The organism is Enterobacter cloacae complex sp. IR5450, assembly GCF_049238665.1.
Lineage (GTDB): Bacteria > Pseudomonadota > Gammaproteobacteria > Enterobacterales > Enterobacteriaceae > Enterobacter > Enterobacter hormaechei_C.
In genome coordinates this window covers 52,728-109,188 of sequence record NZ_JBMKIC010000003.1, presented here as the reverse complement: position 1 = coordinate 109,188, position 56,461 = coordinate 52,728, and the positions used below count along the sequence as shown (strand labels likewise).

Here is a 56,461-nt window from a genome sequence, read left to right as displayed (position 1 = left end):
CGCAGATGTTTATCACGCTCGGCGTGATTAGTGTCGACGCTGTTGGTATTAATGGTGACGTTCACTTTATCGGCAGCAGGGTTTTTCTCGTCGAAAGTAAATGTGCCATCGAAATCATTGAACGTGCCATATAACCAGCTGTAACCCAGATGCTGAATACGGAAATTGACGAAGGCATGCTGGCCCTCTTTATCAATTTTATAGTCGGCGGCCAGGGCCGAACCGGTAGTAAATAACAGCGAACCTAATGCGATACCCAACAGGCGTTTTTTCATTTTATGTTCCAGAGTCAACTGACGAACGGCCAAGCATGCGCTTCAGCGTATCGTCTTTATCAATAAAGTGGTGTTTCAGGGCCGCAAGGCCATGCAGGACAGACAAGATCACTACGCTCCATGCCAGCCACAAATGAACCACACCTGCGGTGTCAGCCTGTGAACCGGCTTCAGCCAGCGTGGCTGGGACATCAAAAAGCCCAAATACGCTGATCGGTTTGCCGTCTGCGGTCGAAATGAGATAGCCGCTGATCAGAATGGCGAACAGCAGGGCATAGAGTGCGATATGCGCGCCAACAGCGCTTATGCGGGTAAGTCGGCCATGGCTTTTGGGCGCAGGAGGGGGCGGAGAGATATGTCGCCAGATCACGCGAAAAACCAGACCCATCATCAGCAGAACCCCAATGCTTTTGTGCAATTCGGGGGCCTGATGATACCAACCGTCATAATAGCTTAATGTCACCATCCAGAGGCCGAGACCAAACATGGCATAGACGGCAATTGCAAATAGCCAGTGTAAACACATGGATATTATTCCGTAGCGACGGGAGGAGTTACGCCATTGCATATGAATTTCCGTTCTCAAATGACTGAGCAATAAAAATGGACGGGTTAAATAAATAATGCAACTGAAAAAAATGAATAATGTATTTTATTTAATTTATTTCAGCGAATTTGAATGTGTTTCCGCAATGTATTTCAATCGCTTCGTTCAATAAATTTGAGGCGACGTTTTTTAAAAATATAAGTTAAATAAATTTAAAGGAGTGTCAATAAACGTCAGCGAGAACGTTCAGAAGAATACAATATAGATAACGTCAATGATCGCCAGTAGCGACCAAAGAACAATGTAGAGCATGAAATGCTCGCGGATGTTATTGATAAGGTAATTCACCAGTCTGCGCATCATGCCCTTCTCGCTAAACAGGCCCCGGTTACTCGGAGCCTGAAGAGGTATTATCGATCAAAGCGCGAGAGCGCGAAGGGCTTGAGATCAAACGAAGGCGCTTTCCCCTGAGCAAACTGGGCGGCGATTTCACCTAACACAGAGGCAAATTTAAACCCGTGACCGCTGAGCCCGGTTACGAGCAGGGTGTTGTCGTGCCCCGGCAGGGTGTCGATGATAAAGTCTTCATCCGGGGTGTTGTCGTAGGTGCACGCTGCGCCGTAAAGCAACCCGCCTACGCCCGGCAGGATATTACGCAGGAACGTGAAGGCTTCGGAACCATCCTGCGGATAAGCTCCGTACGGTTTGCGTTCTTCCGCAGAGGAAATTACCTGCCCGCCGTTATGTTTGCCAATCTTGAGCGCGTCTTTTTCCGAGGGGAAACCGTAGAACTGGTCGCCATTGGGTAACTCGCCTGTAAACGCCGGGAATTTGTTCTGGCTGCTGTAACGCCCGTCAGATTGGAACCAGGAGAAGACTTTTCGCACCGGCTGGATGGGCAGGTCCGGCAGCAGTTTCGTCACCCACGTTCCCGCACTCACCAGCAGACGCGTGGCGGTATATTCACCTTCAGAGGTGGTGACGGTTGAACCCTCTGCATGGTGGGTGATGCCCGTGACCGGACAGTTGAACAACTGCGCGCAGCCCGCTTTGGCGGCGAGATCAATCCAGGTCTTAATGGCCGTTTCGCTGTGCAGTACGCCAGAGTTGGCTTCAAACAACCCAATGTAGTCTTCAGGGACAGAAATTTCCGGCCAGCGCGCCATGATGCCGTTCGCATCCAGACGCTCGACGTCCAGGCGGTAGGCTTTCGCGCTCTCCTCGACGGTCGCCAGAAACGTGGAGCTTGCTGGCCCCAGGTTAACGACCCCGGTGCGCTCAAAAATGCGTTCTTCGGTGAGGGCGGCCAGCTCATCCCACAGCGTCTGAGCCCGAAGCACCAGCGGTACATAGCGCTCACCTTCGCCATAAGCGTGACGGATCAGACGGGTATCGCCGTGATGGCTTCCTTCAGAGTGGGGAGGACGATGGGCGTCAATCATCAGCACATTCAGACCCGCCTGCGTGGCGTAATAACCGGCGGCAGATCCTACGGAGCCGCTTCCGATAATGATCAAATCGTATTTCATAGGCTTCTCTTTACTAACGCTTTGTTAGCAGAGTAATTAACTATGTAGGCTTATACAAGAACGAAATAAATAAGGCACCGCGAGGGTGCCTGTTGAGTGAAGAGGCGTAAGATTAATGCCGTTTATACTCATTTTCCTGGTAGTCGCCAGATTCTATTTTTGCGATGCCTGCTTCCAAAATAGAGATAAACTGACGGGCGACGTCTGTTGTAAGCCACAGCGTCTGTCCAACTTCCGCTTCATCACGGTTTAGCTGATTTGGGGTCTGGTAGTGCAAACGCAGCATCAGCGCATCGTAGCTGTCTACGGTGCTGATATCCCAGCCAACAAGCGGATGGGTCTGGATCACTTCACTATTCTTTTCCATTATAACCCCCTTAATGCGTGTTAGAAGACAACGACTTTGAGGTTCAATGCATGTTTTTCTGAAAGCAATTTCAGTATATCAATTAATAAGGGTTCAGCAGGAAAAAATAAACGGGTAGCAACACATTTTTCTGCTTTTTAGGATTGTTCGAACAATAAAACGCCATCTTGTTCACGATTTTCTAAGAAGATGCTGAAATATTTTGAACTTTCAGGAGACGAAACGAAAAAAAGCCGGGGCGACCCGGCAAAAAACACAATGAGGGAGCAAATTTTAATCAGTGATGAACCAGTCGTCGGCGCTTTCCCATGTTTCCTGCAAAATTTCGCTGATGCGTTCTTTGTCTTCTTTCGCACCGCCGATGACGGAAAGATGGTTTGCTGTCGCATAACGTACCGTTACGGCGCCATCGTTTTCAGGAAAAGTGCTGTTAATACGTCGGGATAGTTCACCCGCCAGAGCGTCGAGTGCGCCAGCAGGCAGGACGGTGGATTTGGCAATGGTGACTTCAATACGCATAAATGCCCCCTGTGTAATATACTGTTTATTTATACAGTTATATTGTCGGTTTGACAACAGGGGGCGACAGTTTTTTAGCGTTTTACCGTCCAGTTTACGGTTTCACCGGCCAGGAAGGGGATCAGCGTATCGTCGGTGAGCGCAATCGACGCTTCAACCTGGCTTTCTTTGCGCTCCAGCTCAATGAACGTGTCATTGATCGGCAGACCGTAGAAACGCGGGCCGTTAAGGGAGCAGAAGGCTTCGAAATGGTCTAACGCATTCATCTCTTCAAACACGGTTGCGTAACTTGCCAGGGCGGTCGGGGCGTTAAAGCAGCCTGCACAGCCGCAACTCGCCTCTTTACGGTGACGGGCATGCGGGGCGGAATCCGTGCCGAGGAACGCGCGCGGGAAGCCGCTGGCGACCAGCTCACGTAGCGCCTGCTGGTGGATGTTGCGCTTGAGGATCGGCAGACAATACAGATGTGGGCGAACGCCGCCCACCAGCATGTGGTTACGGTTAAACATCAGGTGCTGCGGGGTGATGGTGGCGGCAATCAGCTCGTTTCCATCCCGGACATACTCTGCGGCATCTTTAGTCGTAATGTGTTCAAACACCACTTTCAGCCCCGGAAGACGCTGGCGCAGCGGCTCCATGACCGTTTCGATAAAACGTGCTTCGCGATCGAAAATATCAATGTCAGCGTGGGTCACTTCCCCGTGCACCAGCAGCGGCATGCCCAGTTTTTGCATACGCTCCAGAACGGGCATGATGGCGTCGATACTGGTCACCCCATGGCTGGAGTTGGTGGTGGCATTCGCCGGGTATAGCTTCGCGGCGGTGAACACACCTTCGTTAAACCCGCGCTCAACCTCATTGGGATCCAGCGAGTCCGTCAGGTAGCAGGTCATCAACGGGGTAAAATCGTGCCCGGCCGGAACGGCGTCAAGGATACGCTGGCGATAGGCAATCGCGGCCTCGACGGTAGTGACTGGCGGAACCAGGTTAGGCATAACAATCGCACGGCCATAAATTTCGCTGGTATACGGCACGACGGTTTTCAGCATGTCGCCATCACGAAGATGGATATGCCAGTCGTCTGGGCGGCGGATTTTGAGAACCTGGGATTGTACAGTCATGGAAGCTCCGGCTTGAAAGAGATCAGTCATAAGATGGCTGTTTTTGCCGGACACAAATCATAAGCGGAAACGTTTTCGTTTGCACACTATTCCGTTAAAAAAAACGGGCGCCTGAGCGCCCGGAGTATTTAGTCGGTGAAAGGGATGATGATTTCACCCGGTTTCACCTCTATCCCTTTGGCATATTTTTTCGCCAGAGATTCACCTTTGCTTTTGTCTTCGCTCAGAACATAGGCAGGCTGTTGGTTAAAGTAGTTCTGCAACGACTGGTTGAGATACGGCATCAGCGTTTGCAGCACCGGTTTCATTTTATCCGGCGTCACAACCGCATCGACGATTTCCATCTCTTGCAGGAAAATTGCCCCTTTCTCTTTATTAAAGACCGGCAGCGCCTTGAGCTTCAGCTTGATATCCGCTTTCTGATTGCCGAAGAGCGAGGTCATATCGAGGCTGGCATCGCCGGAAAGGGTGACTTTGTTGGGCTCCTCGCGACCAATCTGGCTGGCGAGATTCGTCAGGACGATATGCGCATCCGCAAGGCCGGGCACGCCGATATCTTTTGAAAAGTTATTATGTTTTTCCAGCGCCTGATTAATTTCCTGCTCACTGACGGTGTACTGCGTAAGCTGGTTACATCCCACCAGCAGACCACTGACAATTAACGCAGCGGCAATAACGATCTTTTTCATGGCGTTCCTCAACATAAAATCGGCGCATCTGTCCTGATACGCCAGTATGTCAGGGTGATCCTACAGAAACCAGCAGAAAAAACTGATAATGTAAGAGGTCAGGCGCCAGGCTCCAGCATCCCGCGGGTGCTGCGTTTATCACTGAACTGCCACCAGAGGGCAATCAGCGTCATAAAGCCGACCATGCCGAGCATGACCCACGGCAGCTCCGGCTGATGGAGCGCTTTTCCGGCATCAAACAGCCAGCCGCCACCGGTGTAACCCAGCGCGCCGCCAAGCGCCAGCCCGAGACGGCTGAAGCCCATGTAGCTGCCCCGGGCCCGGGCGTCGGCAAGTGACGCGCTCAGCGTTTCACGGGCTGGCTCGGCAATGATTGAGCCAATATAGAAGGTGCAGATCAGCATAAACAGTTGCTGAAGCGAACTTACCAGACCGATGGGCATCATGCTCAGCGTCATCAGCAACAGCCCGGCCATCAGACGGTGCTCAAGCCGGAAACGGCGCTCGCTCCAGCGGGCAATTGGATAGAGCAGAGTCAGTGAGAGGCAGGCCTCAATGGCATACATCCATTTCACCGCTGCCGGCGTGCCGGCAATATCGTTAACCATAATGGGCAGCATCAGCATGACCTGCACGGCGAGCATGTAGTAGCCGGTCAGGGTTAACACATAGGTGACGAAGCGTTTATCGCTTAGCACACGGTCAAGCCCTTCCCGCACAGGCGCTTTCACCGTCGACAGCTTCCATGCGGGCAGAAACAGACCGTTAAACAGCGCGCAGAGAATAAACAACACCGCGCCGGTGGCGCAAACCAGGCGGAAATCGTATTGCAGCAGCCAGCTTCCCAGCAGGGCGCCCACCACCGCGCCAGCGCTGTCCTGCATCATCAAAATCGAGAAGAAGCGCCCCCGATGTTGCGGACGGATAAGCTTAACCACCAGCGCGGTACGCGGTGGGTCGAAAAGGGTGCCGCCAATCCCGGAAAGGAAACAGGAGAACCACAGCAGCCAGGGTTCATGAGCGATTGCCATGGTGGCGAATCCCGCCGCACGTAACAGCATGCCGGTGACGATCATCGGTTTCGCGCCGAAGCGGTCAGCTATTGCGCCGCCAAACACGCCCAGACCCTGTTGTACAAACTGGCGTAGACCCAGCGCGATCCCGACCATCAATGCCGCCCAGCCCATTTGATCGACAAAACGTATTGATATAAGCGGAAAAACGACAAAAAAGCCGAGCACGACCAGCATGTTATCGACGAGCAGGAAATATTTACCCAGGCTCCTGGCCTGTGATACGCGGGACATTTTCCCTCCAGGGAAAATAAAAGGTGAGCACGCTAACATTCTGCGGTGTCGCCGCGCTTTTTCCCATACCCGCTGGCGACAATATTTTTTTATCAAAAAGGTGCTTTGATAGAGAGTTCTCATCGAAAAATGTGAAAAGCGATCAAAATGGTATGTCACTGTTTTCACAGAAGGCGCAGGCACAGGTATAGTAAAGCTAACAGGCAGAGCAGAAGCGACGGGAAGGAGTGGTAACGATGTTTGGCTATCGCAGTAATGTGCCAAAAGTGCGTCTGACGACGGACAGGCTGGTCGTTCGTCTGGTGCATGAGCGTGATGCCTGGCGTCTGGCGGATTATTACGCCGAGAATCGCCAGTTTTTAAAACCCTGGGAACCCGTTCGGGACGAGAGCCACTGCTACCCCTCTGGCTGGCAGGCGCGCCTCAGTATGATTGCGGAATTTCATAAACAGGGAAGTGCGTTTTATTTCGCGCTTCTCGATCCGGAAGAGAAAGAGATCGTTGGCATTGCCAATTTTTCAAACGTGGTACGCGGGTCGTTTCACGCCTGCTATCTCGGGTATTCCATCGGCCAGAAATGGCAGGGACAGGGGCTCATGTTTGAGGCGCTGACGGCGGCGATTCGCTACATGCAGCGCACGCAACATATCCATCGCATTATGGCTAACTACATGCCGCACAATAAGCGCAGCGGCGATCTGCTGGCCCGCCTGGGGTTTGAGAAAGAAGGCTATGCCAAAGATTATCTGCTGATTGACGGCGAGTGGCGGGACCATGTGCTCACCGCGCTCACCACGCAGGAGTGGACCGCGGGTCGTTAAGGAGAAAAGATGAAATATCAGTTAAATGGCGCCGAAGCGCGCGTGATCGGCTGCCTTCTGGAAAAGCAGGTCACCACGCCGGAACAGTATCCTCTGTCCGTGAATGCCGTCACGATGGCCTGCAACCAGAAGACGAACCGTGAGCCGGTGATGAACCTTGGCGAGCACGAGGTGCAGGATATCCTTGATGAGCTGGTGAAGCGCCACTACCTGCGCACCGTCAGCGGCTTCGGTAACCGCGTCACTAAATATGAACAGCGCTTTTGTAATTCTGAATTTGGCGATTTAAAACTCAGCGCTGCGGAAGTGGCCGTTATCACCACGTTGCTGCTGCGCGGGGTGCAGACGCCGGGGGAACTGCGCACACGCGCTTCCCGCATGCATGAGTTTCAGGATATGCAGGACGTTGAACAGACGCTGGAGGGATTAGCCTCACGCGAGGACGGTCCCTACGTGGTGCGTCTGCCCCGCGAACCGGGCAAGCGTGAAAGCCGCTACATGCACCTGTTTAGCGGCGACGTGGAGCCCTCTGCGCTGGCCGTCGTATCCGACACGCCAGCATCAAACGAAAGCCTGACCGCGCGCGTGGCAGCCCTGGAAGACGAGGTTGCCGGGCTGAAGCAGCGTCTGGATGCGTTACTCGCACATCTGGGAGATTAATCGTGACAACATTACGCATTGGTGTTGTGGGGCTGGGAGGGATTGCGCAAAAAGCCTGGCTGCCCGTTTTAGGCGCCGCGTCAGACTGGACGCTGCAAGGGGCGTGGTCGCCCACCCGCGAGAAAGCAGAGCGCATCTGCAAAACCTGGCGCATCCCTTATGCCGGTTCGCTACAGGATTTAGCCCGTGAATGTGATGCGGTATTTGTGCATACCTCAACCGCGACGCACTACCAGGTGGTGAGCGAGTTGCTGAATGCAGGCGTTCACGTCTGCGTGGATAAACCCCTGGCGGAAAATGTACAGGATGCTGAGCGACTGATTGAGCTGGCCGCGCGTAAAAAGCTGACGCTGATGGTCGGCTTCAACCGCCGTTTTGCGCCCCTCTATCAGCAGCTTAAAGCGCAGTCCGGCTCGTTCGCCTCTCTGCGTATGGATAAGCACCGTACCGACAGCGTGGGGCCGAACGATCTGCGCTTCACGCTGCTGGATGATTATCTCCACGTCGTGGATACGGCCCTGTGGCTGAGTAACGGAAAAGCCCAGCTGCAAAGCGGCACGCTGTTGACCAGCGAGCAGGGTGAGATGGTTTACGCCGAACATCATTTTGCCGTTGAGCATTTGCAGGTGACGACCAGCATGCATCGTCGGGCGGGCAGCCAGCGCGAGTCCGTGCAGGCCGTTACGGATGGCGCGCTGTATGACGTCACCGATATGCGAGAGTGGCGGGAAGAGAAGGGCAATGGCGTGGTTGCGTTACCCGTTCCCGGCTGGCAGAGCACCCTGGAACAGCGTGGCTTTGTGGGCTGCGCGCGTCACTTCATCACCTGCGTGCAGAATCAGACGGTTCCTGAAACGTCCGGGGAGCAGGCCATTCTGGCGCAGCGCATCGTGGAACGACTCTGGCGCGAAGCCATGTCGGAATAACTCGCTGTAACATCTGCCGATAGTAATTCGTTGAAATCCGGTTAGACTAAGCGCCGCTTGTTGGCTTTGCCGGGTGGCGCTTTCGCTTATCCGTCCTGGAAATCCGTAGGGTTGTGGAACTTCACGTTAATGAACTTATTAAAATCGCTGGCGGCCGTCAGCTCGATGACCATGTTTTCCCGCGTGCTTGGCTTTGCGCGCGATGCCATTGTGGCAAGGGTTTTTGGCGCAGGGATGGCGACTGACGCCTTTTTCGTTGCGTTCAAGCTGCCGAACCTGCTGCGCCGTATTTTTGCCGAAGGGGCTTTCTCACAGGCATTTGTCCCGATCCTTGCGGAATATAAAAGCAAGCAGGGCGAAGATGCCACCCGCGTCTTTGTGGCTTACGTTTCCGGTTTACTGACGCTGGCGCTGGCGATCGTGACCGTCCTGGGCATGCTGGCAGCGCCCTGGGTAATCATGGTAACGGCACCGGGCTTTGCCGACACGGCGGATAAATTTGCCCTGACGACGCAACTGCTGCGGATAACCTTCCCCTATATTCTGCTGATTTCGCTGGCGTCGCTGGTGGGTGCCATCCTGAATACCTGGAACCGCTTCTCCGTGCCGGCCTTTGCCCCCACGTTCCTTAATGTCAGCATGATTGGCTTTGCGCTGTTCGCCGCGCCGCATTTTAACCCACCGGTGCTGGCGCTGGCCTGGGCCGTGACCGTCGGCGGGGTGTTACAGCTTGCTTACCAGCTTCCGCACCTGAAAAAGATCGGCATGCTGGTTCTGCCGCGCATTAGTTTCAAAGATGCGGGCGCAATGCGCGTTATTAAACAGATGGGACCGGCGATACTCGGCGTGTCCGTCAGCCAGATCTCGCTGATCATCAATACCATCTTCGCCTCTTTCCTGGTGTCGGGCTCGGTGTCCTGGATGTACTACGCCGATCGTCTGATGGAGTTTCCATCAGGGGTGCTGGGCGTGGCGCTGGGGACTATTCTGCTGCCGTCGCTGTCGAAAAGTTTCGCCAGCGGCAACCACGATGAATACTGCCGCCTGATGGACTGGGGACTGCGTCTCTGTTTTCTGCTGGCATTGCCAAGCGCGGTGGCGCTGGGGATCCTGGCAAAACCGCTGACGGTGTCGTTGTTCCAGTATGGAAAATTCACCGCCTTTGATGCCGCCATGACCCAGCGTGCACTGGTAGCCTACTCGGTGGGGCTGATGGGGCTGATCGTCGTGAAGGTGCTTGCGCCCGGTTTCTATTCACGTCAGGACATCAAAACGCCGGTTAAGATTGCCATTGTGACGCTGATTATGACGCAGCTGATGAACCTCGCGTTTATTGGACCGCTGAAACACGCGGGGCTGTCATTGTCGATTGGTCTGGCGGCCTGTCTGAACGCCGGGCTGCTGTACTGGCAGCTGCGCAAGCAGGATATCTTCACACCGCAGCCGGGCTGGGCAAGCTTCCTGCTGCGTCTGGCGATCGCGGTAGTGGTGATGGCGGCCGCGCTGGTTGGCATGTTGTATGTCATGCCTGAATGGACGCAGGGCACCATGCCTTACCGCCTGAGGCGTCTGATGGCCGTGGTGGCGGTCGGGGTGGTGGCGTACTTTGCCACGCTGGCGGTGCTTGGCTTCAAGGTGAAAGAATTCACCCGCCGCACGGTATAAACGTCAAAAGGGGAGTTCACCAGAAGGTGCTCCCCGCTTCATGACGTGCCGCTACTGCGTCAAATCGAAATCTTTTTCCCGCCCGTGATACGTGCCGCGGCCGTCTGACCATCCGCACCGTACAGCCCCGGCTCTTTATAGGGCTTTAACACCTCAAGCGCCTGCTGATTACGGATAATCTGACCTTCCAGCAGCCAGCCGTTATGCTGGTTGAGATCGCGAAGATGCTGGGTTTTTTCTGTAATGGTCTGCCAGCGTTCGTTGATCTCATCATTGGCGCTGCGTTTCGCGTCTTGCTCAGCACGTCGCTGTTTTTCCAGATAATCCAGGGTCGCCAGCAGCGAGCTTTTATCTTCAGTTATGCGTTGCAACGCGCTGCCGTTGATTTGACCAGAAGAGAGGTGGTGCTGTTCGGCATCCATCACCGTTTTCAGGTCGTTCAGGACCACCGTCATCTGATCCAGTATTTCTGACAGTCGACTCATACGGTTAGTTACTCTGGAGGAAACTCTGTGCGTCCTGAATCAGCGCATCAGCGATTTTGCTGGTATCCATTTTCAGTTCGCCGTTACGGATAGCCGTTTTCAGCGCTTCAACACGTTCCATGTTGATATCGCTGCTGCCTGGCTGCATCAGCTTCGACTGCGCATCGCTCAGCGTGACGCTGGTGCTGTTAGCGGTCGACGTTTTTTCCAGACGCGTTTTTTGCGGGGCAGCCTCATTCGTTTCGCGAGGTTGTACAGTGCTAACCGGCTTCAGGGCTGATGTACGATCAATGCTCATAGTGTTGTCCTCATCGAGGGTTCGCGGCGTTTGCGCCTGACATCATCATTTGTTGAATATTTATCGGCAGTCGCCGCGAAATCTTTAAAAAGATTACAGGTTAATCAGAATATTCCCATCAGGACCGACCGTGCCGCTGACCACCTGGCCTGAGGACATTCTGACCCGGGCATTTTGCGCCACTGCGGCATTATTCAGCGCTTTTCCTTCGCTGTTGATACTAAAGCCTTCGCCATTGGCGACCACCATCACCTGTTGTCCCGCTTTCACCCGCCATGCCTGGCGCAGCATGGATAGCTGTATCGCCTGTCCAGGGGCGACATCGCGCAGGCTGACCGCCTCCTGAGCCTGGTTAATGTCCAGCATCGTCCGCGGTGGAAGCTGATCCAGACGGCCTCGCTTCAGCGTTACGCTGTCAGGTTGCAGCAGGCTGCCTCGCGGAATCGGAACGGCGGCGACAACATAATTGCCCGTCGCCTGTACCGCAACCTGTAAATACCGTTTTTCATTGGCGCAACGCGCCAGCACGTTCACGTTACCCCATAACTTTGTGCTGCCGGTCACGCTAAATGACGGGGCTTCGCAGGAAGGGTAAAGGTTAGGCGGGGTGCGCACGGTCACGCGTACGTCATCGCTGAAACCGGCCAGCTTCTGCGCAAAGAATGCATTGAGCTGGTCCTCTAACCCCTCCGCCTGCAACAGAGGGCTCAAAAGCAACAGGGTCGCCGCCAGGCCACGTTTAAAAGTCCGCATCGCACGTTCCACCATGTCCAGAATTAAGCAAATTCTACCCGCAGTGGTTTTCCATCAACGCAACAAATAGCGACGCATTTTGCGCTTATTCCGTCGATAAGGGAGACGCCTTGAGATTTAAGCTGTGAACTGAAATTTTCTCATCAGCGGAGGAGACATGCTCGATAAACTCGACGCCGCGTTACGTTTTCAGCAGGAAGCGCTCAATTTACGCGCCCAGCGGCAGGAGATTTTAGCCGCCAATATCGCCAACGCGGATACCCCCGGGTATCAGGCGCGCGATATTGATTTTTCCAGTGAACTCAAAAAAGTGATGGAGCGTGGACGTGCCGAAGGAACGGGTGTCTCACTGGCCCTGACATCCTCACGTCATATTCCCGCTCAGGCGATGACCGCGCCAACGACCGACCTGCTTTACCGTATTCCCGATCAGCCCTCGCTTGATGGTAACACCGTCGACATGGACCGGGAGCGCACACAGTTTGCCGATAACAGCCTGCAATACCAGACAGGCCTGACGCTACTCGGCGGGCAAATTAAAGGCATGATGACCGTCCTACAGGGGGGCAATTAGTAAATGGCCTTGCTGAATATTTTTGATATCGCCGGTTCGGCATTAACGGCGCAGTCCAAACGACTGAACGTGGCCGCCAGTAACCTGGCCAACGCCGACAGCGTGACCGGCCCTGACGGGCAACCGTATCGCGCTAAACAGGTTGTCTTCCAGGTTGATGCTGCACCGGGTGCGGCAACGGGCGGCGTAAAAGTGGCGGACGTGGTTGAGAGCCAGGCACCCGACAAGCTGGTTTACGAGCCAGGCAACCCGCTCGCGGATGCCAGCGGCTACGTGAAAATGCCGAACGTGGATGTGGTCGGGGAGATGGTGAACTCCATGTCCGCGTCGCGCAGCTACCAGGCAAACGTCGAAGTGCTTAATACCGTGAAGAGCATGATGCTCAAAACACTCACTCTCGGCCAGTAAAGGAGACACGCATGTCCATCGCCGTAAACGTGAATGACCCGACAAATACCGGCGTCAATAGCACCAGCAGTGCGACCGGTTCCAGCTCTCTCACCGGGAGCAATGCCTCCGATTTACAGAGCAGCTTCCTGACCCTGCTGGTGGCGCAGCTGAAAAATCAGGACCCGACCAATCCGATGCAGAACAACGAACTGACCACGCAGCTTGCGCAGATCAGTACCGTCAGCGGCATTGAGAAACTGAACACCACGCTCGGCTCGGTCTCCGGTCAAATCGATAATAGCCAGTCCTTGCAGGCCGCCAACCTGATCGGGCACGGGGTGATGATCCCGGGGACCACGATTCTGGCGGGCACCAGCACCACCGATGGCACGTCCACCACCACCACGACGCCGTTTGGCATTGAGTTGCAGCAGCCGGCCGACAAAGTCACCGCCACCATCAAAGACGCCAGCGGCAACGTGGTGCGCACGATTGAGATTGGCGAGCTTAAAGCGGGCGTTCATACCTTTACCTGGGATGGCAGCCTGACCGACGGCACTAAAGCGCCTAACGGCTCGTATCAGGTTGCGATTAGCGCCAGCAACGGCACCACTCAGCTGGTGGCTCAGCCGCTACAGTTTGCCCTGGTTCAGGGCGTCATCAAAGGTAGCGATGGTAACAAACTGGATTTGGGTACCTCCGGTACCACCACACTCGACGAAGTTCGGCAGATTATCTAAGCCTTCATACTTATCAGGAGTAAGTCATGGCCTTTTCTCAAGCGGTCAGCGGCCTGAATGCTGCGGCCACCAACCTGGACGTCATTGGCAACAACATCGCCAACTCCGCGACCTATGGTTTTAAATCCGGTTCTGCGTCTTTTGCAGATATGTTTGCAGGCTCTAAAGTGGGCCTGGGCGTGAAGGTGGCGGGTATCACCCAGGACTTCACCGACGGGACGACCACCAACACCGGTCGCGGTCTGGACGTCGCCATCAGCCAGAACGGTTTCTTCCGTATGGTGGATGCCAACGGTTCCGTATTCTACAGCCGCAACGGCCAGTTCAAGCTGGATGAAAACCGTAACCTGGTGAACATGCAGGGGCTTCAGTTAACCGGTTATCCGGTTGCCGGCACGCCGCCTACGGTGCAAACCGGTGCGAATCCGCAGGCGATCTCCATCCCAACGACGCTGATGGCGGCGAAGTCCACCACCACGGCCTCTCAGCAGATCAACCTGAACTCCACCGATACTGCACCAACCGTCGCCTTCGACCCGGCCAACCCTGACTCTTACAACAAGAAAGGCACCGTGACGGTGTTTGACAGCCAGGGTAATGCGCACAACATGAACCTGTTCTATGTCAAAAACGCGACGCCAGCTAACTCCTGGAAGGTGTATTCCCAGGACGGCAGCGTAGCAGGAGATGCCGCGAAACTGGCAACCACGCTGACCTTTAACGCGAGCGGCGTGCTGACGGGTGGCGATGATATCAAGATCACTACGGGCACCGTTCCGGGCGCGACGCCAGCCACGTTTGACATGAGTTTCGCCAACTCCATGCAACAGAATACCGGTGCGAACAACATCGTGGCGACGAGCCAGAACGGTTATAAGCCGGGCGATCTGGTGAGCTACCAGATCAACGATGACGGTACCGTTGTCGGTAACTATTCGAACGAACAGACCCAGGTGCTGGGCCAGATCGTGCTGGCAAACTTCGCCAACAACGAAGGCCTGAAATCCGAAGGGGACAACGTCTGGTCTGCCACGCAGTCTTCCGGTGTTGCCCTGCTGGGTACTGCGGGTTCCGGTAACTTCGGCACGCTGACCAACGGCGCGCTGGAAGCCTCTAACGTCGATCTGAGTAAAGAGTTGGTGAACATGATCGTCGCGCAACGTAACTACCAGTCCAACGCGCAGACCATCAAAACCCAGGATCAGATCCTTAACACGCTGGTTAACCTGCGTTAAGCAGCTGACGGGAAAGCGCAATGGATCACGCAATATATACAGCGATGGGCGCAGCAAGCCAGACGCTCAACCAGCAGGCTGTTACCGCCAGCAACCTGGCGAACGCCTCCACGCCAGGTTTTCGTGCGCAGCTCAACGCGCTGCGTGCGGTGCCGGTAGAAGGGCTGTCATTGCCCACGCGTACGCTGGTCACCGCTTCCACGCCGGGCGCCGACATGACGCCAGGCCAGATGGATTACACCGCGCGTCCGCTGGACGTTGCCCTTCAGCAGGACGGCTGGCTGGCGGTGCAAACGGCTGACGGCGGGGAAGGGTATACCCGCAACGGTAATATACAGGTGAGCGCCACCGGGCAGCTGACGATTCAGGGGCATCCGGTGATGGGCGAAGCCGGTCCGTTGACGGTGCCGGAAGGGTCAGAGCTGACAATTGCGGCAGACGGGACGATTTCGGCGTTAAACCCGGGCGACCCGGCTAACACCGTTGCGCCTGTCGGTCGTCTGAAGCTGGTGAAAGCGGAAGGCAACGAAGTGCAGCGTGGCGATGACGGGATGTTCCGTCTGACCCAGGCGGCGCAGGCCACGCGTGGCGCCACGTTACAGGCCGACCCGACCATCCGCGTGATGTCCGGCGTGCTGGAAGGCAGTAACGTCAAACCGGTAGAAGCCATGACCGACATGATCGCCAGCGCCCGCCGCTTCGAAATGCAGATGAAAATTATCAGCAGCGTCGATGAAAACGCAGGCAAGGCTAACCAACTTCTGGCTATGAGTTAACAGGACTCCCTATGATCAGTTCTTTATGGATCGCGAAAACCGGTCTGGACGCACAGCAAACCAATATGGATGTGATTGCCAACAACCTGGCAAACGTCAGCACCAATGGTTTCAAGCGCCAGCGTGCGGTTTTCGAAGATTTGCTTTATCAAACGATTCGTCAGCCAGGGGCGCAGTCTTCTGAGCAAACCACGCTGCCGTCCGGTCTGCAAATTGGTACCGGCGTGCGCCCGGTTGCCACCGAGCGTCTGCACAGCCAGGGCAACCTGTCCCAGACCAACAACAGTAAAGACGTTGCCATCAAAGGTCAGGGTTTCTTCCAGGTGCAGCTGCCTGACGGGACCTCCGCCTATACCCGCGATGGTTCGTTCCAGGTGGATCAGAATGGTCAACTGGTGACAGCGGGCGGCTTCCAGGTTCAGCCTGCGATCACCATCCCGGCGAACGCGCTGAGTATCACCATTGGTCGTGACGGTATCGTCAGCGTCACTCAGCAAGGTCAGGCCGCGCCGGTCCAGGTTGGACAGCTCAATCTGACGACCTTCATGAACGATACCGGGCTGGAAAGCATCGGTGAGAACCTCTACACCGAAACGCAGTCTTCCGGCACGCCAAATGAAAGTACCCCGGGCCTGAACGGGGCGGGGCTGCTGTATCAGGGGTATGTGGAAACCTCGAACGTTAACGTGGCGGAAGAGCTGGTGAATATGATCCAGGTCCAGCGCGCCTATGAAATTAACAGTAAAGCAGTGTCGACGACCGACCAGATGCTGCAAAAACTGACGCAACTCTAAGGTGTAGCCCGGTGCGGTAAACGTCGCACCGGCTCCCTGTTTTCGAAGATGAAGGCAATGCAAAAAAACGCGGCGTTTCGTTATCCGATCCTGACTGTTCTGGCCGTCACCCTCAGCGGGTGTGCCTGGATCCCGTCTAAACCATTGGTACAGGGTGCGACTACCGCCCAACCCGTTCCCGGCCCCGCGCCGGTGGTGAACGGTTCTATTTTCCAGACCGCGCAGCCGATTAACTACGGTTATCAGCCGCTGTTTGAAGACCGTCGTCCGCGTAACGTCGGCGATACGCTGACCATTGTGTTGCAGGAAAACGTCAGCGCGAGCAAGAGCTCGTCGGCGAACGCCAGCCGCGACGGCAAAACCAATTTTGGCTTCGACACCGTACCGCGCTATCTGCAAGGGCTGTTCGGCAACGCCCGTGCGGATGTGGAAGCCTCCGGCGGCAACACCTTTAACGGTAAAGGTGGCGCGAACGCCAGCAATACCTTCAGCGGAACGCTGACGGTAACGGTTGACCAGGTTCTGGTGAACGGCAACCTGCACGTGGTGGGCGAAAAACAGATCGCCATTAACCAGGGTACGGAATTCATTCGTTTCTCCGGTGTGGTTAACCCTCGCACTATCAGCGGCACCAACACCGTACCGTCCACCCAGGTGGCGGATGCGCGCATTGAGTACGTCGGCAACGGCTACATCAACGAAGCGCAAAATATGGGCTGGCTGCAACGCTTCTTCCTTAACCTATCGCCGATGTAAGCGAGGTGACCTATGTATAAATTTCTCTTCGCCGTGGCGCTGTCGTTGGTCGCTACCGTTGCGCAGGCCGATCGCATACGCGATCTCACCAGCGTGCAGGGCGTGCGCGAAAACTCCCTGATTGGCTATGGCCTGGTGGTGGGGCTGGATGGGACGGGTGACCAGACGACCCAGACGCCGTTCACCACCCAGAGCCTGAACAACATGCTCTCGCAGCTCGGTATTACCGTACCGGCCGGGACCAACATGCAGCTGAAAAACGTGGCGGCCGTGATGGTGACCGCGTCTTATCCGGCCTTTGCGCGTCAGGGGCAGACCATCGACGTGGTTGTCTCGTCGATGGGTAATGCCAAAAGCCTGCGTGGCGGTACGTTGCTGATGACGCCGCTGAAAGGCGTCGACAGCCAGGTGTATGCTCTGGCGCAGGGCAACATTCTGGTTGGCGGAGCAGGTGCGTCGGCGGGCGGCAGCAGCGTGCAGGTGAACCAGCTGAACGGGGGACGTATTACCAACGGCGCGATCATCGAACGTGAGCTGCCGACCCAGTTCGGCACCGGCAACACCATTAACCTGCAACTGAATAACGAAGACTTTACGATGGCGCAGCAGATTGCTGACACCATCAACCGCAGCCGGGGCTACGGCAGCGCCACCGCTCTGGATGCCCGCACCGTGCAGATCCGCACGTCAACCGGCAGCAGCAACCAGGTGCGAATGCTGGCCGATATCCAGAATATGGAAGTGAACGTGCCGGTTCAGGATGCGAAAGTCATTATCAACTCCCGTACCGGCTCGGTGGTGATGAACCGCGAAGTGACGCTGGACAGCTGCGCCGTGGCGCAGGGCAATCTCTCCGTCACGGTTAACCGCTCGGCCAACGTCAGCCAGCCGGATACCCCGTTTGGTGGCGGTCAGACGGTAGTGACCCCGCAAACGCAGATTGATTTACGACAGAGCGGCGGTTCGTTGCAGAGCGTGCGCTCCAGCGCCAACCTGAACAGCGTGGTGCGTGCCTTGAATGCGCTGGGTGCAACGCCAATGGATCTGATGTCCATTCTGCAATCCATGCAAAGTGCAGGCTGCCTGCGCGCTAAACTGGAAATCATCTAAATGCTGACCGATAGCAAACTGTTGACCAGTGCCGCCTGGGATGCCCAGTCGCTCAACGAGCTGAAAACCAAAGCGGGCAAGGATCCGGCGGCGAATATCCGCCCGGTTGCCCGTCAGGTGGAAGGCATGTTCGTGCAGATGATGTTGAAAAGCATGCGTGAAACTCTGCCGAAAGACGGCATGTTCAGCAGTGATTCCACGCGGCTTTACACCAGCATGTACGATCAGCAGATTGCCCAGCAAATGACCGCCGGAAAGGGACTCGGCCTGGCGGACATGATCGTGAAGCAGACCGCAGCCGCTCAGGGACTCCCGCCTGAAGAGGCCCCGCCGCAGGTGCCGCTGAAGTTTGATCTGGAAAAGGTGACCAGTTATCAAAATCAGGCGCTAACGCAGATGGTGCGTAAGGCGATGCCGAAGCCGGCAGAAACGCGTGACGAGCCGCTCTCCGGCGACAGCAAAGACTTCCTGGCGCAGCTCTCCCTGCCGGCGCGTCTTGCCAGTGAAGAGAGCGGCGTGCCGCACCATCTGATTCTGGCGCAGGCGGCGCTGGAGTCGGGCTGGGGGCAACGTCAGATCCGCAGGGAGAACGGCGAGCCGAGCTTCAACATCTTTGGCGTGAAGGCCACCTCCAGCTGGAAAGGGCCGACCACGGAAATCACCACCACCGAATATGAGAACGGTGTGGCAGTGAAGGTGAAAGCCAAATTCCGCGTCTACAGCTCGTATCTGGAAGCGTTGTCGGATTATGTCGGGCTGTTGAGCCGGAATCCGCGCTACACCGCGGTGACCCAGGCCGCCACGCCAGAGCAGGGCGCTCAGGCATTGCAGAATGCCGGCTACGCGACCGATCCAAACTATGCACGCAAGCTGACCAGCATGATCCAGCAGCTGAAATCCATGTCCGAGAAGGTCAGCAAAGCGTATAGCACAGATCTCGAAAATCTGTTCTGAAAGTTCTCAAGTCCCGGAGGAGGTTGCCGATAACCTTCATCAGGACTCGTGTCTGAACGTATAAAAGGAACCCCCATGTCCAGTTTGATTAACAGCGCCATGAGTGGCCTCAGTGCTGCGCAGTCGGCACTCAATACCGTCAGTAATAATATTTCAAGCTACAACGTGGCAGGTTATACCCGCCAGACCACCATTCTGGGGGCATCAAACAGTACCCTGACCGGTGGTGGTTGGGTGGGTAACGGGGTCTATGTCTCCGGCGTTCAGCGTGAATATGATGCGTTTATCACCAACCAGCTGCGTGCGGCGCAGAACCAGAGCAGTGGGCTGACCACGCGCTACCAGCAGATGTCAAAAATTGACGACGTGCTGTCGGATACCACGAACTCGCTTTCTGCCAACCTCCAGGATTTCTTTAAAAGCCTGCAAACGCTGGTGAGTAACGCAGAAGATCCGGCTGCACGCCAGACGGTGCTCGGTAAGGCGGATGGTCTGGTAAACCAGTTTAAAACCAACGATCAATATCTCCGCGATCAGGATGCGCAGGTCAATACGGCGATTTCTACCAGCGTCGATCAGATCAATAACTATGCGAAGCAGATTGCTAACCTTAACGATCAGATCTCCCGGCTGACTGGCGTAGGGGCGGGCGCATCCCCGAACGAACTGCTCGATCAGCGCGATCAGCTGGTGAGTGAACTGAACAAGATTGTCGGTGTGGACGTTACCGTACAGGACAGCGGCACGTATAACATCTCTATCGCCAACGGTTACACCCTGGTACAGGGCAGCAACGCAAGTCAGCTGGCGGCGGTGAAATCCAGTGCGGACCCAGCGCGTACAACGATTGCGTATGTGGATGCCGCAGCAGGCAACGTGGAGATCTCAGAAAAACAGATCACCACGGGGTCGCTTGGAGGGCTGTTAATGTTCCGTTCTCAGGATCTGGATCAGGCGCGAAACACCCTCAACCAGATGGCGCTGGCGTTTGCGGATGCCATGAATACCCAGCACCAGGCGGGCTTTGATGCCAACGGGGATAAAGGCGGCAAGCTGTTTGATTTTGGCTCCCCGGCAGTGCTGAGTAACGGCAAAAACACCGGAAGCGCGTCCGTTACGGCCACGATGACGGACAGTACCAAGGTCCAGGCGACAAACTACAAAGTTGAGTATAACGGTACTGACTGGACAATCACGCGTCTGTCGGACAACACCAGCTTCACGGCCAAGCCTGACGCCAGCGGTAATCTGTCGTTTGATGGTCTTAACGTTAAGATTAGCGGCTCAGCCAATAATAAAGACAGTTTCATCGTCAAACCGGTGAATGACGTCATTGTGAATATGGACGTTGCGATCAGCGACGAATCCAAACTGGCGATGGCCTCCGCGCAAGGAAGCGGCGAAAGCGACAATACCAATGGCCAGAAGCTGCTGGATTTACAGAGCGCTAAGCTGGTGGGGGGGAACAAAACCTTTAACGATGCTTATGCCGCGCTGGTCAGTACGGTGGGCAGCACCACGGCGTCGCTGAAAACCAGCAGCGAAACCAAAGTTAACGTGGTGACGCAGCTGACCAAACAACAGCAGTCAATCTCCGGGGTTAACCTGGATGAAGAGTATGGCAACCTGCAACGCTATCAGCAGTACTATCTGGCGAATGCGCAGGTGCTGCAAACGGCGAGCACGCTGTTTGATGCATTGATCAATATCCGCTAAGGCTGAGGCATAAAAAATGCGTATTAGTACTCAAATGATGTATGAGCAAAGCATGCGCGGCGTGACGAACTCCCAAAGTCTCTGGCTCAGCTACGGCGAGCAGATGTCTACGGGGAAGCGCATCAATCGTCCATCTGACGATCCGATTGCCGCCTCGCAGGCCGTTGTGCTCTCTCAGGCTCAAACGCAAAACAGCCAGTATACGCTGGCGCGCTCCTTCGCTACGACGAAAGTCTCGCTGGAAGAGAACGTGTTATCGCAAGTGACAACCGCTATCCAGGCTGCTCAGGAAAAGATTGTCAATGCGGGCAACGGTACTTTAAGTGACGATGACCGCGCTTCGCTGGCCACGAACCTGCAAGGTATTCGCGATCAGCTCATGAACCTGGCTAACAGCACGGACGGTAACGGCCGCTATATTTTTTCCGGTTACAAGACCGAAGCGGCGGCTTTCGACCAGACTACGGGTGATTATAAGGGCGGCGGAACGCCAATCAGCCAGCAGGTTGACTCCGCGCGCACGATGCAAATCAGCCATACGGGCACTGAAGTTTTCGATAGCTTCACCAGCAATGCGAAGCCAGAGCCAGATGGTAGTAAACCGGAAACGAATTTGTTCAAGATCCTCGACTCCGCAATTGAAGCGCTGAATACGCCGATTGGGGAGGATGAAACGAAAGCCGAGGCGTTTACGGCGGCTATTGATAAAGCCAACCGTGGCCTTAGCAACTCCCTCAACAACGTGCTGACCGTGCGCGCCGACCTCGGCATCAAGCTGGATGAGCTGGGCAAGCTGGACGCTCTGGGTGAAGACCGCGCGCTGGGTCAGACCCAGCAGATGAGTAACCTGGTTGACGTGGACTGGAACTCGGTGATTTCGTCCTACACCATGCAGCAGGCGGCGTTGCAGGCCTCGTATAAAGCCTTTAGCGATATGCAGGGTATGTCTTTGTTCCAGATGAACAGATAAGACTCTGACCTGTTTAACATGTCTTGAAACTGGGCATGTTTTGACTGCCCAACCCGTCCGGGTTGGGCATTTTTTTTACACACTTTCTGCCTGTGCGGACAGCACCCGGGCGCTTTCAATCACTCTGATAGCCAGCGCAATGGCACCACACAGGGTTGCCAGAGCCACCACGCCAGACCAGCCTGCCAGCGTGTAGATATTGCTGCCTAATGCCGAACCCAGCGCCATTCCGATGAAAATGACGGTAAACAGCAGAGCGTTCAGGCGTCCACGGGCCTGCGGCTCAAGGCTGTAGACCAGATTCTGGTGGGCCACGAGGCTGGACTGCAAGCCGAGATCGAAACCGACCGCGGAGAGGGCAATCAGGATCAACTGACCGTGTATATCCAGTGCCGGCATCAGGAACATCAGGGCAAACGAGAGGGTCACCAGCGCGGCACCCAGTTGGGTGACTTTACCGGCGCCCAGCTTATCTGCCAGACCACCTGCCAGCGGTGCGGCCAGCGCGCCAGCGGCTCCGGCAATACCAAATCCACCCGCCACGGCGCTGCCAAGGTGATACCGTTCCAGCAGCATGACCGCCAGCGTTGACCAGAATGCGCTAAAGGCAATCGACAGAAAACCCTGGGCCAGCGCGGCCCGACGCAGCGCCGGGTAGCGGCGCCAGAGGTGTTCCATGGAGCGCATCAGCGCCGGGTAGCTCAGCGTGGAGTGAACGGCGAAGCGGGGAAGCACGGCCCACATGACCACGCCGACAAAGGCAATACTTGCGGCGGCCAGCTGATACATCACCCGCCAGCCAAAGGCTTCACCCACCACGCCGCTCACGGTTCTGGAGAGCAAAATCCCCAGCAGCAGGCCGGTCATCACCGTGCCGACCGTTTTTCCCTGTTTGCCTTCCGGCGCGAGGATCGCTGCGGCCGGGACAATATCCTGCGCCATGGTGGCGGCCATGCCAATCAGCAGGCTGGTGAGCAGCAGGGAGTGCAGTTGTCCGGTCAGGCTACAACCCAGCAGGAACAGCGCCAGAGCCGTACTTTTTATCAGGATCAGCGTTCTGCGATCATGACGATCGCCGAGTGGGAGCAGAAACAGGATACCTAAGGCATAACCCGCCTGGGTAAGCGTCGGGACCATGCCCATGCCTTCGATGCTCAGGTTCAGGTCTGAGCCCATCAGCGGCAGCAGAGGCTGGGCATAATAGATGGATGCCACGCTAAAGCCCGCACCGAGCGCCAGCATTAAGATTACCCAGCGGCTTACGGCCCGGGTGGTAGTTGTGTTCATAAGATGTTCCTCATTCGTCGTGTGCGGCTATTTTTTATCAGTACGCCTTGCGACGGTAGCGGGCGCGGTGGTAAAACGCTTATACGTGTAGCGTATGGATAGAAATGGTATGAAAAGGCCTGAGCGTATAGATCGGGTAGAACTGATGCGAACGTTTGTTCGCATTGTGGAGGCGGGGTCTCTTTCTGCGGCAGCACGTCAGCTGGCAACAACCCAGGCCACGGTGAGCCGACGGTTGCAGTCGCTTGAGACCATGCTGGGAGTACGCCTGATGCTGCGCACAACCCATACGACCCGGCTGACCGATGACGGCGAACGCTGCTATCAGCATGCCCGACGGGTGATTGACAGCTGGCTGGCGCTGGAAGACGAGGTAGGGCAGACGGAAGATGAACCGGTTGGGGTGCTGAGGGTGCGCGCCCCGCACGCGTTTGGCCAGGATCAGCTTCTGAAACCGTTAACCGAATTTTTGCAGCGCTATCCCCAGCTTTCTGTAGAGTGGATGCTCAACGATCGCTCGGTTGATTTCCTCGGCGACAACCTTGACTGTGCTATTCGGGTGGGTGTGGAAGTCGATCCGGCAACCGTGTCCGTGCTGCTGGCTGAAGTGCCGCGCTCGGTGGTGGCTTCACCGGAATTACTGGCCCGTTATCCCGCGGTTAAAACGCCGGAAGATTTGCAACAGCTTCCCTGGATTGCCATCAGCTCTTTTTATCAACGCCATGTGGAGCTTTTCCACGATGCATCATCTGCCCCGACGCGGGTTACCATTACGCCACGCCTGAGTACCGACAGCCTGTATGTGGCGCGCAATACGGCACTCACCGGGCTAGGCGTTGCGGTGGTATCCAGCTGGACAGTACAGGATGATATTCAGGAAGGACGACTGGTGCATCTACTGCCAGAGTGGCAGCCGGCAGCGCTACCGGTACATCTGGTTTACCCCTGGTCTCGTTATTATCCGGCGCGCTTGCGGCGTTTTCTGGAGCTGATGCGGCAGATAATGCCGGAGGTCACCGGAATGAGAAAGCCCCTGCAACAGCCATAAAAAAGCCGACCCGAAGGTCGGCTTTCAGTATTAGCGTGCGTTATTCAACAGGCTGAGGACGAGTAGCTGGCGCAGTAGCCATGTGCGTTGCACTGTGACCACCGGCAGCACCTTTGCCTTCGAAGTTGAATGCCGGACGAACCCAGTCGCTATGGCGTGGCGCTTCAGGCACATACTCAGGTGCCGGGGCGCGAGTCATCGGCGCGGTAGCAACGTGAGCAGGCGCTACAGCTGCAACGACCTCAATCGGCTCTGATTTCACTTCAGGCGCTTTGACCTCTTCGACAACAGGTTCAACCTGAATCTCGACGTCCTGAACAACCTCTTCAGTCACCGTTTCGACGGTAACGTCTGCGGGCTCTTCTGCTGCGGAGACTGGCTGAGCGTCTTCCGCGACTTCTTCAGCTACCACGGTATCTTCTTCGGCAATGATCTGCGGAGCGGCATCAACCGGCGCAGCAATGACTTCAGGATGGGTCGTTTCCACTTCCACAGCCTGCGGTGCCGCCGTGTCAACAACCTGCGGTTCAACCACGGTTGCCGCTTCAGTCACGACGTCTTCAACCGCTGCTATCGGTGCAATCACCTCTTCGGTCACAGCCTGTTCTTCAACAGCCTGTTCCGGGCGAGCAACCGGATAACGGATCCAGACTTTACCGGATGCCATCTCAGGTGACGCGCACGCCACGGTCAATGGCATTGGCGACTGAGTTGGGTAACGCTCGTCACGGTAACGACGACGACGCTGACCGCTCACGCGCAGATGACGCGGAGAACGACGGGAGCGACGCGGCATACCTGCGTTGTCACGGTTTTCGCTGCTTTCGTCCTGCTCAACCTGATTTTCTACTACGGCTGGCAGGTCAACTTTCGCAACCTGTGTACCCGTTGTGCTTTCTGCTGCTTCAACCGCGATAACGTCGTTTTCTTCCGCCTGAACAGCACCCACACGCACTTTCTGGGTCAACTGACGCTGCTTACGACGCGGCATAACCTGAGTACGCTCTTCCTGCTCCGTGTCCTGCTTTTCAACAGGCGCTTCGCGGTTCAGGTTTTTGACTTCCTGCTGGGCCTGGCGTTTCTCGTCGTTACGACGACGGTTACGCTCGCGGCGAGGTTGCTGCTCGTCACGCTGTTTGCTCTTCTCGGACTCATCGCCCGCCTGCTGGCGAATCTCACGATCTTCAACGTTCTGCTGTTGCTTCTCGCGACGGTTGCGACGGTTGTCCTCGCGTTGTTCACGACCTTCGTTGTTCTCGGAACGATTATCACGGCGCTCGTTACGATCGCTACGGTCGTTGCGGTCATTACGATCGCGACGATTGTTCTGACGCTTACGACGGTCCTGCTGACGCTCTGGTTTCGCTTCTTTTGGCGCTTCTTTCGGCTGCTCAGGCTGAACTTCTTCGCCAGCAAACATTTTTTTCAGCGCGCCGAAGATGCGGCTCAGGAGACCCGGCTGCTCAGGCTGCGCTTTTAGCGCGGCAGGGGCCGCCTTTTGCACGGCAGGTTTTGCCGCTGGTTTTTCCAGCGTCGCTTCCGGCGGGGCTTCCGGCATGATGAAGGTTGCTAATGCAGGCTGCTCAGGCAGTTTACGCTCGGCAGGCTCTTCATCCGATGGCAGCGCCATTTCTTCTTCATGCAGCTTCGGCAGCAGGTAGCTGAGGGTGCTTGTCTCTTCACCTTTACGCACGCGCAGCACGTGATAGTGCGGGGTCTGCATCTCGTCGTTTGGCACGATGATGCAGCGAACGCCGCCCTGACGCGCTTCGATTGCGCTCACCGCTGCACGTTTTTCGTTCAGCAGGTAGGAGGCAATCGGCACCGGAACAATGGCGTGAACCTCTTTGGTGTTCTCTTTCAGCGCTTCTTCTTCAATCAGACGCAGAATAGAGAGGGAGAGCGATTCATTGTCACGCACGGTACCTGTCCCCGAACAGCGCGGGCAGACGTGATGGCTGGACTCGCCGAGTGACGGGCTCAGACGCTGACGGGACATTTCCAGCAGGCCGAAGCGCGAGATATGGCTAATCTGGATACGCGCGCGATCCTGGCGCACCGCTTCACGCAGACGGTTTTCAACCGCACGCTGGTGGCGAACCGGGGTCATGTCGATGAAGTCGATAACAATCAGACCACCCAGGTCGCGCAGGCGGAGCTGGCGGGCGATTTCATCAGCGGCTTCTAGGTTGGTGTTGAAGGCGGTCTCTTCGATGTCGCCGCCGCGGGTTGCACGCGCGGAGTTGATGTCGATAGCGGTCAGCGCTTCGGTGGTATCGATAACGATAGAACCGCCGGACGGCAGACGCACTTCACGCTGGAAGGCAGACTCGATCTGGGATTCAATCTGATAGTGGCTGAACAGCGGGATTTCACCGGTGTACAGTTTAATTTTGCTGGTGAAATCCGGGCGACCCAGCGCGGCGATGTGCTGGCGAGCCAGCTCAAGCACTTTCGGGTTATCAATCAGAATTTCACCGATGTCCTGACGCAGATAATCACGGAAGGCACGCACAATGACGTTGCTTTCCTGGTGGATCAGGAACGGAGCAGGACGGCTTTCAGCCGCTTTCTTGATGGCTTCCCAGTGCTTCAGACGGAAGCTCAGGTCCCACTGCAATGCTTCGGCAGATTTGCCGACGCCTGCGGTGCGCACGATAAGGCCCATGCCGTCTGGCAGCTCAAGACTTGCCAGCGCTTCTTTCAGCTCTGTACGGTCATCACCTTCGATACGGCGAGAGATGCCACCCGCACGCGGGTTGTTTGGCATCAACACCAGATAGCTTCCTGCCAGACTGATAAAGGTGGTCAGTGCGGCACCTTTGTTGCCACGCTCTTCTTTATCGATCTGGACGATAACTTCCTGACCTTCACGCAGAACATCTTTAATGTTCGGACGGCCATGGGAGTTGTAGTTTGCAGGAAAATATTCGCGGGCGATTTCTTTGAGAGGAAGGAAACCGTGACGCTCAGCACCGTAATCGACAAATGCAGCTTCAAGGCTTGGTTCAATGCGGGTGATTTTGCCTTTGTAAATGTTCGCTTTTTTCTGTTCGTGTCCAGGACTTTCGATATCCAGATCGTACAGGCGCTGCCCATCCACAAGGGCGACACGCAACTCTTCTTGCTGAGTTGCGTTGATTAACATTCTTTTCATCGTAACTTACTCGTTATTCTTACATTGACGACAAAGCTGCGGGCAAGGTGACGCTTTCCGGGGTATGAACCGATGGCCTCGTGTCTATTCACGTCGCCAACCTCACGGTTGTCGCTCGCTTAAGAGGCGCAGAGTGTCGGTTGCCTGTGTTTCATACGGAAACACAGCGCAATTATCAGGGGAATTGCCTGGGAAAACTCTCCAGAGAACAATCCTTATACCGGGAAGTACTGCAACCCGCAGCCCGCTAACTGCCTGAAAGATCAATACGTCTTACGCCATTGCTGCGTGGATGATCGGTCAGACAAAATTGGTCATTCCGTCGACATCCTTACAAAACCCGGATTTAACGCGGAAAACGGATTCATTATTCCACTGCTCGCCGGGTTATAGCAAGATGACTTTTACCAATTATCACCCGGTTACTCACAGTTTCTTCACTTCAACGGGGTGATTGGTTTAATAACCACCAAATCGATTGCGCGAAAGGGGAGCGGTCCGGATAAAAGTAAATATAAGCATAGAAAAATGAGTGGCGCTAATGCCTGACGCTATTTAGAATCGCCAACCATGAAAACAGAGACTCCAGCCGTAAAAATGGTTGCCATCGCCGACGACGAGGCGGGGCAACGTATCGATAATTTTTTGCGCACCCAGCTGAAGGGTGTGCCAAAAAGCATGATTTATCGCATCTTACGTAAGGGCGAGGTGCGGGTGAACAAAAAACGCGTGAAGCCAGAGTATAAGCTCGAGGCGGGCGATGAAGTCCGCATTCCACCGGTACGTGTTGCAGAGCGTGAAGAAGAGGTCGTTTCTCCGAAGCTGCAAAAAGTCGCGGCCCTGAGCGACGTTATCCTTTATGAGGACGACCACATTCTGGTGCTGAATAAACCGTCCGGAACGGCGGTACACGGGGGGAGCGGCCTGAGCTTCGGCGTGATTGAAGGGTTACGCGCGCTGCGCCCGGAAGCGCGTTTCCTCGAACTGGTTCACCGTCTTGACCGTGATACCTCTGGCGTGCTGCTAGTGGCGAAAAAACGTTCTGCGCTGCGTTCACTGCATGAACAGCTGCGCGAAAAAGGGATGCAGAAAGATTATCTGGCGCTGGTGCGCGGCCAGTGGCAGTCCCACGTGAAAGTGGTGCAGGCGCCGCTGCTGAAAAATATTCTGCAAAGCGGCGAGCGCATTGTTCGTGTTAATCAGGAAGGGAAACCGTCTGAGACGCGCTTTAAAGTTGAAGAGCGCTACGAATTCGCCACGCTGGTGCGCTGTAGTCCGGTGACGGGGCGTACTCACCAGATTCGCGTCCATACCCAGTTTGCGGGCCATCCGATTGCGTTTGATGACCGCTATGGCGATCGCGAATTTGATAAGCAGCTGGCGGGGACGGGGCTATCGCGTCTGTTCCTGCATGCGGCAGCGCTGAAGTTCACCCATCCTAATACCGGTGAAGTTATCCGTATTGAAGCGCCGCTGGATGAGCAGCTCAAACGCTGTCTGAAAGTTCTGCGCGGCTGATTTTGTGCCGGGTAGCGCTGCGCTTACCCGGCCTACATGTTTTTCTCCCTCTCCCACAGGGAGAGGGCCGGGGTGGGGGCATCAGGCCGCAACGGTCACATCGTCAGCGGATTACACTCTTCTCGCCTTAACATCTGGCACAGCGCAATCAGCGGCAACCCCACCAGCGTATTGGGATCGCGGCCATCGAGCTTGTCGAACAACGCAATCCCTAGTCCTTCACTTTTAAAGCTCCCTGCACAGTTCAGCGGACGTTCCCGACGCACATAATCCATAATCTCCTGTTCGCTAAGATGACGGAAGTGCACATCAAACGGCTCGCACTCGGTTTGCAGATGACCGGAAGCAGAATTATAAAGCGCCAGGCCGGTATAAAAGGTCACGATACTGCCTCGCGCACGCAAAAGCTGCTGGCAGGCGATTTCTTCCGTATACGGTTTGCCGGTGATTTCGCCGTCCAGCACACAAACCTGATCGGAGCCTATAATCAGATGAGCGGGATAACGTACGGCCAGCGACTGTGCTTTCTCTTTCGCGAGACGGGTCACCAGATGACGCGGTGACTCGCCCGGCTGTGGCGTTTCATCCACCTCCGGCGCAGCGCATTCAAACGGGATCCCGAGCTTTTCCAGCAGCATTCGGCGATAAGGTGAAGTGGAAGCAAGGACGAGATTTGGCATATTTTTATCACCAGATATAGCGTATCGATGCCAGCCATTTTAAACTACAGGCCGCAATGTGTGCGAATAATTGGCAAAAGGCAGCTCTGGTTGCCTTTTTCTTTGACTCTATGACGTTACAAAGTTAATATGCGCGCCCTATGCAAAAGGTAAAATTACCCCTGACTCTTGATCCGGTTCGTACGGCTCAAAAACGCCTCGATTACGAAGGAATCTATTCTTCCGATCAGGCTGAGCGTATTGCCGAATCTGTAGTCAGTGTGGACAGTGATGTAGAATGCTCCATGTCGTTCGCTATCGACAACCAGCGTCTCGCCGTGTTAACCGGTGATGCAAAGGTGACGGTAACGCTCGAATGTCAGCGTTGCGGGAAACCGTTTGTACAGCATGTTCACACAACGTATTGTTTTAGTCCGGTTCGTTCTGACGAACAGGCTGAAGCACTCCCGGAAGCGTACGAGCCGATTGAGGTTAACGAATTCGGTGAAATCGATCTTCTGGCGCTGGTTGAAGATGAAGTCATCCTCTCCCTGCCAGTCGTTCCGGTGCATGATTCTGAACACTGTGAAGTGTCCGAGGCGGACATGGTCTTTGGGGAACTGCCTGATGAAGCGCAAAAACCAAACCCATTTGCCGTATTAGCCAGCTTAAAGCGTAAGTAATTGAGGAGTAAGGTCCATGGCCGTACAACAGAATAAACCAACCCGTTCCAAACGTGGCATGCGTCGTTCCCATGACGCGCTGACCGCAGTTACCAGCCTGTCTGTAGACAAGACTTCTGGTGAGAAACATCTGCGTCACCACATCACCGCTGACGGTTTCTACCGCGGCCGCAAGGTTATCACTAAGTAATCACGCGTTAGCGTGATTAGGCTTAGTGAGGAACTTCCCCGTGCAAACGGGGAGTTTACCGAACCAGGCTGCGACGATACCTTGACACGTCTAACCCTGGCGTTAGATGTCATGGGGGGAGATTTTGGCCCTACCGTGACAGTGCCTGCAGCATTGCAGGCACTGAATTCTAATTCGCAACTCACACTTCTTTTAGTCGGTAATCCCGACACAATCACGCCATTACTTGCAAAAGCTGACTTTGAACAACGTTCGCGTCTGCAGATTATTCCTGCGCAGTCAGTTATTGCCAGTGATGCCCGGCCATCGCAGGCTATTCGTAATAGCCGCGGCAGCTCTATGCGAATGGCGCTGGAGCTGGTGAAAGAAGGGCGAGCGCAGGCTTGCGTCAGCGCGGGAAATACTGGCGCGCTGATGGGGCTGTCGAAATTATTGCTCAAGCCGATTGAGGGCATTGAGCGTCCGGCGCTGGTGACGGTGTTACCGCATCAGCAGAAGGGCAAAACGGTGGTGCTGGATCTGGGCGCTAACGTGGATTGTGATAGTACAATGCTGGCTCAGTTTGCCGTTATGGGGTCGGTGCTGGCAGAAGACGTGGTCGGGATTAACAATCCCCGCGTTGCGTTATTGAATATTGGTGAAGAAGAGACCAAAGGTCTGGACAGTATCCGCGACGCTGCGGAAATACTCAAACAGGTCCCCTCCATCAACTATATTGGTTATCTCGAAGCCAATGAGTTGCTGACGGGCAAAACGGATGTATTAGTGTGTGATGGCTTCACCGGAAACGTGACGTTGAAGACCATGGAAGGGGTCGTACGAATGTTCCTTTCTCTGCTGAAATCGCAGGGAGACGGTAAAAAAAGGTCCTGGTGGCTGATTATATTAAAGCGTTGGTTACAAAAAAGCCTGACGCGGCGATTCAGTCACCTCAACCCCGACCAGTATAATGGCGCCTGTCTGTTAGGATTGCGCGGCATCGTGATTAAGAGTCATGGCGCCGCCAATCAGCGAGCATTTACCGTCGCGATTGAACAGGCAGTGCAGGCGGTGCAGCGTCAAGTCCCTCAGAGGATTGCCGCTCGCCTGGGATCTGTATTAGCTAAAAGTGACTGAGCGTACATGTATACGAAGATTTTAGGTACCGGCAGCTACCTGCCAAAACAAGTGCGTACCAACGCCGATCTTGAAAAAATGGTAGATACGTCTGACGAGTGGATTGTCACGCGCACAGGTATCCGTGAACGTCGTATCGCCGCGCCAGACGAAACTGTGTCCACCATGGGCTACGAAGCCGCTCAGCGAGCGCTTGAGATGGCTGGCATTGATAAAGAACAGATCGGGCTTATTGTGGTGGCGACCACCTCTGCCACGCATGCCTTCCCAAGCGCAGCGTGCCAGGTGCAGAACATGCTCGGCATCAAAGGCTGCCCGGCATTTGATGTTGCAGCAGCATGCGCGGGTTTCACCTATGCACTGAGCATCGCCGATCAGTATGTAAAATCGGGCGCCGTAAAATATGCGCTGGTGATCGGCGCTGACGTGCTGGCGCGTACCTGCGATCCAACCGATCGCGGAACGATCATTATTTTTGGCGATGGCGCGGGCGCGGTGCTGCTGGGGCAGTCCGAAGAGCCGGGCATCATCTCCACGCACCTGCATGCCGATGGCCGCTACGGCGAGCTGTTAACGCTGCCTAACGCCGATCGCGTTAATCCGGACAGTTCAATTTACCTGACAATGGCAGGTAACGAAGTGTTTAAAGTGGCCGTGACTGAACTGGCTCACATCGTTGATGAGACGCTGGAAGCGAACAATCTGGACCGTGCCGCACTCGACTGGCTGGTACCGCATCAGGCTAACCTGCGTATTATCAGCGCGACGGCGAAGAAGCTGGGCATGTCTATGGATAACGTTGTGGTGACGCTCGATCGCCACGGCAACACCTCTGCGGCATCGGTACCGTGCGCATTTGACGAAGCGGTACGCGATGGACGAATTAAACGGGGCCAACTGGTCTTGCTTGAAGCCTTTGGTGGCGGGTTCACCTGGGGTTCCGCGCTGGTTCGTTTCTAGGATAAGGATTAAAAAATGACGCAATTTGCTTTTGTGTTCCCGGGACAGGGCTCGCAAACTGTTGGGATGTTGTCTGAAATGGCAGCAAACTATCCGGTTATTGAAGAGACTTTCCGTGAAGCTTCTGACGCGCTGGGTTATGATCTGTGGGCGCTGACCCAACAGGGCCCCGCTGAAGAACTGAACAAAACCTGGCAGACTCAACCGGCACTGCTGGCGGCATCCGTCGCATTGTGGCGCGTATGGCAGCAGCAGGACGGCAAAGCGCCGACGCTGATGGCGGGTCATAGCCTCGGTGAATACTCTGCGCTGGTCTGCGCTGGCGTGATTGCCTTCGCTGACGCGGTACGCCTGGTTGAATTGCGTGGTAAATTCATGCAGGAAGCGGTGCCAGAAGGCACGGGCGGCATGTCTGCCATCATTGGTCTGGATGATGATTCTATCGCTAAAGCCTGTGAAGAATCTGCTGAAGGTCAGGTCGTTTCTCCGGTAAACTTTAACTCGCCAGGCCAGGTGGTAATCGCGGGTCATAAAGAAGCGGTTGAGCGTGCAGGCGCTGCCTGTAAAGCTGCGGGCGCAAAACGTGCACTGCCCCTGCCGGTGAGCGTGCCGTCTCACTGCGCGCTGATGAAGCCCGCAGCCGATAAGCTCGCGGTTGAGCTGGAAAAAATGACCTTTAACGCACCGACGATTTCCGTTGTGAATAACGTCGATGTGAAGTGCGAAACCGCGCCGGAGGCTATCCGTAACGCGCTGGTTCGCCAGCTCTACAGCCCGGTTCAGTGGACTAAAACTGTTGAATTTATGGCGTCTCAGGGCGTGGAACATCTGTATGAAGTCGGTCCAGGTAAAGTACTTACCGGTCTGACAAAACGTATTGTAGATACCCTGACTGCCTCGGCGATTAACGAGCCGGAAGCCATGAAAGCGGCACTCTCGCAATAAAAGAGGAATACCATGAGTTTTGAAGGAAAAATTGCCCTGGTGACCGGCGCAAGCCGCGGTATTGGGCGCGCTATTGCTGAAACACTGGTTGCGCGCGGCGCAACGGTGATCGGGACTGCGACCAGCGAGAATGGCGCACAGGCCATCAGCGACTATCTGGGTGCGAACGGTAAAGGTCTGGTACTGAATGTGACTGAACCAGCATCTATCGAATCTGTTCTGGAAAATATTCGCGCAGAGTTTGGCGAAGTGGATATTCTGGTCAATAATGCCGGGATCACTCGCGACAACCTGCTGATGCGAATGAAAGACGACGAGTGGAACGATATTATCGAAACCAACCTGTCATCTGTATTCCGTCTGTCAAAAGCGGTAATGCGCGCTATGATGAAAAAGCGTCATGGTCGTATTATCACTGTAGGTTCTGTGGTTGGTACCATGGGAAATGCTGGTCAGGCTAACTACGCTGCGGCGAAAGCAGGTCTGATCGGTTTCAGTAAGTCGCTGGCGCGTGAAGTCGCGTCCCGCGGAATTACTGTAAACGTTGTTGCTCCGGGCTTTATTGAAACGGACATGACGCGTGCGCTAACTGATGAGCAGCGTGCGGGTACGCTGGCGGCAGTTCCAGCGGGTCGTCTTGGCGACCCTAAAGAAATCGCCAGCGCGGTTGCATTTTTAGCCTCTGACGAAGCGGGTTACATCACTGGTGAAACCCTCCACGTCAACGGCGGGATGTACATGGTTTAATCACGATCGAAAATATTTGCGTTATTTGGGCAAATGGCCTCAAAATAACGTAAAATCGTGGTAAGACCTGCCGGGATTTAGTTGCAAATTTTTCAACATTTTATACACTACGAAAACCATCGCGAAAGCGAGTTTTGATAGGAAATTTAAGAGTATGAGCACTATCGAAGAACGCGTTAAGAAAATTATCGGCGAACAGCTGGGCGTTAAGCAGGAAGAAGTTGTGAACTCCGCTTCCTTTGTTGAAGACCTGGGCGCAGATTCTCTTGACACCGTTGAGCTGGTAATGGCTCTGGAAGAAGAGTTTGATACTGAGATTCCGGACGAAGAAGCTGAGAAAATCACCACCGTTCAGGCTGCCATTGATTACATCAACGGTCACCAGGCGTAAGTGAACATCTCCAGGCGGTCATTCGACCGCCTGAGTTTTATCTTTTGTTGTCCCACGAATCTCTTTTTTTATCCCTCCCTGGAGGACAAGCGTGTCTAAGCGTCGTGTAGTTGTGACCGGACTTGGCATGTTGTCTCCTGTCGGCAATACCGTAGAGTCCACCTGGAAAGCTCTCCTTGCCGGTCAGAGCGGCATCAGCCTAATCGACCATTTCGATACTAGCGCCTATGCAACGAAATTTGCTGGCTTAGTAAAGGATTTTAACTGTGAAGAGATCATCTCGCGCAAAGAACAGCGCAAGATGGATGCCTTCATTCAATATGGAATTGTCGCTGGCGTTCAGGCCATGCAGGATTCTGGCCTTGAGATTACGGAAGAGAACGCGACCCGTATCGGCGCCGCTATCGGCTCCGGGATTGGCGGTCTTGGACTGATTGAAGAAAACCATACATCTCTGATGAATGGCGGCCCGCGTAAAATCAGCCCGTTCTTCGTTCCGTCTACGATTGTCAACATGGTGGCAGGTCACCTGACCATTATGTTCGGCCTGCGTGGCCCAAGCATCTCAATCGCGACAGCCTGTACGTCTGGCGTGCATAACATCGGCCAGGCCGCGCGTATCATTGCGTACGGCGATGCAGATGCTATGGTTGCGGGCGGCGCTGAAAAAGCCAGTACCCCACTGGGCGTCGGTGGTTTCGGTGCAGCGCGTGCGCTCTCTACCCGAAACGATAATCCTCAGGCGGCGAGCCGTCCGTGGGATAAAGACCGTGATGGTTTCGTGCTGGGTGACGGTGCAGGCATGATCGTACTGGAAGAGTACGAACACGCGAAAAAACGTGGCGCGAAAATTTATGCTGAAGTTGTTGGCTTTGGCATGAGCAGCGATGCTTATCACATGACGTCTCCTCCAGAGAATGGCGCAGGTGCTGCGCTGGCGATGGAAAACGCCATCCGTGATGCGGGCATTACGCCGGCACAGATTGGCTACGTTAACGCGCACGGGACGTCTACCCCTGCGGGCGATAAAGCAGAAGCGCAGGCTGTTAAGTCTATCTTCGGCGAATCTGCCAGCCGTGTGCTGGTGAGCTCCACGAAATCCATGACCGGTCACCTGCTGGGCGCTGCGGGGGCAGTAGAGTCAATCTACTCTATTCTCGCGCTGCGCGATCAGGCTGTACCACCAACCATCAACCTGGATAACCCGGATGAAGGTTGCGATCTGGACTTCGTTCCTCACGAAGCGCGCCAGGTTAGCGGTATGGAGTATACCCTGTGTAACTCCTTCGGCTTCGGTGGGACTAACGGTTCTCTGATCTTCAAAAAGGTCTGAGTCTGGTTGGTCGCTGACGATAAAAAAGGTCCGCTTGCCGGGCCTTTTTTATTAGGCGAAATCCCCTTGTCCGGCTGTCCACATCCTGCCAGACTGAGCCTCCACGCATAAGGAGCCACTATGTTTTTGATTAATGGCCTTGAGCAAGACACGCTGCCGGCAAGCGACAGGGCGACCCAGTTTGGCGATGGTTGTTTCACGACTGCGCGTATTCTCGACGGTGACGTGTGCCTGCTCGGGGCCCATATCCTTCGTTTACAAAAAGCCTGCGAAACATTACTGATCCCCTTCTCGCAGTGGGACATTCTTGAAAGTGAGATGCGTCGGCTGGCGTCAGAAAAAGCAAGCGGCGTCCTGAAAGTCATTATCAGCCGCGGGAGCGGTGGCCGGGGCTATAGCGGTTCTGCCTGTCTGCATCCTACGCGGATCCTTTCCGTTTCAGATTATCCTTCCCATTATGCGCACTGGCGTGAAGAGGGCGTAGCCCTGGCGCTAAGTCCGGTACGTCTGGGAAGAAACCCGATGCTCGCTGGCATAAAACACCTCAACCGCCTTGAACAGGTGCTAATTCGTACTCATCTTGAGCAGACGGAGGCCGGGGAGGCGCTGGTTCTTGACAGCGAAGGGTACATTACGGAATGCTGTGCGGCTAATTTACTCTGGCGGAAGGGCAGTGACGTGTTCACGCCTTCGCTGGAGCAGGCCGGCGTCAACGGCATTATGCGGCAGTTTTGTATGCACCAGCTGGCACGCGCAGGCTTTCGCGTTGTCGAAGTCAACGCTAAGGAAGAGGCGCTGTTGGCTGCCGATGAAGTCGTTATCTGCAATGCGCTGATGCCCGTTGTCCCCGTTCGCGCTTATGGCCGCAAATGCTGGTCATCCCGCGAGCTGTTCCAGTTACTGGCCCCGTTATGTGAGCAAACCAGGTAGTCATGAAGAAAATGTTACGCTTTGTCCTCCTTCTGATCGTTGCGTTAGGTATCGCTGGCGGAGCGGGAGTGTGGAAAGTCCGTCAGCTGGCGGAGAGTCAGATCCTGATAAAAGACGAGACGATTTTTACCCTGAAAGCGGGGACCGGGCGTCAGGCGCTTGGTCAGCAGCTGTATGACGACAAAATTATCAATCGCCCACGCGTATTCCAGTGGCTGCTGCGTATTGAACCGGACCTGTCCCATTTCAAGGCCGGTACCTATCGCTTTACCCCTGGCATGACCGTGCGCGAAATGCTGCAACTGCTGGAAAGTGGTAAAGAAGCCCAATTCCCGCTGCGTTTCGTGGAAGGTATGCGTCTGAGCGATTACCTCAGGCAGCTGCGTGACGCGCCGTACATCAAGCATACGCTGAAAGATGACCGCTACCAGACCGTGGCAGACGCCTTAAAATTCGAACATCCCGAGTGGGTGGAAGGCTGGTTCTGGCCCGATACGTGGATGTATACGGCAGGCACGACGGATGTGGCCATTCTGAAGCGCGCGCACAACAAAATGGTCGCGGCGGTAGACGCTGCCTGGGAAGGGCGAGCAGAAGGCCTGCCTTATAAAGATCAAAACCAGTTCATGACGATGGCCTCGATCATCGAGAAAGAGACGGCCGTTGCTGCCGAACGTGACCAGGTTGCCTCGGTGTTTATTAACCGTCTGCGCATCGGCATGCGTTTGCAAACCGATCCTACCGTCATCTACGGCATGGGCGAAAACTACAACGGCAGGATTTCCAGAAAAGATCTGGAGACGCCAACGGCGTATAATACTTACGTGATTAGCGGCCTGCCGCCTGGACCGATTGCGACGCCGAGTGAAGCATCGTTGAAGGCCGCCGCGCACCCGGCCAAAACGCCGTATCTCTATTTTGTGGCTGACGGAAAAGGGGGGCACACGTTCAATACCAACCTGGCCAGCCACAATCGCTCCGTTCAGGACTATCTGAAGGCACTTAAGGAAAAAAATGCGCAGTAAATACATTGTCATTGAGGGACTCGAAGGGGCGGGCAAAACAACTGCCCGTAACGTGGTGGTGGATACGCTTACGTCGCTTGGCGTTGCCGACATGGTCTTCACCCGCGAGCCGGGCGGTACGCAGCTGGCGGAAAAACTGCGCAGCCTGGTTCTGGATATCAAATCCGTTGGCGATGAAGTTATTACCGACAAAGCGGAAGTGCTGATGTTCTATGCGGCGCGCGTTCAGCTGGTGGAGACGGTGATCAAACCCGCTCTGGCAGAAGGGAAATGGGTGATTGGCGATCGCCACGATCTCTCAACCCAGGCATATCAGGGCGGTGGCCGGGGTATCGACCAGACCATGCTGGCTACGCTTCGCGACGCGGTTCTGGGCGATTTCCGTCCTGACCTGACGCTGTATCTGGACGTGACCCCTGAGGTGGGCCTGAAGCGCGCCCGTGCCCGCGGCGAACTGGACCGCATTGAACAGGAATCTTTTGATTTCTTTAACCGCACCCGTGCGCGTTATCTGGAGCTGGCCGGGCAGGACAAGACCATTCGTACCATCGATGCGACGCAATCCCTTGAAGACGTTACGCGTGATATTCAGCAGACAGTTACGCAGTGGCTACAGGAGCAGCAGGCATGAAATGGTATCCATGGTTGCGCCCACACTTTGAACAGCTGATCGGCAGCTATCAGGTTGGTCGGGGGCATCATGCGTTACTGATCCAGGCGCTTCCGGGAATGGGTGATGATGCGTTGATTTACGCCATCACCCGCTTTCTGATGTGCCAACAGCCGGAAGGACATAAAAGCTGCGGTAAGTGCCGGGGTTGCCAGCTCATGCAGGCGGGCACGCATCCTGACTATTACCCCCTCGAACCCGAGAAAGGCAAAAATACGCTCGGTATCGACGCGGTGCGTGAGGTCAGTGAGAAACTGTACGAATATGCGCGTCTGGGCGGGGCGAAAGTGGTGTGGCTGAAAGACGCCGCGCTGCTCACGGAAGCCGCAGCCAACGCCCTGTTAAAAACCCTGGAAGAGCCGCCAGAGAACACCTGGTTTTTCCTCTCCTGCCGCGAGCCGGAACGCTTGCTGGCGACGCTGCGCAGTCGCTGCCGTCTTCACCACCTCGCTGTCCCTCAGGAATCCTGGTCGCTCGCCTGGCTTGAGCGAGAAGTGACGGTGTCACAAGACGCGGCGCGCTCGGCGTTGCGCCTGTGCAGCGGTGCGCCTGCGGCTGCGCTGGCCTTATTGCAGCCGGAGGTGTGGTCCCAGCGTGAAACGCTGTGTCGTGCGGTTGAATCAGCCCTCGACAGCCATGACTGGCTGAGCATGCTGCCAGCGCTGAACAGCGATCAGGCTCCGGAACGGCTGCACTGGCTGGCCGCACTGCTGCTGGATGCGCTCAAAATCCAGCAGGGGGCTACGCTTCTGACTAACCCTGACGTGTGGGCGTTGGTCACCACACTTGCGAATCGCCTGTCAGGGCAGTCGCTGCACGCTATCCTTCATGATATCTGCCAGAGTCGTGAACAACTTTTGACGGTAACCGGTCTCAATCGCGAGCTTTTACTGACCGACCAGTTACTGCGTATCGAACACTACCTGCAACCGGGTGTCATACCGCCGGTTTCCCACCTCTGAGAGAGACATTATGTTTTTAGTCGACTCACACTGCCATCTCGATGGCCTGGATTATCAATCCCTGCATAAAAATGTGGACGACGTGCTGGCGAAAGCCGCCGCGCGCGATGTGAAATTTTGCCTGGCCGTGGCGACCACGTTGCCGGGTTACCGCTCCATGCGTGAACTGGTAGGCGAGCGCGATAATGTCGTCTTCTCCTGCGGTGTGCATCCGCTGAATCAGGATGAAGCTTACGACGTTGAGGATTTACGCCGTCTTGCCGCAGAAGAGGGCGTAGTGGCGATGGGCGAGACCGGTCTGGACTATTTCTACACCCTCGAAACAAAACCTCGCCAGCAGGAATCCTTCCGCAACCACATCCGTATTGGCCGTGAGCTGAATAAGCCGGTTATCGTTCATACCCGCGATGCGCGCGCCGACACGCTGGCGATCCTGCGGGAAGAAAAGGTGACGGATTGCGGTGGCGTACTACACTGTTTCACAGAAGACAGAGAAACGGCGGGTAAGCTGCTTGATTTAGGCTTTTATATTTCATTCTCGGGGATTGTCACGTTCCGCAATGCTGAGCAACTGCGTGATGCGGCGCGCTATGTTCCGCTGGATCGTATTCTGGTGGAAACCGATTCCCCGTACCTGGCGCCGGTGCCTCATCGCGGCAAAGAGAATCAGCCAGCGATGACCCGGGATGTCGCTGAGTATATGGCCGTTCTGAAAGGTGTCAGTATCGAAGAACTGGCTCGCGTGACAACGGAAAACTTCGCCAGCCTGTTCCATATCGACCCCGCCCGCCTGCAATCTGTCTGATACACCTGTTATTTTTTGGCTCGTAATTAATAAGTAAAACGAGTAAAGTTCACCGCCTCATTTGGGGCGGTGATGGCGTTTTTAGACACATCCAGACATGCTTTATGTAAATATCTGCAAGTTTTTTGGCCGTCTTGAACTGAAACGTGATAGCCGTCAAACAAACTCAGAGGGAATTATTTTACTCTGTGTAATAAATAAAGGGCGCTTAGATGTCCTGTCCACGGCGCGGTACTCCCCCCGGGCCAATGCGTGAAAACGTAAAAAAAGCACAAATACTCAGGAGCACTCTCAATTATGTTTAAGAATGCATTTGCTAACCTGCAAAAGGTCGGTAAATCGCTGATGCTGCCAGTATCCGTACTGCCTATCGCAGGTATCCTGCTGGGTGTCGGTTCTGCAAACTTCAGCTGGCTGCCAGCCGTAGTTTCCCACGTGATGGCCGAAGCAGGCGGTTCTGTTTTTGCTAACATGCCGCTGATCTTCGCTATCGGTGTTGCTCTGGGCTTCACCAATAACGACGGTGTATCTGCTCTGGCGTCCGTTGTTGCTTACGGCATCATGGTGAAAACCATGGCTGTGGTTGCGCCGCTGGTACTGCATTTACCTGCTGAAGAGATTGCCGCTAAGCATCTGGCGGACACCGGTGTTCTCGGTGGTATCATCTCCGGTGCGATTGCAGCGTATATGTTTAACCGCTTCTATCGCATCAAGCTGCCTGAGTATCTGGGCTTCTTCGCGGGTAAACGTTTTGTGCCGATCATTTCTGGATTGGCCGCGATTTTCACCGGTGTGGTCCTGTCCTTCATCTGGCCACCAATCGGTACGGCAATCCAGACCTTCTCTCAGTGGGCGGCTTACCAGAACCCGGTTGTGGCGTTCGGTATCTACGGCTTCATTGAGCGCTGCCTGGTACCATTTGGTCTGCATCACATCTGGAACGTTCCATTCCAGATGCAGATTGGTGAATACACCAACGCAGCAGGCCAGGTGTTCCACGGCGACATCCCACGCTACATGGCGGGTGACCCAACGGCAGGTAAACTGTCTGGTGGCTTCCTGTTCAAAATGTACGGTCTGCCAGCTGCCGCAATTGCGATTTGGCACTCTGCTAAACCAGAGAACCGTGCAAAAGTGGGCGGTATCATGATCTCCGCAGCGCTGACCTCGTTCCTGACCGGTATCACCGAGCCGATCGAGTTCTCCTTCATGTTCGTTGCGCCGATCCTGTACATCATCCACGCTGTACTGGCAGGTCTGGCATTCCCAATCTGTATCCTGCTGGGTATGCGTGACGGTACGTCCTTCTCTCACGGTCTGATCGACTTCATCGTTCTGTCCGGTAACAGCAGCAAGCTGTGGCTGTTCCCAATCGTGGGTGCAGGCTACGCAGTGGTGTACTACACCGTCTTCCGCGTGCTGATCAAAGCACTGGACCTGAAAACGCCGGGTCGTGAAGATGCAACGGAAGACAGCAAAGCCGGTGCGACCAGCGAAATGGCGCCTGCTCTGGTAGCTGCTTTCGGTGGTAAAGAGAACATCACTAACCTGGACGCGTGTATCACTCGTCTGCGTGTGAGCGTTGCCGACGTGGCGAAAGTAGACCAGCCGGGTCTGAAAAAACTGGGCGCAGCGGGCGTCGTTGTTGCAGGTTCTGGTGTTCAGGCAATCTTCGGTACTAAATCCGATAACCTGAAAACTGAAATGGATGAGTACATCCGCAACAACTAAGCTGTGACCTGGGGAGACTAAGGCAGCCGAATGGCTGCCTTTTTTATTATTGCGGCTTGTGGTGCCGGGTGGCGGCTGCGCCTTACCTGGCCTACGTGATGGGTAGGCCCGGTAAGCGCAGCGCCACCGGGCTTCTGTCACTCAGAAATCGTAGCTCGCGCTCACCGAGACGTTCAGCGGCGCGCCATACACCGCATACGATCCGACGTAGTCGTAATGCTCTTTGTCGAACAGGTTGTTGACGTTAGCCTGTACCGCAAAATCTTTGGTGACCTGATAACGGCTGAACAGGTTCACCAGACCATAGCTGCCTTGCTCCGCGCGGGAACGTCCTGCCGGGCCGCCTTCCACGTCCGTCCACACTTTGTTCTGCCAGTTTACGCCACCGCCCACGGTCAGTTCCGGCAGCATTGGCAACTGATAGCGGGTGAAGAGCTTCATGGTTGTGCGCGGCTGATCGGAGCTGACGGCGTTGCCATTCTTATCTTCTACGATGTAACGCGTCGCGCCGAAGGTCAGCTGCCAGTTATCGGTCAGGGCACCGTTGAGCTCGAACTCGACCCCTTTGCTGACCACCCCGTCCAGCGATTCATAGATCGACTCACCGCTCGGCATGTAGGTGTAGGTATTGCTGGCGACGTTATCCTGCTCAATGCGGAAAATCGCCAGTGAGGTGGTGAGGCGGGTATTAAACCAGTCTGCCTTCACCCCGGCTTCGTAGCTTTTGCCCGTGGTAGGGTCGAGATAACGTCCGTTGGCATCGCGCTTATCCTGCGGCTGGAAGATAGAGGTATAGCTGACGTAGGTCGACCAGTCCTCATTGATGTCATACACCAGGCCAGCGTACGGCGTGACATCATCTTTGGTGCTTTCCAGACGGGTATTCGGCGATCCTGCCGGGTTATAACGAATATTGTATTGGGTGTAGCGCGCGCCCAGGATCAGGTGCAGCGGATCGGCCAGCGAGAAACGAGCCGAAGAATAGGCTGAAGACTGGCGAATATCATCCTTGCTGTAGAGTTTCCACGGCGTCCACTGCGGATCGGCGATGTTCCCGTTCCAGTTCTTAAAGTTGCCGACATCCACCATGCCGTATACCGCATCCGGCATGGAGTTGTCGTAATGGTTACGCTGACGGCTGAAGCTGCCGCCGAACATCATTTCATGTTGACGACCAAAGAGATCGAAGCCGCCGCGCAGGAAGGCGTCGACCGCATCCTGTTTACGTTCCCCGCGGTTCCAGCCGCCGTAACCCACCAGGCCCGCGCCGGTCTCTTTATCCGGATAGCCGGACATATACATCAGCTTAGAGTCAAAGTTGGTTTCAGCATGCATGCCGTTGATGTGCGCTTCCCAGCCATTATCGAAACGCTGGGTCAGGTTAGCGAAGATGCGGGTGCTGTCTTTATCCGAATAGGCCCAGTCAGGCGCGACGGTCTGGCTGCGATTGTAGTTAGTCTTACTTCCGTCGCTGTACCAGGTCGGCAGTCCGCCCCAGGTTGGGTCGGCGGTATGGCTTTCCTGATACTCATACCCTACCGAGAGAGTCGTGCTGTCGGTGACATCCGCGTCCATCACGCCGTAGAGGAATTTCTTCCGGTAGTGGTAGTTATCCACGAAGCTGTCGTTGTCCTGATAACCGGTGATCAGACGACCCCGTACCTTACCTGACTCTACCAGCGGCGCCTGGAGATCCAGCACGTAGCGCTGCTTGTCCCAGCTGCCGTAGCTGGCGGAGACGTTACCTTTAAATTCCGGGCTGTCCGCGTGCTTACGCACCATATTAACGTACGCCGCCGGGTTCCCCGTGCCGGACATCAGGCCGGTGGCGCCGCGAACCACTTCAATGCGGTCATAAATCGCGGTATCGGCGGCGGTATCACCAAAGTTCCACACTTCACTGATGGAGGTTGGCAGGTCGTCATAGGCGTAGTTGCTGACGAAAAAGCCGCGTGAGTAAAACACGGTACGGTCGCTGTCCTGCACCTGGGCCGTAATGCCCGTGGTGTTCGTCAGCACCTGTCCGATGGATTGCAGATTCTGGTCAGCCATACGTTGCTGGCTGATAACGCTGACGGACTGTGGGATGTCGCGGGGAACCAACAACAGTTTGGTGCCGGTGGTGGTGGTTTTTACGCTGTAATCCTGATCCTGGCTGGCAGAAAGATCCTGTGTGTTGTCAAAACCCCCGTCAACGACAACGGTATCTTCGGTGGTTGAAGCAGCGAAAGCGGCGGTTGGCGTCAATGCCATAGCAATGCAGGCGGCCAGCAACGAAGGTGTTGCGGCAGGCTGACGTTGCCCATCCCTGGTGTGATTAATGAAAGACATCATCAAACCCTTAGTGAATGGTGAAGGTATTTCGCGACAGTCCCGCTAGCACGGGCTGACGTCGTTTTCTATGTTAAAAATGCGCATGAAAATGCAAATGCGAAATATACGCATTGTGATTAACGCTGTAAACAGATGTTTCGGGATGAACTGAAATAAGGTTTCAGAAAAGAAAAGTCCTAAAGCGATGCCTCTTCAGCCAGATGGGGGACAATCAGGAAAGAAATCACGGGAGAAGGTTGAAAGGACAGGAGAAACTCGCTCATACTCTTGTCTTGTGTCACGCAGTAAATCAGACAATGTGTGTTAACAACGGACGCACGACGCCAGATTAAACTTAAAAGGAAAAGGTCATGGCTGAAGAAACGATTTTCAGTAAAATTATCCGCCGCGAAATTCCGTCGGATATTGTCTATCAGGATGAACTGGTCACGGCTTTCCGCGACATTTCTCCCCAGGCGCCGACGCACATCCTTATTATTCCCAATATTCTGATCCCGACCGTTAATGACGTTAAAACCGAGCATGAAGTGGCGCTGGGCCGTATGCTGACGGTGGCCGCGAAAATCGCTGAGCAGGAAGGGATTGCTGAAGACGGATACCGTTTGATCATGAACTGTAATCGCCATGGCGGCCAGGAAGTCTATCATATTCATATGCATCTGCTGGGTGGACGTCCACTGGGACCGATGCTGGCACATAAAGGTCTTTAATATGTTAACTGGGCGTATTGCAGCGCTGATCGTGACGCTGGTAATGGTTGGGTGCAGCGCGCGTCCCGCCATCCCGGTCAGTGAAGAACAGACGCTGGTGATGGAGTCCTCAGTGCTTGCTGCGGGCATCACGGCGGAGAAGCCTTCGCTGACCATAAGCGAAATCCAGTCTTCAGCCTCTTCTACGCTCTATAACGAAAGGCAAGAGCCAGTGACGGTGCATTATCGCTTCTACTGGTATGACGTGAGAGGTCTTGAGATGCACCCGCTTGAGGCGCCGCGCAGCGTGACCATCCCGGCAAGATCGTCGGTCACGCTCTACGGTAGCGCCAGCTATCTGGGTGCACATAAGGTGAGACTTTATCTTTATTTGTAAGGAGTGAACCTTGATTAAAACAATGAGCCGTTATGCGCTCCTGAGTGCCATTGCACTCTTTCTGGCGGGTTGTGTGACGCGAACGGAAGAACCTGCACCGGTGGATCAGGCGAAGCCGGGAACGGAACAGCCAACAACGCCAGCGCAGCCTGTTCCAACCGTGCCGTCTGTACCGACCATTCCGGCGCAGCCTGGCCCGATCGAACATCCGGACGACACCGCACAGCCTGCGCCGCGAGTACGCCACTATGACTGGAATGGCGCAATGCAGCCGATGGTGGGCAAAATGTTGCAGGCACAGGGTGTTACGCCCGGCAGCGTGCTGCTGGTGGACAGCGTGAACAATCGTACAAACGGTTCCCTGAATGCGGGAGAAGCGACGGAAACCCTGCGCAACGCGCTGGCAAACAACGGTAAATTTACGCTGGTCTCTGCTCAGCAGCTCGCGGTCGCCAAGCAGCAGCTTGGTCTGTCGCCTCAGGACAGCCTGGGTTCGCGCAGTAAAGCGATTGGTATTGCCCGCAACGTTGGCGCGCAGTATGTCCTTTATTCTAACGCGACAGGCAACGTGAACACGCCGTCGTTGCAGATGCAGTTAATGCTGGTTCAGACCGGCGAAATTATCTGGTCAGGTAAAGGTGCCGTTACGCAACAATAAGCGCACGCGTCATGATGTCCTGACGCGTTATTTCCCTCAATACCATGTTATCGCGCCGCAAGCCCCCGCCGGGCTTGGCGGCGCGAGTTGCATTATTGAGCGTGGTGACCATCGGCTGGTTTTACGTCAGCATCACGATGCCGCCGCGCCTGCCTCCCATTTTCGTCGCCAGTTCCGCGCCCTGAAGCGCCTGCCCGCCGACCTTGCGCCACAACCTCATCTCTTTATCAGAGACTGGATGGCGGTGGCGTTTATTGCGGGTGAGATCAAAAGCGAGCTTCCCGATACGCCTGCGCTGACAGCCATGCTGTATCATCTGCATCGCCAGCCGCGTCTGGGCTGGCGGGTAACGTTACTTCCTTTGCTGGATCACTACTGGCAGCAGGCTGCGCCTGGACGACGCACGCCCTACTGGCTGGCGCAGCTTAAGCGGTTGCGTAAAGCGGGAGAGCCGCAGGCGTTACGTCTGGCGCCGCTGCATATGGATGTCCACGCGGGGAATATCGTTCATACCACGGCAGGCGAGAAACTTATCGACTGGGAATATGCCGGAGACGGTGACGTGGCGCTCGAACTTGCTGCGGTCTGGATGCCTGATGAGGCGTCGCGCGAGCAGCTGATAACCGCCTATGCCCGAAACGCCAACATCAATGCGCTCACCCTTGCGCGGCAGGTCGCGCGCTGGCGTCCGTGGGTGTTGATGCTGATGGCGGGATGGTTTGAAATGCGCCTTCAGCAGACAGGTGACAAACAATTTATTGCGCTGGCAAATGATGCCTGGCGTCAGTTACAAACGAAAGGATAAGAGAGGTTGGTGTGGGTCCAGTAATGTTGGATGTTGAAGGGTTTGAGCTGGATGCGGAAGAGCGCGAAATTCTGGCACATCCGCTGGTAGGGGGGCTGATTCTTTTCACCCGCAATTATCATGATCCGGAGCAGTTGCGTGAGCTGGTTCGCCAGATCCGTGCGGCGTCGCGCAATCACCTGGTGGTGGCCGTAGACCAGGAAGGTGGGCGTGTGCAGCGTTTCCGCGAAGGGTTTACCCGTTTACCCGCCGCGCAATCTTTTGCTGCGCTGCTGGGGATCGAAGAGGGCGGTCAACTGGCGCAGGATGCCGGCTGGCTGATGGCCAGCGAGATGATCGCCATGGATATCGACATCAGCTTCGCCCCGGTGCTGGACGTAGGACACATTAGCGCGGCAATTGGTGAGCGTTCGTATCATGACGATCCGCGTATTGCGCTGGCAATGGCGACGCGCTTTATTGACGGTATGCATGCTGCGGGCATGAAAACCACCGGCAAACATTTTCCGGGCCACGGGGCGGTGACGGCAGATTCCCATAAAGAAACCCCGCGCGATCCGCGCCCGGAAGCAGACATTCGCGCTAAAGATATGTCGGTTTTCCGCTCGTTGATCGCTGATAACAAGCTGGATGCCATCATGCCTGCGCACGTCATATACAGTGAGGTCGATCCGCGTCCAGCCAGCGGCTCTCCACACTGGCTGAAAACCGTGCTGCGTCAGGAGTTAGGCTTCAATGGCGTAATTTTCTCTGACGATTTATCCATGGAAGGGGCGGCGATTATGGGTAGCTATGCCGAACGTGGGCAGGCTTCGCTGGATGCGGGTTGCGATATGATCCTCGTCTGCAATAATCGTAAAGGGGCGGTGAGCGTGCTGGATAACCTGTCGCCGATCAATGCTGAACGTGTTACACAATTGTATCATAAAGGTTCATTTAGTCGTCAGGAGCTGATGGACTCGGCGCGCTGGAAAACGGTAAACGCCCGGCTTGAAGCCCTGAACGAGCGCTGGCAGGCACATAAAGCAGCCCTTTAATTCATCCCGGAAGGCGTAGCGTGGTGAGACGATGATCATCTATTTACACGGTTTTGACTCAAACAGTCCTGGTAATCATGAGAAAGTGCTGCAATTGCAGTTTATCGATCCGGATGTCCGGCTGATCAGTTACAGCACACGTCATCCGAAGCATGACATGCAGCATCTGCTTAAAGAAGTGGATAAAATGTTGCAGCTCAATATCGACGATCGCCCGCTGATCTGCGGCGTGGGGTTAGGAGGATACTGGGCAGAGCGCATCGGTTTTTTGTGCGATATCCGTCAGGTCATTTTTAATCCTAACCTGTTTCCGAACGAAAACATGGAAGGCAAAATCGATCGCCCGGAGGAGTACGCCGACATCGCCACCAAATGCGTGAGCAATTTCCGTGAAAAGAACCGCGATCGGTGTCTGGTGATCCTCTCCCGCAACGATGAAGCGCTGAACAGCTCCCGCGCCGCCGAGCTTCTGCACCATTACTACGAAATTGTCTGGGACGAAGAGCAGACCCACAAGTTCAAAAACATTTCCCCGCACTTGCAGCGTATTAAAGCCTTTAAAACGCTGGGCTGATCTCCCTGAACCTGATAAAGGCTCGGTACGTGAAAGCGTACCGGGCCTCTTTTTTGTCAGAGTTGTCTACTTTTGAACCATCAAAACTTGATACATATCAATTTTGGTATGACCAATGCGCCTGACGTGCTATTCTCAATGAATCTGAATGGTTTCAGCGCAGTAACCTGTTGTTAATTAAGGGTTATTTATATAACTTTTAATTAACAATTGGTTAATAATTTGAGGGGGTCACGTTGACTACGCCATTGAAAAAGATAGTGATTGTCGGCGGTGGTGCTGGCGGACTGGAGCTGGCGACGCAGCTGGGTAAGAAACTGGGTCGCGGTAAGAAAGCCAAAATCACGCTGGTGGATCGTAACCACAGCCATCTGTGGAAGCCGTTACTGCACGAAGTGGCGACCGGGTCGCTGGATGAGGGCGTGGATGCGCTCAGCTATCTGGCGCATGCGCGTAACCACCACTTCCAGTTCCAGCTGGGTTCGGTGGTGGATATCAATCGTGAAAACAAAACCATCACGCTGGCTGAGCTGCGTGATGATAAAGGCGAGTTGCTGGTTCCTGAGCGCAAGCTGGCCTATGACACGCTGGTGATGGCCCTGGGCAGTACCTCCAATGATTTCAACACCCCAGGCGTAAAAGAGCACTGCATCTTCCTGGATAACCCGCATCAGGCGCGTCGTTTCCATCAGGAGATGCTTAACCTGTTCCTGAAGTACACCAACAACATGGCTGCTAACGGCAAGGTCAACATTGCTATCGTGGGCGGCGGCGCAACGGGCGTTGAATTATCGGCGGAGTTGCACAATGCGGTCAAGCAGCTGCACAGCTACGGCTACAAAGGGCTGACTAACGAAGCGCTGAATGTGACGCTGGTGGAAGCAGGTGAACGCATTCTGCCTGCGCTTCCGCCGCGTATTTCCGGCGCGGCGCACAACGAGCTGACTAAACTGGGCGTGCGCGTGCTGACCCAGACCATGGTGACCAGCGCGGATGAGGGCGGCCTGCATACCAAAGACGGCGAGTACATCCAGGCCGACCTGATGGTCTGGGCTGCGGGGATCAAAGCGCCTGATTTCATGAAAGATATCGGTGGGCTGGAGACAAACCGCATTAACCAGCTGGTGACAGAGCCGACGCTGCAAACCACGCGCGATCCGGACATCTTCGCCATCGGCGACTGTGCCTCCTGCGCACGTCCGGAAGGCGGATTTGTCCCGCCTCGCGCTCAGGCTGCGCACCAGATGGCAAGCCTCGTGCTGCATAACATCCTGGCGCAGATAAAAGGCAAACCGATGAAAGCCTATGTCTACAAAGACCACGGCTCTCTGGTGTCGCTCTCAAACTTCTCCACCGTGGGCAGCCTGATGGGTAACCTGATGCGCGGCTCCATGATGGTGGAAGGGCGCATCGCCCGCTTCGTGTACATTTCTCTGTACCGTATGCACCAGATTGCGCTGCACGGCTACTTCAAAACCGGCCTGATGATGCTGGTTGGCCGCATCAACCGCGTGATCCGTCCACGCCTGAAGCTGCACTAATTTCTCTCTCCCTCCGGACCCTCCGGAGGGAATTCTTAGCACATCATGCTGTGCATTTCCCTCCTGACGCTTAAGAGTTCTCTTAAACCCACGTTGTCCCGGCCAACAACCCTGATTTTGATCCTTTATCTTATTGGCGAAGCGTTTATTGCGCTGCAAAATTGCTACCAATTGCAACAAAGGAGGAAGTCCCGTGAATAAATCAATGTTGGCGGGTATAGGGATTGGCGTCGCAGCTGCGTTAGGTGTGGCTGCCGTTGCCAGTCTGAACGTACTTGATCGTGGCCCGCAGTATGCGCAGGTGGTTTCCGCTACACCGATCAAAGAGACGGTCAAGACGCCTCGTCAGGAGTGCCGTAATGTTTCTGTCACCCATCGTCGTCCGGTTCAGGATGAAAACCGTATCGCTGGCTCCGTGCTGGGCGCGGTTGCTGGTGGGGTGATTGGTCATCAGTTTGGTGGCGGCCGTGGTAAGGATGTCGCGACGGTGGTTGGTGCGCTGGGTGGCGGTTATGCCGGTAACCAGGTGCAGGGCGCGATGCAGGAAAATGATACCTACACCACAACGCAGCAGCGCTGTAAAACCGTGTATGACAAGTCTGAAAAAATGTTGGGCTACGACGTAACCTACAAAATTGGCGATCAGCAGGGCAAAATCCGCATGGATAAAGATCCTGGTACGCAGATCCCTCTCGACAGCAATGGTCAGCTGATACTGAATAACAAAGTGTAAAAAAGATGTTCTCTGAACTTAGCTCCTCATGCGCTCAGGCTGAGGAGCTTTTTTTTGCGTCAGAGTTTAAGAAGTTCAGGCCACAGGCGCAGCGTTGTGTGCGTAATCCCCTGCAATTTTTCCAGCGTCGCGCCTTCACGGGCGCTGATGGACATCCCCTGTAAAATACAGCTCAGATACTGGGCCAGCTCCTGCGGACGGCAATGCGCCGGGATTTCGCCGCGCAGCTGACGCTGAGCCAGAAACGTGCTGAGCGTCTCCTCCTGCATCGCATGTCGCGATTTGACCGTGTTGGCAATCTCTTTAGACGATGCCGCGAGGGTCGCGGAGGTGTTGATCATAAAACACCCCGCAGGCGTGTCCTTGCTGGTATAGCAGGTCGCGATTGCCGTGAAATAATCCTGTAATGCCTGCTCAACCGTTTTTTCTTCACAGAATAGCTGGGCTTCATGTTTTGCCGCGAAGCGCGAGATGTATCTGTCCAGAACGGCCCGGAATAAGCCTTCTTTGTTGGTGAACTCTGCGTACAGGGTAGGGGCTTTAGCACCCGTAGCTTCCACGAGATCGGAAAGCGACGTGGCTTCATACCCATGCTGCCAGAAGAGCGTCATGGCCTTATCGAGCGCCGCATCCCTGTCGAACACTTTTGGTCGGCCACGGCTTTTCTTTGCGCAACGCGTGACATCGGTTGTCATGTGCCGTTGGTCCTCTGTTGTTTTATTGAATAGTCATTATAAAAATAAACGTCTGCAACGACCAGCGGTGATTTCTGAAAAATAATATAATTTTATCTTTTTGAAATATAAGACAAATGAAATTAATTTAACGACCATTATAAAAATGAGTTGACGTGTGACCTGGATCACATCTATCATTTACCTATCGATCGTTAACTAAATAACTAACGACCACTACATCATCTGCCTAAAGGTATAAAATCATGAAAAACGTTAAAACCCTCATCGCTGCCGCCGTTCTGAGTTCACTCTCTTTCGCAAGCTTCGCTGCTGTTGAAGTGCAATCCACTCCAGCAGACCAGCAGAAAGTCGGTACCATCTCTGCCACTGCCGGGACTAACCTGGGCTCTCTGGAAGATCAGCTGGCGCAAAAAGCTGACGAAATGGGTGCGAAATCATTCCGCATCACCTCTGTGACCGGTCCTAACACCCTGCACGGTACCGCAGTTATCTACAAATAAGCGTAACGCAACCCTCCGTTATGCCACTGCAATAAAAAACGCCCTGCTGATGCAGGGCGTTTGTCGTTATTGCTGCTTTACATTGACTGCTGAGCAACCTCATGATGCCGCGTAACATCGGTTGGCATCCCCGAACGTGCTTCCATCGCCCGCTCCATCACTGCGCCATCGGTGTTGGCATTCGTTTTAAAGCTCACCATCGATGCATTCAGATTAATCGGCAGCGTCTGCGGATCGTCATTGATGTTTTTCGATAGCGGCTGGTGGATCTCAACCAGACGGACGCCACCTGGCTCTTCAGACACTTTAATCGGCGTATTAATGATATTCACTTTCGTGCCAGGGGCGATCACGCGGTAGAGCGTTTTGATATCGTCATCGCGCAGGCGAATGCAGCCGGAGCTGACGCGCATCCCGATCCCGAAATCCGCATTCGTTCCGTGCAGAAGATAAACCCCACCATATGCCGCCAGGCGAATTGCATGATGTCCCATCGGATTATCCGGGCCAGCAGGTACCACGGCGGGCAGGTCGATACCTTGAGCTTTATAACGGGCGCGAATGTTTGCCGTCGGGGTCCAGGTAGGATTAGCGCGCTTATCAGAGACGGTGGTGACCATGGTAGGTGTGAGCGTATCGCCCCCCAGTTGACCAATACCGATAGGGTAGACGGTCACTTCGTTCTTGCCGGGCGGGTAGTAATACAGACGTAGCTCGGCGAGGTTAATCACAATGCCCTGACGCGGCGCGTCCGGCAGGATGGTTTGCAGCGGAATCGTCAGTACGCTGCCCGCCCGGGGCACGTACGGATCTACGCCCGGGTTGGCCTGCAACAGCGCCAGGAACCCGACGTTATATTTTTTGGCAATCGCTTCCAGCGAGCCGCCATCGTTTTCAACCACGTGAAAGCGGTTTTCACCTACGACGTTGCTGCCGGCGGGCGGAAGAGGCCAGGTATTGGCGCGAGCAGGGAGCGCGACGGCAACCGTCGCGGCCAGCGCAACCAGAGTTAACCAGCGGGTAAAACGCGAAGAAATCATCATTATGATAATCCATACAAATGATAAGGTTATTGTTTTATAAGGCGTTAATGATAATTATGGCGAATGTATAGTCGGGAAGATCGGGCGAAGTGCAAAGAGTTTGTAAATTGTCCCCCCGCCAGCCGGGCGCTGGCGGGGGAAACCGTTATGCGATGGCGTTCTCTTCCAACTGACGCATAAAGTTACGCACCCAGTCCATGCGGGTTTTACGTTCCGTCAGATCCTGAGTAAATTTCAGACGCGTAGGGCCATCAAGACGGAAATGCTGCGGCTGTTTTTGCAGGAGGCCAATCAGCCACATCGGATCGACGTGGTTCTTTTCGGCAAACTCAATTACGCCGCCTTTCTCATTGCCTTCAAGTTTGCGAATGCCCAGCTTCTGCGCCTGCTGACGCAGGCGGGCAATATCCAGCAGGTTGCGCGCCGCATCGGGCAATATCCCAAAACGGTCAATCAGTTCGACTTTGATCTCTTCCAGCTCGCCTTCGCTTTTCGCGCTGGCAATGCGTTTGTAGAACGACAGACGGGTATTCACGTCAGGAATAAAATCATCCGGCAGCAGGGAAGGCATGCGCAGTTCCACTTCGGTCTGCTGGCTGGTGAGATCTTCCAGAGACGGTTCACGTCCGGCTTTAAGCGCGTCGACGGCATTTTCCAGCAGCTCCATATACAGCGAGAAACCGATGGTTTCCATGGAGCCGCTCTGGTCTTCACCCAGCAGCTCACCGGCGCCGCGGATCTCCAGGTCGTGGGTCGCCAGCGCAAAGCCAGCGCCCAGATCTTCCAGCGAGGCGATCGCTTCCAGACGCTTTTGCGCGTCGGTGGTCATTGCCTTCGGATGCGGCGTCAGCAGCCAGGCGTAGGCCTGATGGTGCGAACGCCCGACCCGCCCGCGCAGCTGGTGCAGCTGAGCCAGGCCGAAGTGATCCGCCCGTTCGATGATGATGGTGTTCGCCGTCGGAATGTCGATTCCGGTCTCAATGATGGTGGTACACACCAGCACGTTGAAACGCTGGTGGTGGAAATCGTTCATCACCCGCTCCAGCTCGCGCTCGCGCATCTGGCCGTGACCAATGGCGATGCGCGCTTCCGGCACCAGCTCTGCCAGCCTGTCGGCGGCTTTCTGAATATTTTCAACGTCGTTGTACAGGTAATAGACCTGGCCACCGCGCAGCACTTCGCGCAGGATCGCCTCGCGCACCACCAGATTGTCGTACTCGCGAACAAAGGTTTTCACCGCCAGACGGCGCGCCGGTGGGGTAGCGATTATCGACAGATCGCGCATGCCGCTCATCGCCATGTTCAGGGTGCGCGGGATCGGCGTTGCGGTCAGGGTCAGAATATCGACGTTGGCGCGCATGGCTTTGATGCGCTCTTTGTGGCGCACCCCGAAGCGGTGCTCTTCGTCGACGATCAGCAGCCCCAGATCTTTCCACTTCACGTCACTTTGCAGCAGCTTGTGAGTGCCGATCAGAATATCAATTTTGCCTTCACTTGCCTGCTCCAGGATCTGCGTCTGCTCTTTGGCACTGCGGAAGCGGGACAACATTTCGATACGTACCGGCCAGTTGGCGAAGCGGTCGCGGAAGTTGTCGAAGTGCTGCTGGGCAAGCAGGGTGGTCGGCACCAGTACCGCCACCTGCTTGTTGTTCTCAACCGCCAGGAAAGCGGCGCGCATCGCCACCTCGGTTTTACCGAAGCCCACGTCACCGCAGACTAAGCGATCCATCGCCAACGGCTGGCACATGTCACTCAGCACGGCGTTGATGGCCTGGGCCTGATCCGGCGTAGTTTCAAACGGGAAGCTGTCGCAGAACAGCTGGTACTGCTCTTTATCATGCTTAAACGCATACCCCTCTTTGGCCGCACGCTGAGCGTAAATATCCAGCAGCTCGGCGGCCACGTCGCGCACTTTTTCCGCCGCTTTCTGGCGTGCACGCGCCCAGGCATCGCCGCCCAGCTTGTGCAGCGGCGCATTCTCTTCCGCACCCCCGGCGTAGCGGCTGATCAGATGCAGGGACGACACCGGAACATACAGCTTGGCGTCGTTAGCGTAGGTCAGCATCAGGTATTCACCTTTGATGCCACCTGCTTCGAGGGTAGTCATCCCCTGATAGCGACCCACACCGTGTTCCAGGTGAACAATCGGCTGACCGGGGTGCAGTTCGGCCAGGTTGCGGATCAGGGTGTCCGGGTTGATGGTGCGACGGCTGTCCTGACGACGGCGCGCGACGCGCTCGCCCAGCAGGTCGCTTTCACATATCAACGCCAGGTTATTGAGCGTATCAATGAATCCGTGCTCGGCGGCGCCGATCATCAGGTAACGGCCATTTCCGGTCGCTTCGCTCAGGCGAAGAATACGCTTTGGCGCGACTTTGATCCTTCCCAGCAGTTCGCCCAGCGCTTCACGGCGACCTTCACTTTCAACGGAGAAGACCACCGGCCCGGTGAAGGACTCAAGAAACTTGCGCAGATTATCGAGCGGGGATTTCTGCTGCGCCTGAACGGCCAGGTCAGGCAGCATCCGGAAGGCGAGGTTAGTGTTGGCGGCCTTATCGGCAAGCGAATCGGTTTTGAGCTGCATACGCAGCCAGCGTTTCAGCTCGGCGTTGAGCTCGTCGGTACGCAGCCACAGCATTTCCGGCGGCAGCAGCGGACGCATCGGGTCAACGCCCCGGTTTTCAAAGCGGGCACGCGTTTCGCTTTCAAAGCGGCTGGCGCTGGCGTCGATATCCCCGGTGTTAACAATCAGCGTATTTGCCGGGAAGTAGCTGAACAGCGCCGGCAGCGGTTCGTTAAAGAAAAGGGGCTGCCAGTACTCGATCCCGGCCGGAAGGGTGCCTTTGCTGACCTGCTGGTAGATATGTTCGGCATCACGCTTCACGTCGAACCTGTCGCGCCACTGGCTGCGGAACAGTTCGATGGCGGTTTTATCCGTCGGGAACTCATGGGCGGGCAGCAGATTAATAGAGTCCACTTCCTCCAGCGTGCGCTGGGTGTCGGCGTCGAACACGCGCAGGCTGTCGATCTCATCATCGAAGAAATCCAGACGGTACGGCTGGTCGCTGCCCATCGGATAGAGATCAAGCAGCGCACCGCGCGTCGCGTATTCGCCGTGCTCCATCACCTGATCGACATGTCGATAGCCGGCTCCATCCAGCTGCACGCGCAGGGCATCGCGCGACAGGCGCTGGCCTTTTTTCATCACCAGCGCATGGCCGTGCAAATAGCTGTGCGGGCAGACGCGCTGCATCAGGGTATTCACCGGCACAATCAGCACGCCGCGCTGCATGGTGGGGAGCTGATACAGCGTCGACA

The 56,461-nt window shown here is 55.4% G+C and carries 59 protein-coding genes (2 of these 59 only partly in view); 40 read left to right on the top strand and 19 right to left on the bottom strand.

Going from position 1 to position 56,461, the window contains the following annotated elements:
• The 9 genes from ACOTYB_RS04305 to mdtH all read right to left on the bottom strand — a co-directional run.
• Positions 1-275, bottom strand: partial view of a YceI family protein gene (locus ACOTYB_RS04305; protein ID WP_023315801.1) — the beginning only. The gene continues 304 nt to the left of window position 1, outside the view; the window shows 275 of its 579 coding nt (coding positions 1-275); the start codon lies at positions 273-275; the stop codon falls past the left edge of the window.
• Between the two features lies 1 nt (position 276).
• Positions 277-843, bottom strand: coding sequence for a cytochrome b (locus tag ACOTYB_RS04300; RefSeq protein WP_220153728.1), 567 nt, complete (start codon positions 841-843; stop codon positions 277-279).
• A 225-nt stretch (positions 844-1,068) separates the two neighbouring features.
• Complete coding sequence (locus ACOTYB_RS04295) at positions 1,069-1,182, bottom strand: YceO family protein (RefSeq protein WP_003858014.1); 114 nt, start codon at positions 1,180-1,182, stop codon at positions 1,069-1,071.
• A 50-nt stretch (positions 1,183-1,232) separates the two neighbouring features.
• Positions 1,233-2,351: an N-methyl-L-tryptophan oxidase gene (gene solA / locus ACOTYB_RS04290; protein ID WP_023324445.1), complete on the bottom strand. Its 1,119-nt coding sequence runs from the start codon at positions 2,349-2,351 to the stop codon at positions 1,233-1,235.
• 112 nt (positions 2,352-2,463) lie between these two features.
• Positions 2,464-2,718, bottom strand: coding sequence for a biofilm formation regulator BssS (bssS, locus tag ACOTYB_RS04285; protein WP_003858012.1), 255 nt, complete (start codon positions 2,716-2,718; stop codon positions 2,464-2,466).
• 273 nt (positions 2,719-2,991) lie between these two features.
• On the bottom strand, positions 2,992-3,237 hold the full coding sequence (gene dinI / locus ACOTYB_RS04280; protein ID WP_003858011.1) for a DNA damage-inducible protein I: 246 nt from the start codon (positions 3,235-3,237) through the stop codon (positions 2,992-2,994).
• Positions 3,238-3,311: 74 nt separating this feature from the next.
• Positions 3,312-4,358 carry a dihydroorotase gene (pyrC, locus tag ACOTYB_RS04275; protein WP_023315804.1) on the bottom strand — a complete coding sequence of 349 codons (1,047 nt, stop codon included), beginning with the start codon at positions 4,356-4,358 and terminating at the stop codon, positions 3,312-3,314.
• Positions 4,359-4,486: 128 nt separating this feature from the next.
• Entirely contained in the window at positions 4,487-5,047 is a 561-nt protein-coding gene (locus ACOTYB_RS04270; RefSeq protein WP_023305855.1) for a lipoprotein, read from the bottom strand.
• Between the two features lie 98 nt (positions 5,048-5,145).
• On the bottom strand, positions 5,146-6,354 hold the full coding sequence (mdtH, locus tag ACOTYB_RS04265) for a multidrug efflux MFS transporter MdtH (protein WP_003858008.1): 1,209 nt from the start codon (positions 6,352-6,354) through the stop codon (positions 5,146-5,148).
• Positions 6,355-6,590: 236 nt separating this feature from the next.
• On the opposite strand from mdtH, the gene rimJ reads away from it, so the two are divergent.
• The 4 genes from rimJ to murJ all read left to right on the top strand — a co-directional run bounded on the left by rimJ (position 6,591) and on the right by murJ (position 10,426).
• The gene (gene rimJ, locus ACOTYB_RS04260) at positions 6,591-7,175 is read left to right on the top strand and encodes a ribosomal protein S5-alanine N-acetyltransferase (protein WP_003858007.1); all 585 of its coding nucleotides are present in this window, start codon (positions 6,591-6,593) and stop codon (positions 7,173-7,175) included.
• A gap of 9 nt (positions 7,176-7,184) precedes the next feature.
• Positions 7,185-7,835 carry a YceH family protein gene (locus tag ACOTYB_RS04255; protein WP_047054109.1) on the top strand — a complete coding sequence of 217 codons (651 nt, stop codon included), beginning with the start codon at positions 7,185-7,187 and terminating at the stop codon, positions 7,833-7,835.
• Positions 7,836-7,837: 2 nt separating this feature from the next.
• On the top strand, positions 7,838-8,761 hold the full coding sequence (locus ACOTYB_RS04250) for a Gfo/Idh/MocA family protein (protein WP_023315806.1): 924 nt from the start codon (positions 7,838-7,840) through the stop codon (positions 8,759-8,761).
• A 129-nt stretch (positions 8,762-8,890) separates the two neighbouring features.
• Positions 8,891-10,426 carry a murein biosynthesis integral membrane protein MurJ gene (gene murJ / locus ACOTYB_RS04245; protein WP_409248878.1) on the top strand — a complete coding sequence of 512 codons (1,536 nt, stop codon included), beginning with the start codon at positions 8,891-8,893 and terminating at the stop codon, positions 10,424-10,426.
• A 59-nt stretch (positions 10,427-10,485) separates the two neighbouring features.
• Here the strand turns inward: murJ and flgN are convergent, their stop codons facing one another.
• From flgN to flgA, 3 genes are all read right to left on the bottom strand, one after another.
• Complete coding sequence (gene flgN, locus ACOTYB_RS04240) at positions 10,486-10,911, bottom strand: flagella biosynthesis chaperone FlgN (RefSeq protein ID WP_220153731.1); 426 nt, start codon at positions 10,909-10,911, stop codon at positions 10,486-10,488.
• Between the two features lie 4 nt (positions 10,912-10,915).
• Entirely contained in the window at positions 10,916-11,209 is a 294-nt protein-coding gene (flgM, locus tag ACOTYB_RS04235; protein ID WP_003858002.1) for a flagellar biosynthesis anti-sigma factor FlgM, read from the bottom strand.
• Positions 11,210-11,302: 93 nt separating this feature from the next.
• Positions 11,303-11,962, bottom strand: a complete 660-nt coding sequence (flgA, locus tag ACOTYB_RS04230) for a flagellar basal body P-ring formation chaperone FlgA (protein WP_032610198.1) — start codon at positions 11,960-11,962, stop codon at positions 11,303-11,305.
• A 157-nt stretch (positions 11,963-12,119) separates the two neighbouring features.
• Here flgA and flgB point away from each other — a divergent pair, with 157 nt between their 5' ends.
• From flgB to flgL, 11 genes are all read left to right on the top strand, one after another.
• Entirely contained in the window at positions 12,120-12,536 is a 417-nt protein-coding gene (gene flgB, locus ACOTYB_RS04225) for a flagellar basal body rod protein FlgB (protein ID WP_003857999.1), read from the top strand.
• A 3-nt stretch (positions 12,537-12,539) separates the two neighbouring features.
• Complete coding sequence (flgC, locus tag ACOTYB_RS04220) at positions 12,540-12,944, top strand: flagellar basal body rod protein FlgC (protein WP_003857997.1); 405 nt, start codon at positions 12,540-12,542, stop codon at positions 12,942-12,944.
• Positions 12,945-12,955: 11 nt separating this feature from the next.
• The gene (gene flgD, locus ACOTYB_RS04215; protein ID WP_050871121.1) at positions 12,956-13,666 is read left to right on the top strand and encodes a flagellar hook assembly protein FlgD; all 711 of its coding nucleotides are present in this window, start codon (positions 12,956-12,958) and stop codon (positions 13,664-13,666) included.
• Positions 13,667-13,692: 26 nt separating this feature from the next.
• Positions 13,693-14,901, top strand: a complete 1,209-nt coding sequence (gene flgE, locus ACOTYB_RS04210; RefSeq protein WP_003857992.1) for a flagellar hook protein FlgE — start codon at positions 13,693-13,695, stop codon at positions 14,899-14,901.
• Positions 14,902-14,921: 20 nt separating this feature from the next.
• A complete protein-coding gene (locus tag ACOTYB_RS04205; protein WP_003857990.1) occupies positions 14,922-15,677 on the top strand; it encodes a flagellar basal body rod protein FlgF in 756 nt (251 codons plus the stop codon).
• 11 nt (positions 15,678-15,688) lie between these two features.
• Positions 15,689-16,471 (top strand): flagellar basal-body rod protein FlgG, encoded by a 783-nt coding sequence (gene flgG, locus ACOTYB_RS04200; RefSeq protein WP_000625853.1) that lies wholly within the window; start codon positions 15,689-15,691, stop codon positions 16,469-16,471.
• Between the two features lie 57 nt (positions 16,472-16,528).
• Positions 16,529-17,227, top strand: a complete 699-nt coding sequence (gene flgH, locus ACOTYB_RS04195; protein ID WP_003857987.1) for a flagellar basal body L-ring protein FlgH — start codon at positions 16,529-16,531, stop codon at positions 17,225-17,227.
• 12 nt (positions 17,228-17,239) lie between these two features.
• Positions 17,240-18,337: a flagellar basal body P-ring protein FlgI gene (locus tag ACOTYB_RS04190; RefSeq protein ID WP_003857984.1), complete on the top strand. Its 1,098-nt coding sequence runs from the start codon at positions 17,240-17,242 to the stop codon at positions 18,335-18,337.
• On the top strand, positions 18,338-19,291 hold the full coding sequence (flgJ, locus tag ACOTYB_RS04185; RefSeq protein WP_421765753.1) for a flagellar assembly peptidoglycan hydrolase FlgJ: 954 nt from the start codon (positions 18,338-18,340) through the stop codon (positions 19,289-19,291).
• Between the two features lie 75 nt (positions 19,292-19,366).
• On the top strand, positions 19,367-21,007 hold the full coding sequence (gene flgK, locus ACOTYB_RS04180; RefSeq protein WP_220153732.1) for a flagellar hook-associated protein FlgK: 1,641 nt from the start codon (positions 19,367-19,369) through the stop codon (positions 21,005-21,007).
• A gap of 16 nt (positions 21,008-21,023) precedes the next feature.
• A complete protein-coding gene (flgL, locus tag ACOTYB_RS04175) occupies positions 21,024-21,977 on the top strand; it encodes a flagellar hook-associated protein FlgL (RefSeq protein WP_220153733.1) in 954 nt (317 codons plus the stop codon).
• Positions 21,978-22,052: 75 nt separating this feature from the next.
• On the opposite strand, the gene ACOTYB_RS04170 is transcribed toward flgL, so the two are convergent.
• A complete protein-coding gene (locus ACOTYB_RS04170; RefSeq protein ID WP_409248877.1) occupies positions 22,053-23,264 on the bottom strand; it encodes an MFS transporter in 1,212 nt (403 codons plus the stop codon).
• Positions 23,265-23,373: 109 nt separating this feature from the next.
• Here ACOTYB_RS04170 and ACOTYB_RS04165 point away from each other — a divergent pair, with 109 nt between their 5' ends.
• Positions 23,374-24,312: a LysR family transcriptional regulator gene (locus ACOTYB_RS04165; RefSeq protein ID WP_086598422.1), complete on the top strand. Its 939-nt coding sequence runs from the start codon at positions 23,374-23,376 to the stop codon at positions 24,310-24,312.
• A 40-nt stretch (positions 24,313-24,352) separates the two neighbouring features.
• Here the strand turns inward: ACOTYB_RS04165 and rne are convergent, their stop codons facing one another.
• Positions 24,353-27,469 carry a ribonuclease E gene (rne, locus tag ACOTYB_RS04160; protein WP_409248876.1) on the bottom strand — a complete coding sequence of 1,039 codons (3,117 nt, stop codon included), beginning with the start codon at positions 27,467-27,469 and terminating at the stop codon, positions 24,353-24,355.
• A gap of 570 nt (positions 27,470-28,039) precedes the next feature.
• Between rne and rluC the strand changes: the two genes are divergently transcribed.
• Positions 28,040-28,987 carry a 23S rRNA pseudouridine(955/2504/2580) synthase RluC gene (rluC, locus tag ACOTYB_RS04155; protein ID WP_003857970.1) on the top strand — a complete coding sequence of 316 codons (948 nt, stop codon included), beginning with the start codon at positions 28,040-28,042 and terminating at the stop codon, positions 28,985-28,987.
• Positions 28,988-29,082: 95 nt separating this feature from the next.
• Here the strand turns inward: rluC and ACOTYB_RS04150 are convergent, their stop codons facing one another.
• Positions 29,083-29,667 carry a Maf family protein gene (locus ACOTYB_RS04150; protein WP_032628189.1) on the bottom strand — a complete coding sequence of 195 codons (585 nt, stop codon included), beginning with the start codon at positions 29,665-29,667 and terminating at the stop codon, positions 29,083-29,085.
• Positions 29,668-29,807: 140 nt separating this feature from the next.
• Between ACOTYB_RS04150 and yceD the strand changes: the two genes are divergently transcribed.
• The 14 genes from yceD (at position 29,808) to ptsG (ending at position 42,134) form a co-directional block, all read left to right on the top strand.
• Positions 29,808-30,329, top strand: coding sequence for a 23S rRNA accumulation protein YceD (yceD, locus tag ACOTYB_RS04145; protein ID WP_003857966.1), 522 nt, complete (start codon positions 29,808-29,810; stop codon positions 30,327-30,329).
• A gap of 16 nt (positions 30,330-30,345) precedes the next feature.
• Positions 30,346-30,519 (top strand): 50S ribosomal protein L32, encoded by a 174-nt coding sequence (gene rpmF / locus ACOTYB_RS04140; RefSeq protein ID WP_003857964.1) that lies wholly within the window; start codon positions 30,346-30,348, stop codon positions 30,517-30,519.
• 81 nt (positions 30,520-30,600) lie between these two features.
• Positions 30,601-31,635 (top strand): phosphate acyltransferase PlsX, encoded by a 1,035-nt coding sequence (plsX, locus tag ACOTYB_RS04135; protein ID WP_153677011.1) that lies wholly within the window; start codon positions 30,601-30,603, stop codon positions 31,633-31,635.
• A 6-nt stretch (positions 31,636-31,641) separates the two neighbouring features.
• Complete coding sequence (locus tag ACOTYB_RS04130) at positions 31,642-32,595, top strand: beta-ketoacyl-ACP synthase III (protein WP_003857960.1); 954 nt, start codon at positions 31,642-31,644, stop codon at positions 32,593-32,595.
• Between the two features lie 15 nt (positions 32,596-32,610).
• Positions 32,611-33,540, top strand: a complete 930-nt coding sequence (gene fabD / locus ACOTYB_RS04125) for an ACP S-malonyltransferase (protein WP_045345714.1) — start codon at positions 32,611-32,613, stop codon at positions 33,538-33,540.
• A 12-nt stretch (positions 33,541-33,552) separates the two neighbouring features.
• The gene (gene fabG / locus ACOTYB_RS04120; protein ID WP_003857956.1) at positions 33,553-34,287 is read left to right on the top strand and encodes a 3-oxoacyl-ACP reductase FabG; all 735 of its coding nucleotides are present in this window, start codon (positions 33,553-33,555) and stop codon (positions 34,285-34,287) included.
• A 154-nt stretch (positions 34,288-34,441) separates the two neighbouring features.
• Complete coding sequence (gene acpP, locus ACOTYB_RS04115) at positions 34,442-34,678, top strand: acyl carrier protein (protein WP_003857954.1); 237 nt, start codon at positions 34,442-34,444, stop codon at positions 34,676-34,678.
• Positions 34,679-34,769: 91 nt separating this feature from the next.
• Positions 34,770-36,011, top strand: a complete 1,242-nt coding sequence (gene fabF / locus ACOTYB_RS04110) for a beta-ketoacyl-ACP synthase II (protein WP_003857950.1) — start codon at positions 34,770-34,772, stop codon at positions 36,009-36,011.
• Between the two features lie 120 nt (positions 36,012-36,131).
• A complete protein-coding gene (gene pabC / locus ACOTYB_RS04105; RefSeq protein WP_023315813.1) occupies positions 36,132-36,941 on the top strand; it encodes an aminodeoxychorismate lyase in 810 nt (269 codons plus the stop codon).
• A gap of 2 nt (positions 36,942-36,943) precedes the next feature.
• Positions 36,944-37,966 carry a cell division protein YceG gene (gene yceG, locus ACOTYB_RS04100; protein ID WP_045330553.1) on the top strand — a complete coding sequence of 341 codons (1,023 nt, stop codon included), beginning with the start codon at positions 36,944-36,946 and terminating at the stop codon, positions 37,964-37,966.
• On the top strand, positions 37,956-38,597 hold the full coding sequence (gene tmk, locus ACOTYB_RS04095) for a dTMP kinase (protein WP_003857946.1): 642 nt from the start codon (positions 37,956-37,958) through the stop codon (positions 38,595-38,597). Before yceG ends, tmk begins: the two co-directional genes overlap by 11 nt.
• Entirely contained in the window at positions 38,594-39,598 is a 1,005-nt protein-coding gene (holB, locus tag ACOTYB_RS04090) for a DNA polymerase III subunit delta' (protein ID WP_220153736.1), read from the top strand. Before tmk ends, holB begins: the two co-directional genes overlap by 4 nt.
• Positions 39,599-39,608: 10 nt before the next feature.
• A complete protein-coding gene (locus ACOTYB_RS04085) occupies positions 39,609-40,403 on the top strand; it encodes a metal-dependent hydrolase (RefSeq protein ID WP_220153737.1) in 795 nt (264 codons plus the stop codon).
• Positions 40,404-40,700: 297 nt separating this feature from the next.
• On the top strand, positions 40,701-42,134 hold the full coding sequence (gene ptsG / locus ACOTYB_RS04080) for a PTS glucose transporter subunit IIBC (RefSeq protein WP_003857942.1): 1,434 nt from the start codon (positions 40,701-40,703) through the stop codon (positions 42,132-42,134).
• Between the two features lie 141 nt (positions 42,135-42,275).
• On the opposite strand, the gene fhuE is transcribed toward ptsG, so the two are convergent.
• The gene (gene fhuE, locus ACOTYB_RS04075; RefSeq protein WP_220153868.1) at positions 42,276-44,465 is read right to left on the bottom strand and encodes a ferric-rhodotorulic acid/ferric-coprogen receptor FhuE; all 2,190 of its coding nucleotides are present in this window, start codon (positions 44,463-44,465) and stop codon (positions 42,276-42,278) included.
• Positions 44,466-44,818: 353 nt separating this feature from the next.
• Here fhuE and hinT point away from each other — a divergent pair, with 353 nt between their 5' ends.
• The 8 genes from hinT (at position 44,819) to ACOTYB_RS04035 (ending at position 50,902) form a co-directional block, all read left to right on the top strand.
• On the top strand, positions 44,819-45,178 hold the full coding sequence (hinT, locus tag ACOTYB_RS04070; RefSeq protein ID WP_006809243.1) for a purine nucleoside phosphoramidase: 360 nt from the start codon (positions 44,819-44,821) through the stop codon (positions 45,176-45,178).
• 1 nt (position 45,179) lies between these two features.
• A complete protein-coding gene (locus ACOTYB_RS04065) occupies positions 45,180-45,554 on the top strand; it encodes a YcfL family protein (RefSeq protein ID WP_003857939.1) in 375 nt (124 codons plus the stop codon).
• Positions 45,555-45,567: 13 nt separating this feature from the next.
• Positions 45,568-46,212: a penicillin-binding protein activator LpoB gene (gene lpoB, locus ACOTYB_RS04060; protein WP_094881322.1), complete on the top strand. Its 645-nt coding sequence runs from the start codon at positions 45,568-45,570 to the stop codon at positions 46,210-46,212.
• Positions 46,193-47,017 carry a thiamine kinase gene (thiK, locus tag ACOTYB_RS04055; protein ID WP_045342791.1) on the top strand — a complete coding sequence of 275 codons (825 nt, stop codon included), beginning with the start codon at positions 46,193-46,195 and terminating at the stop codon, positions 47,015-47,017. Before lpoB ends, thiK begins: the two co-directional genes overlap by 20 nt.
• An 11-nt stretch (positions 47,018-47,028) precedes the next feature.
• Positions 47,029-48,054 (top strand): beta-N-acetylhexosaminidase, encoded by a 1,026-nt coding sequence (gene nagZ / locus ACOTYB_RS04050; protein WP_003857934.1) that lies wholly within the window; start codon positions 47,029-47,031, stop codon positions 48,052-48,054.
• 31 nt (positions 48,055-48,085) lie between these two features.
• The gene (gene ycfP / locus ACOTYB_RS04045) at positions 48,086-48,628 is read left to right on the top strand and encodes an alpha/beta hydrolase YcfP (RefSeq protein WP_006809239.1); all 543 of its coding nucleotides are present in this window, start codon (positions 48,086-48,088) and stop codon (positions 48,626-48,628) included.
• Between the two features lie 236 nt (positions 48,629-48,864).
• Positions 48,865-50,169 (top strand): NAD(P)/FAD-dependent oxidoreductase, encoded by a 1,305-nt coding sequence (locus tag ACOTYB_RS04040; RefSeq protein WP_220153738.1) that lies wholly within the window; start codon positions 48,865-48,867, stop codon positions 50,167-50,169.
• Positions 50,170-50,362: 193 nt separating this feature from the next.
• Positions 50,363-50,902 carry a glycine zipper 2TM domain-containing protein gene (locus tag ACOTYB_RS04035; protein ID WP_017384715.1) on the top strand — a complete coding sequence of 180 codons (540 nt, stop codon included), beginning with the start codon at positions 50,363-50,365 and terminating at the stop codon, positions 50,900-50,902.
• A 59-nt stretch (positions 50,903-50,961) separates the two neighbouring features.
• Here ACOTYB_RS04035 and comR read toward each other — a convergent pair whose 3' ends face one another.
• On the bottom strand, positions 50,962-51,597 hold the full coding sequence (gene comR, locus ACOTYB_RS04030; protein WP_022650790.1) for a TetR family copper-responsive transcriptional repressor ComR: 636 nt from the start codon (positions 51,595-51,597) through the stop codon (positions 50,962-50,964).
• A 245-nt stretch (positions 51,598-51,842) separates the two neighbouring features.
• Between comR and bhsA the strand changes: the two genes are divergently transcribed.
• A complete protein-coding gene (gene bhsA / locus ACOTYB_RS04025) occupies positions 51,843-52,100 on the top strand; it encodes a multiple stress resistance protein BhsA (protein ID WP_006809234.1) in 258 nt (85 codons plus the stop codon).
• 77 nt (positions 52,101-52,177) lie between these two features.
• On the opposite strand, the gene ldtC is transcribed toward bhsA, so the two are convergent.
• Positions 52,178-53,143 (bottom strand): L,D-transpeptidase LdtC, encoded by a 966-nt coding sequence (gene ldtC / locus ACOTYB_RS04020; RefSeq protein WP_022650791.1) that lies wholly within the window; start codon positions 53,141-53,143, stop codon positions 52,178-52,180.
• Positions 53,144-53,288: 145 nt separating this feature from the next.
• Positions 53,289-56,461, bottom strand: partial view of a transcription-repair coupling factor gene (gene mfd, locus ACOTYB_RS04015; RefSeq protein WP_409248873.1) — the 3' portion only. The gene runs 274 nt beyond the window's last position; 3,173 of the gene's 3,447 nt are visible here — the last part of the coding sequence; the start codon falls outside the window, past its right edge; it ends in the stop codon at positions 53,289-53,291.

What these genes read in the sequence shown, in the direction of transcription:
- mdtH (WP_003858008.1), bottom strand. Translation starts at nt 6,354, where the DNA reads ATGTCCCGCGTATCACAGGCCAGGAGCCTGGGTAAATATTTCCTGCTC.
- dinI (WP_003858011.1), bottom strand. Translation starts at nt 3,237, where the DNA reads ATGCGTATTGAAGTCACCATTGCCAAATCCACCGTCCTGCCTGCTGGC.
- murJ (WP_409248878.1), top strand. Translation starts at nt 8,891, where the DNA reads ATGAACTTATTAAAATCGCTGGCGGCCGTCAGCTCGATGACCATGTTT.
- yceD (WP_003857966.1), top strand. Translation starts at nt 29,808, where the DNA reads ATGCAAAAGGTAAAATTACCCCTGACTCTTGATCCGGTTCGTACGGCT.
- flgE (WP_003857992.1), top strand. Translation starts at nt 13,693, where the DNA reads ATGGCCTTTTCTCAAGCGGTCAGCGGCCTGAATGCTGCGGCCACCAAC.
- ACOTYB_RS04150 (WP_032628189.1), bottom strand. Translation starts at nt 29,667, where the DNA reads ATGCCAAATCTCGTCCTTGCTTCCACTTCACCTTATCGCCGAATGCTG.
- holB (WP_220153736.1), top strand. Translation starts at nt 38,594, where the DNA reads ATGAAATGGTATCCATGGTTGCGCCCACACTTTGAACAGCTGATCGGC.
- rpmF (WP_003857964.1), top strand. Translation starts at nt 30,346, where the DNA reads ATGGCCGTACAACAGAATAAACCAACCCGTTCCAAACGTGGCATGCGT.
- ACOTYB_RS04190 (WP_003857984.1), top strand. Translation starts at nt 17,240, where the DNA reads ATGTATAAATTTCTCTTCGCCGTGGCGCTGTCGTTGGTCGCTACCGTT.
- flgH (WP_003857987.1), top strand. Translation starts at nt 16,529, where the DNA reads ATGCAAAAAAACGCGGCGTTTCGTTATCCGATCCTGACTGTTCTGGCC.
- flgL (WP_220153733.1), top strand. Translation starts at nt 21,024, where the DNA reads ATGCGTATTAGTACTCAAATGATGTATGAGCAAAGCATGCGCGGCGTG.
- ACOTYB_RS04205 (WP_003857990.1), top strand. Translation starts at nt 14,922, where the DNA reads ATGGATCACGCAATATATACAGCGATGGGCGCAGCAAGCCAGACGCTC.
- bhsA (WP_006809234.1), top strand. Translation starts at nt 51,843, where the DNA reads ATGAAAAACGTTAAAACCCTCATCGCTGCCGCCGTTCTGAGTTCACTC.
- flgA (WP_032610198.1), bottom strand. Translation starts at nt 11,962, where the DNA reads ATGCGGACTTTTAAACGTGGCCTGGCGGCGACCCTGTTGCTTTTGAGC.
- pyrC (WP_023315804.1), bottom strand. Translation starts at nt 4,358, where the DNA reads ATGACTGTACAATCCCAGGTTCTCAAAATCCGCCGCCCAGACGACTGG.
- flgK (WP_220153732.1), top strand. Translation starts at nt 19,367, where the DNA reads ATGTCCAGTTTGATTAACAGCGCCATGAGTGGCCTCAGTGCTGCGCAG.
- ACOTYB_RS04130 (WP_003857960.1), top strand. Translation starts at nt 31,642, where the DNA reads ATGTATACGAAGATTTTAGGTACCGGCAGCTACCTGCCAAAACAAGTG.
- fabD (WP_045345714.1), top strand. Translation starts at nt 32,611, where the DNA reads ATGACGCAATTTGCTTTTGTGTTCCCGGGACAGGGCTCGCAAACTGTT.
- ACOTYB_RS04295 (WP_003858014.1), bottom strand. Translation starts at nt 1,182, where the DNA reads ATGCGCAGACTGGTGAATTACCTTATCAATAACATCCGCGAGCATTTC.
- ACOTYB_RS04270 (WP_023305855.1), bottom strand. Translation starts at nt 5,047, where the DNA reads ATGAAAAAGATCGTTATTGCCGCTGCGTTAATTGTCAGTGGTCTGCTG.
- ldtC (WP_022650791.1), bottom strand. Translation starts at nt 53,143, where the DNA reads ATGATGATTTCTTCGCGTTTTACCCGCTGGTTAACTCTGGTTGCGCTG.
- flgJ (WP_421765753.1), top strand. Translation starts at nt 18,338, where the DNA reads ATGCTGACCGATAGCAAACTGTTGACCAGTGCCGCCTGGGATGCCCAG.
- acpP (WP_003857954.1), top strand. Translation starts at nt 34,442, where the DNA reads ATGAGCACTATCGAAGAACGCGTTAAGAAAATTATCGGCGAACAGCTG.
- ACOTYB_RS04065 (WP_003857939.1), top strand. Translation starts at nt 45,180, where the DNA reads ATGTTAACTGGGCGTATTGCAGCGCTGATCGTGACGCTGGTAATGGTT.
- bssS (WP_003858012.1), bottom strand. Translation starts at nt 2,718, where the DNA reads ATGGAAAAGAATAGTGAAGTGATCCAGACCCATCCGCTTGTTGGCTGG.
- yceG (WP_045330553.1), top strand. Translation starts at nt 36,944, where the DNA reads ATGAAGAAAATGTTACGCTTTGTCCTCCTTCTGATCGTTGCGTTAGGT.
- hinT (WP_006809243.1), top strand. Translation starts at nt 44,819, where the DNA reads ATGGCTGAAGAAACGATTTTCAGTAAAATTATCCGCCGCGAAATTCCG.
- ptsG (WP_003857942.1), top strand. Translation starts at nt 40,701, where the DNA reads ATGTTTAAGAATGCATTTGCTAACCTGCAAAAGGTCGGTAAATCGCTG.
- rimJ (WP_003858007.1), top strand. Translation starts at nt 6,591, where the DNA reads ATGTTTGGCTATCGCAGTAATGTGCCAAAAGTGCGTCTGACGACGGAC.
- comR (WP_022650790.1), bottom strand. Translation starts at nt 51,597, where the DNA reads ATGACAACCGATGTCACGCGTTGCGCAAAGAAAAGCCGTGGCCGACCA.
- ACOTYB_RS04255 (WP_047054109.1), top strand. Translation starts at nt 7,185, where the DNA reads ATGAAATATCAGTTAAATGGCGCCGAAGCGCGCGTGATCGGCTGCCTT.
- flgC (WP_003857997.1), top strand. Translation starts at nt 12,540, where the DNA reads ATGGCCTTGCTGAATATTTTTGATATCGCCGGTTCGGCATTAACGGCG.
- fhuE (WP_220153868.1), bottom strand. Translation starts at nt 44,465, where the DNA reads ATGTCTTTCATTAATCACACCAGGGATGGGCAACGTCAGCCTGCCGCA.
- rluC (WP_003857970.1), top strand. Translation starts at nt 28,040, where the DNA reads ATGAAAACAGAGACTCCAGCCGTAAAAATGGTTGCCATCGCCGACGAC.
- flgN (WP_220153731.1), bottom strand. Translation starts at nt 10,911, where the DNA reads ATGAGTCGACTGTCAGAAATACTGGATCAGATGACGGTGGTCCTGAAC.
- ACOTYB_RS04300 (WP_220153728.1), bottom strand. Translation starts at nt 843, where the DNA reads ATGCAATGGCGTAACTCCTCCCGTCGCTACGGAATAATATCCATGTGT.
- ACOTYB_RS04165 (WP_086598422.1), top strand. Translation starts at nt 23,374, where the DNA reads ATGAAAAGGCCTGAGCGTATAGATCGGGTAGAACTGATGCGAACGTTT.
- flgB (WP_003857999.1), top strand. Translation starts at nt 12,120, where the DNA reads ATGCTCGATAAACTCGACGCCGCGTTACGTTTTCAGCAGGAAGCGCTC.
- ACOTYB_RS04170 (WP_409248877.1), bottom strand. Translation starts at nt 23,264, where the DNA reads ATGAACACAACTACCACCCGGGCCGTAAGCCGCTGGGTAATCTTAATG.
- tmk (WP_003857946.1), top strand. Translation starts at nt 37,956, where the DNA reads ATGCGCAGTAAATACATTGTCATTGAGGGACTCGAAGGGGCGGGCAAA.
- pabC (WP_023315813.1), top strand. Translation starts at nt 36,132, where the DNA reads ATGTTTTTGATTAATGGCCTTGAGCAAGACACGCTGCCGGCAAGCGAC.
- rne (WP_409248876.1), bottom strand. Translation starts at nt 27,469, where the DNA reads ATGAAAAGAATGTTAATCAACGCAACTCAGCAAGAAGAGTTGCGTGTC.
- fabG (WP_003857956.1), top strand. Translation starts at nt 33,553, where the DNA reads ATGAGTTTTGAAGGAAAAATTGCCCTGGTGACCGGCGCAAGCCGCGGT.
- flgG (WP_000625853.1), top strand. Translation starts at nt 15,689, where the DNA reads ATGATCAGTTCTTTATGGATCGCGAAAACCGGTCTGGACGCACAGCAA.
- ycfP (WP_006809239.1), top strand. Translation starts at nt 48,086, where the DNA reads ATGATCATCTATTTACACGGTTTTGACTCAAACAGTCCTGGTAATCAT.
- ACOTYB_RS04085 (WP_220153737.1), top strand. Translation starts at nt 39,609, where the DNA reads ATGTTTTTAGTCGACTCACACTGCCATCTCGATGGCCTGGATTATCAA.
- flgM (WP_003858002.1), bottom strand. Translation starts at nt 11,209, where the DNA reads ATGAGCATTGATCGTACATCAGCCCTGAAGCCGGTTAGCACTGTACAA.
- flgD (WP_050871121.1), top strand. Translation starts at nt 12,956, where the DNA reads ATGTCCATCGCCGTAAACGTGAATGACCCGACAAATACCGGCGTCAAT.
- solA (WP_023324445.1), bottom strand. Translation starts at nt 2,351, where the DNA reads ATGAAATACGATTTGATCATTATCGGAAGCGGCTCCGTAGGATCTGCC.